We start from the raw sequence: 55,814 nt of genomic DNA on the forward strand, positions 1-55,814 counted from the left end.
AGCTCGACCGGGCGGCCGGCGCGTACGGCCTGAGCTACGCCCCCGACCCCGCCAGCCTGGCCGTCTCCACGATCGGCGGCAACATCGCCACCAACGCGGGCGGCCTGCGCTGCGCCAAGTACGGCGTGACGCGCGACGCCGTGCTCGGGCTCGATGTCGTGCTGGCCAGCGGCGAGCGGATCAGCACCGGCCGGGCCACCCTCAAGGGCGTCGCCGGCTACGACCTGACCGGCCTGTTCGTCGGCTCGGAGGGCACGCTGGGCGTGGTGGTCGGCGCGACCCTGCGGCTGCGGCCCCTGCCCGAGCCCACCGCCACCATCGCCGCGTCCTACCCGGACATCACCACGGCCGCCGCGGCGTCGGTCGCGCTGGCCGAGGCGCGGATCCAGCCGGTGCTGGCCGAGTTGCTCGACGAGGCCACCCTCAACGCGATCGACCCGGCCCTGCGCGCGGCGGGCGCGGCCCTGCTCATCGTGCAGACCGACGGCGGCCCCGACGAGGCCGCCCGCGCGCTGGAGGTGCTCACGAAGGGCGCCACCACGATCCGCAGCGCCACCGACCCGGCGTCGCTGCTGGCCGCGCGTCGCCAGGCCCTGCCCGCGATCGAACGCCTGGGCCGCCCCCTGATCGAGGACATCGCGGTCCCCCGCTCGCGCCTGGCCGAGGCCGTCCGCGAGATCGAGACGATCGCGGCCCGGCACGAGGTGCCGATCTGCACGCTGGCCCACGCGGGCGACGGCAACGTCCACCCGATCATCGTGGCCGGCCGGCACGGCGAGCCGATCCCGGCCTCGGCCCACCGCGCCGCCGACGACATCTTCGCTCTGGCCCTGCGGCTGGGTGGCACGGTCACCGGCGAGCACGGCATCGGCGTACTGAAGAAGGCCTGGCTCCGACGGGAACTGGGCGACCTGTCACTGGACCTGCACCACCAGATCAAGGCCCTTTTCGACCCGCACGGCATCCTCAACCCCGGCAAGGCCCTGGCATAACGGCTCAGAGATTTCGCCGTACGAGGGTCACGCCGCACGCGAGCAGGAAGAACAGCGCAACCGTGCCCAGCCGCAGCCACGGGGTGTCGGTGATTTTGCGGTCGGTGCCGATCGAGACGCTGATGCCGACGTTGGCCGCGAACATGACGGCCAGGAAGACGGTGATGAACCGCTCCCCCGCCGACCACCGCGACCAGTAGAGCGACGCCCCCACGACCGAGCCCGCCAGGAACAGGCCCGAGAGCAGGATGAGTGGGATCGCCAGGCGCCACCGCGTCGTCGTCCTCACCGGTCGTTCTCCTCGGCCAGGCGGCGGGCCTGCTCCTCGTACGCCGACCGCTGCTCCGGGGTCATCTCGTCGCGCTGCCGCTGGGCCGCCGCGAAGCCGTTGGCCAGGCCCTGCGCGTGCCACGGGTTGGCCGCCGCCTCGCGCAGGGTCGCCTCGCCGGAGAGGACCGTACGGGCGAAGGAGCCCATCGCATCGTCCTTGCCGCGGCTGTCGGCCAGGTGGCGCAGCACCGCCCGGGCCAGCGGGTCGTTCTCGAGGTTGCCGCTCATGAGGGTCCCTTCGGGGTCAGTAGCCGGCCGGGTGATGGTACGGCTGCACGGGCGGCAGGTCTTTGACCGCGAGCTGGGCCTTGATGGCGCCGATCGAGCCGGCGATCACCTTGAGCAGGTCTTCGGTGTTGCCGTAGAAGTCGGAGATGTGCTTGTAGAGGTCGTACGCCTGCCAGGCGTAGTAGGCGGCCACCGTGTAGCCGGCCAGCGCGCCGATCCCGGTCTCGATCAGCGCCGTGCCCGCGACCGAGGCCGCGTTGATGATGATGAGCAGGTCGAGCAGGTCGCTGATCAGGCCGGCCGTCACGTCGACCAGGCTCTTGACCGCCTCGGCGGCCTGCAGGTAGAGCTGCTTGTACTGCCGGCAGGCGTCGTCGAGGCCGGCCGCCGCGAGCCCGAGCGCCAGCTGGAACTCCTGCTCGGCCTCGGCCGCCCGCCCGCGCCACACGGTCCGCACGTCCTCGGCGCCGCGGAGCAGGTTCGCCCCCACGTCCTTCGACGCCGCACCGATGTGGCCCATCGCCATCGCGCAGTGGGTGTAGCCCTTCCAGTCGCCGCTGACGCTCTTGGCCCACCCCTCGAGCGGGTCGAAGCTGAACAGCCAGATGCTGATCTGCCGCAGCCAGGCCGCCGGGCTGACCAGGTCGGCCAGCGGGTTGATCGACCACATCTCGATCGCGACCGCGTATTCCGGGCTGGTCAGCCGGGCCGTCGGCTCGGTGACGTCGGCGAAGCTCGCGTGCGGCCCGGTCAGGTCGGGTCGGCCGGGCGCGAGCATTCCCCCCACGTACGCGGGGTTCTTCGCCCCCGGATAGGTCGCGTCGACCTTGGCCGCCGCGTCCTGATCGGTCTTGGCGTAGTCGAGCTGGGCCAGGTTGACCTGGCTGCCCGCGCCCCGGGCGAGCTCGGTCAGCTTGGCCAGCGCCTCGGTCAGGCTCTCGTACGCCTCCTTGTGCGGCCCGATGACCATCATCAGGAAGCCCTCGGTCACGGCGGGCAGATCGCAGTGCTGCCGCGTGTAACCCAGAATGTCGGTGGCGTCGCCCGAGGCACGAACGAGCTGGTTGTACAGCCCGTTCATGCCGTTCGGATCCACGAAGAACTCGGTCATGTCACCCCGTCACGGTTCGTTGCCCGACACCGCCCCATCGACCACTGTCGCAGGTCATGGCGAGCGGGCACGCGGCCGGGTCAGTGCTTGAGGCGGCGGCTCCCGGCGTGCCAGTCCTCGGTCCGGCCGGGCTCCTGCGCCGTGACCCCGAACGACCGCAGCTGCGGCTGCTCGCGCAGGCTGCGCTTGAGCTCGGCGAATCCGGGGAACCGGGCCAGCCCGACGACGTGGTCCCACAGCACGCCGGCCTGCTCCTCGTCGGGCAGCCGGCTGATCACCGGCCCGAAGAACGCCACCCCCTGCGGCGGCTCGAAATGGATGATCGGCGTGCCGACGTCGCGACCGGTCAGCGCCAGCGCCTCGTCCGACTCGGCCTGGATCTCGGCGTCGCGCGAGGTGTCGTCGAGGAACTCGGCCAGCGCGGCGGGCAGCCCGGCCTCGGTGAGCGCGTCGGCCGCCAGCGCGGGCGTGCCTTGCCAGCCCGGCTGGCGGCTCTCGTCGGGCGCGGTCTCCAGGATCCGGGCGCCGAACGCGGCGTACAGCGGGCCGATCGCCTCCCGCCCGTGCTTTTCCCGTACGGCCGAGGCCACGCGCAACAGGCGCAGACCGGCGGTGTGCTGAGCCTCGTACTCCGGCGGGAAGTGGCTGTCGTAGTCGAGGTGCGCGTTGATCTGCCGCAGCGAGATGAACCGCCAGTCGACGGTGTAACCCCGCTGCCCCTGCACGATCCGGATCCACTTGCTGGTCATCCAGGCGAACGGGCAGATCGGGTCGAAGTAGAAGTTGATGTCAGCCATGCCTAAGCCTCTCTCTCGTTGACGAAGTACGGCCAGCGCCGCATGTGGTTGATGAAGCGTTCGCTCAACCCACCCGTACGGAGGAACTGGGCTGTGACGGGCAGCTTCGGGCTCTCGTACGCAGGGTTCGCCCGCACCTGGCGGGGAAAGTCGCGCCGGAGGATGCCGGCCCGCCCGATCACGACGAAGTCGGCCCCCTCGTCCAGGATCCGCCCGGCGCGTCGGGCGCTCGTGATTTTCCCGGCCACCCCGACCCGTACGCCGCGGCGGGGCAGACCGGTGAACACGCTGAGCATGCTGCGGCCGCGGAACACCCCGCCCTGCACGATCTGGGCCGAGTCCCACAGGGCCAGGTCGAGATAGTCGATCAGCTCGCGGTCCAGGATGTCCGCCGTGATCTCGCGCAGCTCCTCCAGCCGCAGCCCGTAGCGCTCGACCGACAGGCGCCAGCCGAGCTGGAACTCGGGACCGGTGGCCCGGCGGATGCCCTCGATCACTTCCAGGGTCAGGCGGGCCCGGTTCTCGGTGCTACCGCCGTATTTGTCGGTGCGGTCGTTGAGCAGCGGCGACAGGAACTCCGAGAGGATCCACCCGAAGGCGCCGTGCAGCGAGACGCCGTCGAACCCGGCCCGTTCGGCTCGCAGCGCGGCGGTGATGAAGCTGTCGCGGATCCGCTCCACCTCGCCCGTCGTCAGGTCGGTGGCCCGAGCGGGCACCCCGCCCAGGCTCGGGTCGGCGCGGTGACCGGCGTGGTGCAGTTGCACCGCGGACAGGCCGCCCCCGTCACGGATGAAGGCAGCCATCTTGGCCAGCCCGGGCACATGGTCGTCGCTGTGGATGCCCAGTTGCCGCTCGTACGCGATGCCGCCGGCCTCGACGGTCGTGGCGCCGGTCGGCATCAGCGCGTAACCGCCCTCGGCGACCTGGCTCATCCAGTCCAGGTCGTATTCGGACGCGGAGCCGTCGTGGGCACTCTGCTGGTTGACCAGCGGGGCCAGCATGAAGCGGTTCCGCATCGCCGGGCCGTGCTTGAGGGTGAGCGGCTCGAACAGGTCGGCGACGCTCATCGGCGCGGCCGGATCAGGCCGTACAGGTTGAGCAGGAAGCCGGCGACGGCGACCGCGGTGACCAGGATCAGGCCGGGGCGGAAGCTGGTGAAGCTGCCGGCGGCGGTGGCCGAGGCGACGAGTGTGCTGGTCACGGCCAGCACCAGGGCCATGCCGACCTGCCCGCTGGTCTGCACGAGGCCGGAGGCCAGCCCCTGCTCCGCGTCCGCGACCCCGTCGGTGGCCTGGGTGACGATGGTGCCGTAGCCGAACGCGAACGCGCCGCCGTTGAGCAGCATGGTCGGCAGCATCTGGGCCAGGTAGTGCGGGTCGCTGCCCGCGGTGAGCAGCAGCCACAGGTAGCTGAGGGTCAGCAGCGCCATCGAGATCGTGATCAGGCGGGCGGTGCCCCACGAGCTGACCAGCCGCCCGACGTACGGGGAGCCGAACACCACGACCAGGCCCAGCGGGAGCACGGCCAGGGCCACCTGCAGCGGGGTCCAGCGCAGCACGTCCTGCAGGTAGAGCGTCATGATGAACTGGAAGCTGACGTACGAGCCCATCAGCGCGATCATGCTGGCGTTGGCCCGGACGATCGAGCCCGTACGCAGCAGGCCGAGCCGGACGAGCGGGTGCCGCACCCGTTTCTCGATGAGCACGAAGCCGGCCAGCAGCGCCACGGCCGGGATCAGCAGCAGCCAGCTCGCCGTGACCACCGCGTACACGGTCAGCAGCATGCCCGCGGTGAGCGTGACGGCCCCGCCCAGATCCTGCCCGCCGGCGGCCGCGGGCCGGTCGCGGGCGATCAGCAGCACGCCCCCGATGAGCGCGGCCAGCGCCAGCGGCACGGGCACGAGGAAGTTCCAGCGCCAGCCGATGGTGGTCAGCACGCCGCCCAGCAGCAGGCCGGACGAGAAGCCGCAGGCGCTGAACGCCGTGAAGATCCCCAGCGCCCGGTTGCGGGCCGGGCCCTCGGGGAAGGTCGTGGTCAGGATCGACAGGGCGGTGGGCGCGGTGAACGCGGCGGCCAGGCCCTTGACGAAGCGGCTGGCGATCAGCAGGCCGCCGTCGTCGACCAGCCCGCCGGCCAGCGACGCGACGGTGAAGACGGCCACCGCGACGAGGAACACGCGGCGCCGGCCGAGCAGGTCGGCGGTGCGACCGCCGAGCAGCAGCAGGCCACCGAAGCCGAGCACGTAGCCGTTGACCACCCACTGCAGCGCGGTGGTGGACAGGCCCAGCTCGGCCCCGATCGAGGGCAGGGCCACGCCGATGTTGGAGATGTCGAGGCCGTCGAGGAACACGACGGTGCACAGGACCGCCAGCACGCCCCAGAGCCGGAGCGGCCAGCGCCCGGCATGCGCCGCGCCGGTAAAACTGGTTTCAGTGGTTGTCATGCTGAGGAAGTTACATGCACGCGCATTGAATGCACATGCATATGAGTCGCACGCAACAAAAACGGGTAGGATGCCGGGCATGGAGCCCGAGACCTGCGTGATCGACCGCTGGCGGACCCTGCTGTCCCGCTACAACGCGGTCGCCTCGGCCCTCGAGCGCGCCCTGCAGGAGGAGCACGCGCTCACCCTGAGCGACTTCGAGACGCTCGACCGGCTGGCCGAGGCGATGGAGCGCCCCCGCATGCAGGAGCTGGCCGCGTCGATGTATCTGAGCCAGTCGGCCCTGTCCCGCACGGTCGCCCGGCTCGAGAAGGCCGGGCTGGTCGAGCGCATCCACTGCGTGGCCGACCGGCGCGGCGTGGTGGTCGAGCTCACCGAGGCCGGCCGGCAGCGCCACAAGGAGGCGCGCGTCACCCACCTGGCGGTGCTGTCCGAGCACCTGGCCGACGCCGAGGACAGGACCGGCGCTCAAGCGAGCTTCTAGGCCGAGCCGGTCAACTGGGGCACGACTCCACCTCAGCTTGACCAGCCCTCGGATGGGAGATCCGTATGTCGAGCAACTTCCCGGCCTTCGCCGAACTGATCGCGCAGACCAAGTACTCCGCCGTGCACCTGGAGATGCGTGACGTCTACACCCCGAAGGGCCCGGTCTTCGTCGACTGGCAGAAGGGCATCCCGATCGAGTACGACCGGCACGGCGACTGGATCGAGCTGGTGGGCGACGCGGTCAAGCGCGGCGTCGACTGGCGCCGGGCGCGGATCGTCTCCGAGCCGGTGACCGACTTCATCCAGTACGAGTGGGAGACCACCACGATCGTCAACGTGCCGGCCGGCGAGAAGGTGCGCTGGCTGCCCCGGCGGCGGGCCTCGGAGCTGCTGCTGCCGGGCAACGACTTCTGGGTGTTCGACGACAGCCTGCTGCGCTGGACCTCTTTCCACGGCGACGGCTCGTGGGGCCCGCACGAGTTCTCCGAGGACCCGAAGCTGATCCGCCGCTGCCGGGAGGCCTTCGAGTCGGTGTGGGAGCTGGCCATCGACCACGCCGACTACACGCCGCCGGGCAAGGAGCCGGTGGCGGTCTGAGCGTTCGCGCCCGACGGACCGCCCGGAGAGGGAACACCATGACGGCACCCCGCCTGATCCGCCTGGACAGCGACGACAAGGCGCGTGAGCGGCCGCCGGGCGCGCGCAACGACATCCACTTCACCGAGGCGCAGATCCGGCCGCTCGTGGCGGAGCTCAGCCCGCCCGGCGGCCGGGTGCTCGACCCGTTCTCGGGTTATGGCACCACCATCGTGGTCGCGGACCGGCTGGGCCGCGCCGGCACCGGGATCGAGCTGCAGGAGCAGCGCGTCGCGTCGAGCAACGCGCGGCTGCCGGCCGGGTCGCGGAGCCGGTTCATCGCGGGTGACGTGCGCGACTGGGACGGCCTCGGGCTGGGCGAGTTCGACCTGTGCCTGACCAGCCCGCCGTACATGGCGCGGCACGACCACCCGGAGAATCCGCTCACCGCGTTCCGCACCCTGGACGGCTCCTACGAGCGCTATCTGGCCGAGCTGGCCGACATCTTCGGCACCATCGGCAAGCACCTGCGCCCGGGCGGCCGGATCGGTGTCTGCGTCGGCAACTTCCGCGACTCCAGCGGCAAGATCACTCCATTGGCGTTCGACGTCGGGCGCGCGCTGTCGGCGGTGCTCGAGTTCGAGGGCGAGATCTACTTCGACTGGAGCCGCCCCTCGGCCGGCGTCACCGGCGACTACTGCCTGCTGTTCTCCGCTCCGGATGCCGTTTCCGGACCTTGGTAAAGCCGCGCTCGAGAATGCGATTCCGGACCCCGGACATAGCTGTCGATCATGGACATTCCCCCGGCCCGGCCTTGCCCGAAAACGCTGGCTGACCTGCCCCCACAGCCGGACCCAAGCGTTGACGGTCTTCGAATCACCGATTGTCCGCAAACGACAGAGGACATTACGGGCGAACCATTCGACCGTTCAGCCGAGCCCCCCACCGCCGATACGGAGTTAGGTAGGATCCAAAGACTTTCCCGTTTGGGGAAGAAACGGGGGAAGCAAGAATGATACGGATCCTCCTGGCCGAGGATATGCACATGGTGCGCGGTGCACTGGTGGCTCTGCTCAATCTGGAGGACGACCTGCAGGTGATCGCGGAACTGGAGCGCGGTGATCAGATCCTGAGCACGGCCCGCGAGCTCCGGCCCGACGTGGCGATCATCGACATCGACCTCCCCGGCCTGGACGGTCTGAGCGCGGCCGAGCTGCTGCAGGCGCAGGTCCCCGACTGCCGCACCCTGATCCTGACGAGCCTCGGCCGCCCCGGCACGCTGCGCCGCGCGATGTCGGCCCGCGTCGCCGGCTTCCTCCTCAAGGACGCCCCGCCCAGCGAGCTGGCCCAGGCCGTGCGCCGGGTCGTCGCCGGCCAGCGGGTGGTCGACCCGCAGCTGGCCCTGGCCGCCTGGGGCGAGACGGACAGCCCGCTGACCACCCGCGAGACCGAGGTGCTGCAGCTGGCCGCCCAGGGCTCGGAGCCCCACGAGATCGCCAAGAGTCTGCGGCTCTCGGTCGGCACCGTCCGCAATTACCTCACCACCGTGGTGACGAAGCTGAACGCGCGCAACCGGGTCGACGCGATCCGCATCGCCCGCGAGTCCGGCTGGCTGGTGTGACGGGCCCCGGTCAGCCGGCCGCCACCGTCATCCCCGCCCCGGCCAGATAGCCCAGGATCGCCAGGGTCAGCTCGGCGGGCAACGGCAGCACCTCGACCATCGCGTCCGGCGTCATGGGCCAGGCCAGCAGCGACACCACCCACATGGCCTCGGGACGGTGAATCTCGACCCGGTGCTCCAGGGCGTGGCTCCGCACCACGAAGACGTCCTTGCGGACGGTGATCGTGACAGTGGGCCGCAGCCGCACGCTTTGCTGGGCCGACAGCCGGACGAGCGAGAAGCGGGCGGTCCGGCCCTCCGGCACCACCGACAGCACCGGTCCCTTGAGGTCCTCCAGCGACAGCGTCCGGATCACCACGTGCGAGATCCCGCTCAGCACCGACAAGATCACCGTGTACGCGTCGGGACCGGCGCCCGTCTCGCCGCTCGGTTGCACCAGGTTGGCCAGCAGCACCGGGCCGAGCTCCATCCGGCGCAGCGCCTCGGCCACCGCCGGTTCGGGGTCCTCGACCCGTTCCGTGCCCAGCGGGCCGCTGAGCACCAGCGTCCGCCCTTCCCAGCCGACCACTGTGTCCTCCCGCAGGGACCACAGGTGGTGCAGGCGCGGGGCTGAGCCTTCCGTGGATGACATCACGGTCAACCGACCCCCTCGAGTCAACGGCGCCGACCGGAAAGTGCGGCTCCTCCAGCCGACCCGTTTCGCGCCTCCAGTATGGAACCGGCCGCATCGTCCCAGCAGTGAACAAATCACAGCGGGGACATGAGAATCACGAAGCTTTCCCCGCGCCCACCGGGACGGGCAGACCCGCCGGCACCCGGGTCCGCTCGGCCCAGCGCACGGCCGGACCGCTCGCGGCCAGCAGGCCGAGGAACAGGCCGCCGATCAGCAGCCAGCCCAGCCCGCCGAACCGGTCGGGCACCGCGGTGACCAGGGCCGGCCCGGCGATCAGGGCGAAGGCGTCGCCGGTGGCGAAGGCGCCCAGATATTCGCCCTGCACGTTCGCCGGGGCCAGCTCGTACCGCAGCCCCCAGCGGGCGGCCTCGCCCCAGATCTCGCCGAAGGTGAACAGCACCGCGGCGCCCAGGAGCACAACGGCGGACGCCCACCCGGGCAGGGCTCCGGTCACTGCGGTGACACCACAGGCGACGGCCAGCACCACCGCGGTCAGCCGCTGCAGCCGGGCCGCACCCCGTACGGTGTCCGCGTCACGCGCCATCCGCACCTGGAGGAACACCACCATCAGCGTGTTGATCAGCATGATCCAGGCGGCCAGGGCGCGCGGGGCGTCGGTCTGCACCACCAGCCACAGCGGCAGGCCCACGGCGAGCGCGGTCGGCCCGATCCGGGCGATCCCGGCGAGCTGGGCGACCAGCAGGTAGGGGACGTCGCGGACAGCGGCACGCGGCTGCTGGTCGCGGGGCGCGCGCGGAATGCCCGGCACCCGCGGCAGCCGCAGATAGAGCCCGGCCACCAGCACCATGGCCAGCGCGTTGCCCCACAACAGGGCGAGGTAGGCCGGTCTCGAGTCGGCCGCGATGACCAGGCCCGCGGCCAGCGCGGCCAGCGAGAAGCCGCCGTTGAAGACGCTGCGCATGTACGCCGAGATCCACACCCGGCCCTCCCGGCCCATCACCCCCGACACCAGCGCGTCGCGGGAGACGTTGCCGCTCTGCTCGAACAATCCGAGGACCACCGACATCGCCAGGTAGGCCCAGAGCGACTGCACGAAGACCGCCGCCACCAGCGCGGCCGCCTTGCCGAGCACGAACAGCGCGCTGACCTCGCGCGGCCCGATCCGGTCGGCCAGCTTGCCGGCGGGCACGCCCAGCGCCAGCGCCACGATGCCGGCCAGCGACAGGCCGAGACCCACCTGCCCGGCCGACAAGCCCACGACCTGAACGAAGTAGACGGCGCCGCCGGTGACGTAGAGTCCGTTGCCGAGGCTGGCCACGGCGGTGCAGAGCACGAGCACCCGGCCGGGGCCGGGGTCGGGCAGCAGACGGGAGATCAGGCGACGCACGGCCGGCACCTCACTGAGACTGAACAGGAAACGGGGAGGCAATGGAACCGATCAAACCCATCGGCTTCGTCCGCGGCGGACGCGAGCGGGTCTTCGAGGACGGCTGGGGGCCGGTGGTCTCGCGGATCGAGCTGGACCCGGCCGTGTTCGACGAGTCGGCGACCATGGGCCTCGACGACTACTCGCACGTCGAGGTCGTCTTCGCGTTCCACCTGGCCACCCGCACGTGCACCGGCACCCAGCATCCGCGGGGCAACACCGCCTGGCCGCCGTCGGGCATCCTGGCCCAGCGCGCGCCCAACCGGCCCAACCACCTCGGGGTGTCCGTGTGCGGGCTCGCGGGCGTCGACGGGCTGACGCTGACCGTGCACGGGCTCGACGCCCTCGACGGCTCCCCCGTGCTCGACGTGAAGCCGTATCTGCCCGAGTTCGGCCCGCGCGGCGAGGTGCGGGGCCCGGCGTGGTCGCGTGAGCTGATGCGCGATTACTTCTGAGCGTCGGCTCACGGCAGGGCCACCAGGTCGGTGCGGGCCGCGGCGATCAGGGTGTTGGCCTCGTCGCGGGGCAGCTCCTCGTCGACCAGCAGCGCGATCGGCAGCCCGGACTGGCTGCGGATCCGGGCCGCGGGGGCGCTCCGGGTCACCCGGCCGCCCTCCGGCCGGGCCCGCACCGCGAGGAAGTCGATGCCCGGCAACAAACCGTCCGGGGTCCGGTCCACGACCAGTCCCACCGCCTGGGTGCCGTCGGCGCCGCGCAGCACGCACCGGCCGTCCCGGCGTTCCAGCGCGACGAGCCGGTGCCCCAGGCGCACCCGGCCCACCGTCAGCGGCACGTCGACCGGCTCGGCGTCGGTGGGGTGACCGGCCAGCCGGGCCACGGTGCGCGCGACGAACTCCGGATCCCGCTCGCGCAGCCGGCTGAATGTGTTGGCCGCCCGGCGGCTGCGCAGCGCGAAGACCGTCTGGTGCCCGTGCAGCCGCTCGCCGCGGCAGAACTGCTCGAACCACGCGGTGCTCTCGGCCGCCTCCGCCTGCATCCGCTCGGCGATCGGCCGCCGTACGCTGTCGTACTCGGCCACCGCATCGAGCGGGTCGTCGTGCGCGGCGACGGAACGGGCCAGGCACAACGCGTCGTCGATGGCCAGGGCGGTGCCCGAGCCGGTCGAGAAGTGCACCGTGTGCGCGGCGTCGCCGGCCAGCACCGTCCGGCCGGCCGACCAGCGGCGGTTGACGACCGTACGGAAGGCTTGCCAGCCCGCCGTCCGGGCCGTCAGCGGGGCGCCGCCCAGCTCGGCGCGGAAGATCGTGGCCAGCTCGCGCTCCGCCTCGGCGGCCGGCCGGTCGAGCAGCCCCAGGGCGGTCAGGGTGCCCGGGTCGGCCTCGACGATGAAGGTGCTCTCGCCGGCCGCGTGCGGATAGGCGTGCACCACCAGGGGGCCCGGCCCGAACTCCTTGATGAGGAAGCACGGTTCGAGCACCGTGGGCGTGCTCAGCCACAGATAGCGGGTGGCGCCCGCGGTGACCGAGGTGCCGAACTGCTCGGCGCGCTGCTGACGAAGCACACTCCCGGCGCCGTCGGCCAGCACCACCAGATCCGCCGGCTCGGGCGTCGCGGTGACGGTGCGCCGGATCAGCCGGACGTTGGGCCGGCGCGCGGCCAGGGTGCGGACGTGCTCGTGGAAGACGTGCCGCGAGATCCCCGACATGCCGAAGGCGCCGGACGGGATCCGTTCGCCGTCGATCGACGTGATCGTCTCGTCCCAGGTGGCGTACGCGGATTCGGGCAGCCGCAGCGCCTCGGGGTGGACGGCCCGCACCTGCCGGGCGACCTCGTCGGCCAGCACGATGCCGGCCCCCGGCCCGCGGTCCTCACGGTCGTAGAGGTCGACGGTCACGTCCGGGAGCAGCCGGGCCAGCTCCAGCGCGCAGAAGGCGCCCGCGGGGCCCCCGCCCACCACGGCCACCGTACGGACTCCGGGGCCGCTCATGCCGGGGTCCCGTCCCAGTGGAACCGCTCGCGGCGAACCAGCGCGGCGCCCCGCGACACCGCGGTCATCTCGCCGCTGGCCACCTTCATGATGGTGAGGAACTCGCCGAAGTGCGGCTCGGGCGCGTCGAGCTGGGTGCCGGCCTCCCGCATCAGGGCCAGCCAGCGCAGCCGCTGCTCGCGGGTGATCAAAAAGTGCGCGTGGGCCCGGTGCATCCTCGGGTCCCAGGCCGCGGTCAGGTCGTTCTCGCCGTAGATGCGGCGGAAGTGGTCGTAGAGCCGGGCCGCGTGGCGCTCCCAGTCGGGCACGGCGAAGAGCGGGCGCAGCACCTCGTCCTGCGCCACGAGCTCGTAGAACCGGGTGGTGAGGGCCTGGAAGAAGCCGGCCCCGCCGATCCCGGTCCAGAAGTCGGAAACCTTCCGGTCGACCTGGGCCGCGCTCATCTGCTCGCCGGACTGCAGGCCCTGGTCGGCGACGAGGAGCACTTTTCCGTCGTGGCGGGGGGCCGGGGTGATTGGCCTGGGCGACATCTGCGTACTCCTTCAGTCGGGTCGGTCGAGCAGCAGGCCCGCGGCGGACAACATGCTGACGGTGCAGCCGCGCAGCTTCTTGGCCTGGACGGTGCCGAGCCCGTAGGCGATCGTGGTGATCCCCTGCGCGGGGGCCAGCTCGGCCGGGCGGTAGAAGACCGTGGCGAAGTAGGTGAACGAGGCGTCGGGATGGGTGTAGTCGGTGCCGCTCATCAGCACGGTCCACTGGTCGCCGTCGCGCACCAGCATCGCGAAGGAGAGCAGCGCGCCCCGCTTGCGGGCCTCGACGATCCAGACGTTCTCCGGTCCGAAGTGGTCGCGCAGATGCCGGAACGAGTCGGCCTCGCGCCGGGCGTCGGGCACCCCGCCGTACTTGGTGACCAGCTGGGCCCGCAGCGGGAGGAGGTCGGGCTCCTCGGCCTCGATCGGGCGCTCGCGGATCTCGATGCCCCGGGCCGCGATCTCGCGCAGCTCGCGCCGCACCGCGAAACGCTGATTGCGGCGCAGCCCGGCGATGTAGCCGTCCAGGTCGTCCCAGGTGACGTCCATGTCGCTGCGGTCCACCATCGGGACCACCGTGAACCCGGCCTCCCGCAGCACGTCGAGGAACTCGGGATAGTCGGGGCGCAGGAACAGCGCCGACACGCTGCGCACGCCCTGGTCGCGGCACCAGTCGAGCTGGGCCTCGAGATAGGCCCGCAGCACCCGCGGATCGCGGGCGCCCGGACCGACCGGGGCCGACTCGTAGTTGGTGCCCATCAGCACGCAGGCCGGGAACAGCTGCTCGGCCGGGCGCCCCTGCCACGGGTGCGGTCCGTCGGCGACCACGCCGTCGGCGACCGAGCCGCCCGACAGCACCCGCTGCGGGTCGAAACGCACGTGCCCGGTGGGGCCCTCCATCACCCCGCCGACCAGGGCCACCTGGTCGCCGCCGGGGCCGGGCAGCGCGAAGGTGCGGGCGCCGCCGGGGATCCGGCTGTCGGCCAGCGAGATCCAGCGCCGGCGCAGGGTGACCGGGGCGCTGCCGATCCAGCCGTCCCAGCTCTCGGGGATCTCGGTCCGCACGGACAGCCGGGCGGTGGACAACGTCACGACAACTCCCTTCCGGCCGTGCGGCGGGTCCGTCCGGCCCGGCAGCACACAGGACTGCCGGGCCGGACGGGCGGTGGGTCGATCGTCAGGCCGCCTGCAGCGCCTGCGCCCGGTCCCAGACCGACAGGTCCTCGTTGAACCGGTCCCACACCTCGTCGGTGCGGTCCCAGACCGTGAGGTCCTCGGAAGCGCGGTCCCAGACCTCGTCGGCCCGGTCCCACACCTCGCCGGCCCGGTCCCACACCGGCAGGTCCCACACCGTGCGGTCCGCGGTGATCCGGTCCCACACCTCGAGCTCGTCGGCCGACAGTTGGATTACCTTCGAGTCGCGCATGCAGCATCCCTTCGAGGATTTTCCAGAAGGCGATCCGCCGGACCGCCGAGAACCGGCCCTCGCCGCTCTCGTAAAAGAGCTTCGCAGCCTGAGTCACGACGTGTCTTCTCCTCAATTGCTGACTTACCGAAAGCGAATCGCGAGCCATTTCTGGAATTGCGCTGGACGACGCTCAACAAATACTTGAATCCGCTCGACGGCCGCTTGAACCCGGCTGGAGAGCGGGCTCCTCGAGGCCCGGCACGGCGAACAGGACGGGCGGCTGCGACCAGTCCCGGGGGCACAGCACCAGGTCCACCTCCGGGCCGGCGCACGGTTCGACGGGCAGCGGTCCCAGCGTGGCCGTGAACAGCACACCCCCGGCCCGCATGGCCGCGTGCAGATACCACATCCCGTACGGGACCTGGTGCAACACGAAGGGGCCGGGGTGCTCGAGGGTGGCCCAGCTCGACGGCCGCCCCTGCAGGATGGGGCTGTCGAAGGTGCCGATCGAGACCGGCGAGCGGGCCGCGGCCCGGGCCACGCCGCGCACCGGCCGCCCGCCCGGGTCGCCCACGGCCCGTACGGGGAAATCGCCCGCGCCCCGGCTCACCTGCCGATAACGCACGGGCGGAATACCCACCGACTCGGTGAAGCGGCTCGTGAAACTGCCCGTGCTGCTGTATCCGACCAGGCACGCGATCGCCGCCACGCCGCGGTCGGAATCGCGCAGCAATCGTTTCGCCTCGTCGATGCGAACGGCGCCCAGAAAACGCCCCGGGGTCACTCCGACGGTCTGCCGGAATACCCGCAGCAGATGGAACTTGCTGACCAGGGCGGCGCGGGCGACATCGTCGAGGCTGAGGGTCTCCGCATAGCGCTCACGAATGGTCCGTACGGCCCGTTCCACAATCTGGTCCATACCGATGGGGACCTTCCGGGTCAGATGCCGATGATCTCGAAGGGCATCGCCGGCACGTGGCCGAAGCGCTCGCCGAACCGGGTGAGCTTGGTCGTGAGATAGCCGGCCACGTCGCCCATCGGGTTGTCCGGGGGCAGCGACGCCAGATAGCCCGCGTGCGCGGCCAGCGCCTCGATCCCGGCGGCCAGCCCGTCGGTGACGTCGACGGCGTGCCCCGACTCCGGGGAACCGCCGACGGCCAGGAACCGTACGCCGGACCAGGGCTCGAGGCCCTCGTCGGCGAGCTCGGGGAAGACCCAGGGGTTGCCGGCGTCGTTGGCCGCGTCGAGCAGCGCGACGCCGACGTTGCGATGGTCGGCCGTGTTCCAGTCGCCGCTGCGCCACCGCTCGTAGAAGTTGATGGTGACCAGGATGTCGGGGCGGTACTTGCGGATCGACCGGGCGAGGTCCCGGCGCAGCGGCAAGCCGTATTCGATGGTGCCGTCCGGGTGGTCGAGGAAGTCCACGTCGTGCACCCCGACCGCGGCCGCGGCCCGCAGTTGCTCCGCCGAGCGCATCTCGCCCGTGTCGGCCGGCTTCATGGTGGCGATCCCGGCCTCGCCCCGGCTCACCACGGCGTAGGCGACGAACTTGCCCTCCGCCGTCCACCGGGCGATCGCGCAGGCCGGGCCGTACTCCAGGTCGTCGGGGTGCGCGACGACGCAGAGCACCCGCTGCCAGTCCGCCGGCATCGGCTCGTACGGCTGGGTCATGACGCCTCCCCGGCGGCCTGCAGGCACTCCTCGAAGAAGGCGAACGCGCGCAGGTGATAGGTGCGGGCGGCCCGGCCGAGGCTGATGTTGTGGCCCGCGCCCGGCTGATGCTCGATCCGCAGCAGGGGCGCCTTGACCAGCCGGGCCACCAGGTCGTCGACGTCCGCCTGCTCGTGCTGCCACCACGTCTCGTGCTCGGCGAACGTCAGCCGCAGCGGGATGTCGATCCGCGGCGCCAGCTCCTCGAACATCTCGGGCCAGAGCGGCACCTCGGCGCCCTCCCGCTCGGGGACGGGGGCGACCAGCGCCTGGGCCGCGCGGAAGGTGCCCGGGGCGTACAGGCCCAGCGGCCCCCAGTTGCGCTCGAAGTCGAGGTGGCGGCGCGCTCCCTTCCGCTCCGACGGGGCGACGCCGTAGTGGTGACCGACGCCGGACGCGTCGAGGGCGAGCACACCCGGGTGGTCCGCGACGGTCGTCAGGGCGAGCTTGCCCCCGTACGAGTGGGCCAGCATCAGGAATCCCGCGCCGGTGTCGTAGCGCCGGGCGAACGCCTCGAGGGCCCCGGACACCACCACCGACTGCTCGGCCAGGGTCATGCCCCCGGGCAACTGCGCCGCCGACCAGCCGTAGCCGGGGCGGTCCAGGGCCAGCACCGTGAAGCCGAGCCGGGCCCCCAGCGTGAGCAGGGACAGGTCGGGGTGGACCTGGCCGTCGAAGTAGCCCGAGCGCATGCCGCCACCGTGCACGGCGACGACGGTCGCCCGCGGCGGACCACCCGGCGGCTCGGCCAGCAGGCCGGACAGCGTCAGGCCACCGGTCTCGAGGAGGAGCGGGCGCACCCCGGCCGAGTGGGCCGGCAACGTCTTCTTCCGGTCTGTCCTGGCAACGCTCATGGGTGGTCCTTGTCGGTCGGCAGTTCAGGCGAGCCGACGCTAGGCCGCTCCCCTCGCGCTGCGCTGGAGCTGCCTCTCTCGGCGCCCCGACCTGGCAGTACACCCCGGATCAAGACCGGCTCCAGTCCCGCGCCCAACCCCTTGTCCCACAGTGGATCCAGCTCGCCACCATCGCCGAACGGACAAGGGAGACTTCTATGGAGCCGGACAATCTCTATCGGCTGCTCATGGCGCCCGCGGCCGCCACGCCGGACCAGCCCGCGGTGGTGCAGCCGGACGAGGACGGCGTCCTGGAGGAGATCTCCTACCGCGCTCTCGACGACCGGATCCGCGAGTACGCCACGGTTCTGGACGGCCTGGGCCTCGACGTCGGCGACCGGGTGGTGGTCGAGGCGGACACCTCGGCGGCCGCCGTGGCCATGCTCCTCGCCTGCGCGAAGCTGGGGCTGCCGTTCGTGCCGGTGAGCCCGCAGACGCCGGATTCCCGGCTGCGCACGATCCTGCAGTCGGTCGGCCCGGCCCTGCACGTACGGGCGGACGGCCTCGCGGACCGCGAGCTGGCCGAGGTCGGCGGCCGCGGGCGCTTCGGCCGGGACGGGCTCGTCGTCGAGCTCCCGCCGGTCCGCGGGCCGCGCCGCCGGCGGGCCGTGCTCGGCACCGACACCGCGTACATCGTCTTCACCTCGGGCTCGACCGGCCGCCCCAAGGGTGTGGTGATGAGCCACCGGTCGATCGTGACGTTCCTGCGCGCGATGCGGGCCGACGGCCTGGCCGGGCCCGGCGACCGGGTGGCGAGCACCTCTCCCCTGCAGTTCGACTTCGCGCTGTTCGGGATCGGCGTGGCCCTCAGCAGCGGCGCCGCCCTCGTGCCGGTCCGGCGCGAGCAGCTCGACTCGCCGCGGCGGATGGTCGCGTTCCTGCGCGAGGCCGAGGTCACCCAGGTGCACGGCGTTCCCTCGCTGTGGCGGCCCGTCCTGCGGCACGACCCCGACCTGCTGAGCGGGCTGACCCGGCTGCGCTCGGTGGTCTTCGCGGGCGAGGAGTTCCCGCTCCCCGAGCTGCGCCGGCTGCAGGAGACGCTGCCCGCGGCCCGCCTCGTCAACGGCTACGGCGCGACCGAGTCGATGGCCGCCTCCTTCACCGACGTCCCGAACCCGCTGCCGGCCGGGCAGGACCGGCTCTCGATCGGTCACGCCCACACGGGCGCCGAGATGACCCTCGTCGACCAGCACGGCGCGGCGGTCACCGAGCCGGGCCAGGTCGGGGAGATCTATCTGCGCAGCCCGGCGCTGTTCACCGGCTACTGGAACGATCCCGGCGCCACGGCCGGCGTGCTGGTGCTCGACCCGATCGAGCCGCGGCACGGGCAAAAGGTGCTCCGCACGGGCGACCTGGCCCGGCTGGGCGAGCAGGGCGAGCTCTACTTCATCGGCCGGGCCGACTTCCAGGTGCAGATCCGCGGCAACCGGGTCGAGCTGGGCGAGATCGAGGGCACGCTGACCCGCCTGCCCGGCGTCACCGCGGCCGCGGTCAGCCTGGTGCCGCGGCTGGGCAACCACGTGCTGATGGCCGCCGTCGTCCTCGACGACCCGGCGGCCGGCCTCGACCAGGCCGAGGCGATCGCCTTCTGCGCCAAGGAGCTGCCCGCCTACATGGTTCCCCGCTCCGTCCACGCCCTGTCCGAGCTGCCCCTGACCGAGAACGGGAAGGTCGATCGCGCTGTCCTCAACCGGACGCTGGCCGCCCCCCGCAGTGCCCCGAAAGTCCTCGTCACCAACGCTTAGGAGCTACCCGTGAGCTACACCTTGTCCCTGGGCCGGCGGGTCCGGCTGGCCGACGTCGCGTCGACCGCGGCCGCCTCCGCCCCCGTGGCCATCGACGACGCCGTCCGCACGCGTGTGCAGGCCTCCCGCGGCACGCTCGAGAAGTTCGTCGCCGAGGAGCGGGTCATCTACGGCGTGAACACCAGCATGGGCGGCTTCGTCAACTGGCTGGTGCCCATCCCCCAGGCCCGCCAGCTGCAGGAGAACCTGCTCAACGCGGTGGCGACCAACGTCGGCAACCACCTCGACGACACCACCGTCCGGGCCATCATGATGTCCCGCATCGTGTCGCTGTCCCGCGGCAACTCGGCCATCTCGATCGGCAACCTGGACAAGCTGATCGCGATCCACAACTCCGGGGTCATCCCGTGCGTGCCCGAGAAGGGCTCCCTGGGCACCAGCGGCGACCTCGGCCCGCTGGCCGCGATCGCGCTGGTCTGCATCGGCCAGGGCAAGGCCCGGCTCGGCGGTGAGGTGCTGCCGGGCGCCGAGGCGCTGCGCCGGGTCGGCATCGAGCCGATGGAGCTCAGCTTCAAGGAGGGCCTGGCCCTGATCAACGGCACGTCGGGCATGGTCGGCCTGGGCAGCCTCAACATCGGGCGGGCCCGGCGGCTGCTGCGGACGTACCTGCTGGTCTCGGCCCTGTCGGTGGAGGGCCTGGCCGGCAAGACCAAGCCGTTCGACCCGCGGGTGCACAAGCTCAAGCCGCACAAGGGGCAGCAGGAGGTCGCCCAGTTCCTGTGGGACACGCTGGCCGACTCCACGCTGGCGGTCGAGGAGCTCGACGTCGAGCACCTGCTCTCGGGCGAGATGGGCGACACCGCGAAGGCGGGCTCGCAGTCCATCGAGGACGCCTACTCGATCCGGTGCACCCCGCAGATCCTCGGCCCGGTCGTGGACAGCCTGGCCTCGATCGAGCAGACCGTCGAGGACGAGCTCAACTCGTCCAACGACAACCCGCTGATCGACCCGGACGAGGCCGAGGTGTTCCACAACGGGCACTTCCACGGGCAGTACGTGGCGATGGCGATGGACCACCTGGCCATCGCGCTGACCACGCTGATGAACCTGGCCAACCGCCGGATCGACCGCTACCTCGACGAGAACAACAGCAACGGGCTGCCGCCGTTCCTGTGCCGCGAGAACCCGGGCCTGCGCCTGGGCCTGATGGGCGGCCAGTTCATGACCGCCTCGCTCACCGCCGAGACCCGGGCCAAGTCGATGCCCATCTCGATCCAGTCGCTGACCTCGACCGGGGACTTCCAGGACATCGTCTCGTTCGGCTTCGTCTCGGCCCGGCGCGCGGCCGAGGTGCTGGACAACGTGGCCCACGTGGTCGCGTTCGAGCTGCTCTGCGCCTGCCAGGCCGTCGACATCCGCGGCACGGAGGGCCTGTCACCCGCGACCCGCCGGCTCTACGAGCAGGTCCGTGAGGTCGTCCCCTACCTCGACCACGACGTCACGATCACCGACTACGTGGAAGAGCTCGCGCGGCGCCTGCTCGCCGAGCCGGGCCTGGGCTGAGGATCGCCATGCCTGCCTCTTCCCGGACGGCGACGGTGTTCGACGCGCTCGGCCACCCGCCGCGAACCGAGCCGTCCGCCGAGGGCACCCGGGTCACGCTGCGACTGCCCGTGACCCGGGCGATCCCCCAGCTCGCCGGTCACTACCCGGGCTTTCCCATCCTGCCCGGGGTGCTGCTGATCGACAGCGTGCGGCAGGCGGCCGGCTTCGCCTGCGGCGCCGAGCTGCGGCTGTGCGGCATCGACCGCGCCCGGTTCGCCCTGCCGCTGCTGCCGGGCGACGAGCTGGAACTGTCCCTGGTGGTGACGCCCGCGGCGGACGGGCGGGTCGCCGTGCGGGCGCGGGGCACGCGGAGCGACGGTCAGACGGCGGCGGAGCTGTCCGCCACGCTCGAACCGGTGGTGGCCGATGCTTGACCACAGCCAGGTGCGGGCGCGGCTCCGCCAGCGGCCCCCGATGCTCCTGCTCGACACGGTCCGCGAGTTCACGCCGCCCGCCTCGCTGGTGGCCACCAAGGCGATCACCGGCGGCGAGGACTGCTATCGGGGCGTGGCCGACGGGGCCGGCATCGACGGCTTCGCGTACCCGGCGGCGCTGCTGCTCGAGTCGTTCGGCCAGGCCGCCTCGCTGCTCTGGTCGCTCGCCGAGCTCGGGCCGCCGGAGGAGGTGCCGCTGATGGTCGGCCTGCGCGACCTCGCCTTCGCCACGCCGGCCCGGCCCGGCGACCTCCTGGAGCACCACGTGCGGCTGCGCCACCACTCCGGCGCGCTCGCCGAGTTCACCGGCGAGACGCGGGCCGCCGGCCGGATCGTGCTCACCGCGCGCTCGGTGCTGGTCGTCTCCCGCCCGGCCGCGAGCCTGCTTCCCACCACGCCAGAACCCGTCGCAATCGAAGGATGACTGATGACCGACATCGACAACTCGACCTCGACGATCCGCGCGATCGTCGCCGACGTCCTGGAGCTGAACCCGGACGAGATCGACGACGCCGAGGACTTCGTCGACCAGTACCAGGCCGACTCGCTCAACCTGATCGAGATCGTCGCGCAGCTGGAGAAGCAGTACCAGGTGATCCTCCCCCAGCGCGAGCTGCTGCAGGCACACACCGTCGCCGCCCTGCGCGACGTCGTCCGCCGGCACACGGCCTGACCGCCGGCCCCTCCGGGCACACAGGAGCCAGTAATGACTGTTCCGACCAGCCGGGCGCCGGCCGCGCCCGGCCCCCTGGCCGTGCGCGCCGTGCGCGGCGCCACCCAGGTCGCCTCCGACGACCCCGCCCTCATCGAGCAGGCCACCGGCGAGCTCCTCGGTGAGATCATGCAGCGCAACGAGCTGAGCGAGGCGGACCTGATCAGCATCGTGTTCACCGCCACCGACGACCTGCGCTCGACCTTCCCGGCGGCCGCGGCCCGCAAGCTCGGCCTGACCGACGTGCCGCTGCTGTGCACCGCCGAGATCGCGGTCCCGGGCTCGCTGAATCGTGTCATCCGGATCCTGGCGCACGTGCACAGCACCCAGCCCCGCGACGCCGTGCACCACGTCTATCTGGGCGCCGCGGCGGCGCTGCGCCCCGACCTGAGCGCGCCGGCGCCCGCAAACTGACTCCCCTCTGTCGCAAGGAGCGTGACGATGTCCGCGATGTCCCTCGCCTCACCCGTTCGTGAGCACGATCCCCAGCCGGTGGCGACCGCCATCGGCGAGGAGGACCTGCTCGTCGCGGCGGAGCAGCAACCCGTGTGGGCCGACCCGGAACGCGCGGCCGACGTGCGGGCCGAACTGGCCGCCCGGTCCGGCCTGGCCGGCTGGGAGGAGGTGCAGCGGCTGCGCACGCTGATGGCCGAGGCGGCCGCCGGCACCTACCAGATCATTCAGGCCGGGGACTGCGCGGAGGATCCCGACGAGTGCGGGCCGCGCGCGGTCGACCGCAAGATCGACCTGCTCAACGCGCTGGCCGGCGTCATGAAGATCAACACCGGCCGGCCGGTCATCCGGATCGGCCGGATCGCCGGGCAGTTCGCCAAGCCGCGCAGCTCGCCGATCGAGGTCGTCGACGGGCGCGAGCTGCCGGCCTACCGCGGTCCCATGGTCAACGGGCCCGCCGCCACGCTCGAGGCGCGCCGGGCCGACCCCGACCGCATGCTCACCTGCTACGCGGCCGCGGAACGGGCGGCCACGCTGCTGCGGCGTGGCAGCGGCGCCCTGGTGCCGCCGATCGGGGCCCCGGTGTGGACCAGCCACGAGGCGCTGGTGCTGGACTACGAGCAGCCACTGCTGCGCCGCACGGGGGACGGCCGCACCTTCCTGGCCTCCACCCACCTGCCCTGGATCGGCGAGCGCACCCGGCACGTCAAGGGCTCGCACGTCCGGATGCTGGCCGAGGTGGCCAACCCGATCGCCTGCAAGGCCGGGCCCACCATGACCCCCGCGGAGCTGGTCGAGCTGTGCGCCCGGCTCGACCCGGACCGCGAGCCGGGCCGCCTCACGCTGATCGCCCGGATGGGGGTCACCCACGTCGCCGCGAAGCTGCCGGCCCTGGTCGCCGCCGTACGGGAGGCCGGGCACCCGGTGTCCTGGCTGTGCGACCCGATGCACGGCAACACGATCAAGACACCCAGCGGGCTCAAGACCCGCTCGGTGCGGAGCGTCATCGAGGAGGTCGAGGCCTTCCAGCAGGCGGTCGCCGAGGGCGGGGGGATCGCGTCCGGCCTGCACCTGGAGACCACGCCGGACGACGTCACCGAGTGCGCCTGGAGCCAGGGGCAGATGTCCGACGTCGGCCGGCGTTACACCACGCTGTGCGACCCGCGGCTCAACCCGCAGCAGGCCATCGCCGTCGCGGGAGCCTGGACCACCGCTTGACCGACGCTCCGCCGCAGCCCCGCACGCAGCTCGTGCGGGGCTGCGGCGTTGTCCGCCTCCATCGCGAACAGCCCGGGGGCAGAGCGGTAATCAAGGAGCGCTGCACCGGTCACCCGTAGTTTCCCGACAGTGAAGGGATTTGGGTGATCTTCGATGGAGCTCCGCATACTGGGATCGATTGAACTCTGGACGGGCAGTTCCCTGGCCGACATCGGCCCCGCACGGCAACGCGGCATCCTCGGTGCCCTGCTGGTCGATCCCGAACGGCCCGTGCCGCTGGAATCCCTGGTCGACCGCGTCTGGGGAGACCGGCCGCCGACGGGAGTCCGCAACGTCGTGCACACGTACGTCACCCGGCTGCGCCGCGCGTTCGCCCGGGTCTCGGCGGAGCTGCCCGAGCCGATCAACGTGGTCCGGTCGCCGGCCGGCTACGTGGTCGCGACGGATCTCGGCGCGATCGACCTGGTGCGGTTCCGCCGGCTGCTCAAGAGCGCCCAGCAGGACGGCCTCGGCGACCAGGAGCGCAGCACGCTGCTCCAGCAGGCGCTGCACCTGTGGCGGGGCGACGCGCTGGGCGGCATGCACAGCGACTGGGCGGCCCGGGCCCGCGAGACGCTGCGGCAGCTGCACCACGAGGCGCTCAGCCAGTGGGCGGACGCCGAGATCCGGCTCGAGCGCCCCGGCACCGTGCTGCCCGACCTGCGGGCCGCGCTGCTGACCGACCCCCTCTCCGAGCAGATCTGCGAGCGCCTGATGCTCGCGCTCTACATGGAGGGCCGCAGCGTCGACGCCCTCGAGTACTACCAGTCGATGCGCCAGCTGATCGCCAAGGAGCTGGGCACGGATCCGTCGCGGCGGCTGCAGCAGCTCTACGGGACGATCCTGCGGGGCAAGGCGGCCGATCCCGCGCCGGCGCCCGCCCGGAGCGCCGCCCCGCCGGAGACCCCCGTACCGCCGCCCGCCGTGGTCCCGATGATGCTACCGCTCGACCTGCCCGACTTCACCGGCCGCGAGCGCGAGCTCGACGTGGTGCAGCGGACCCTGACCCGGCCCACCGCCTCCCAGCCGCCCGCCGTGCTGCTGGTCGGTGGCGGCGGCGCCGGCAAGACCGCCCTGGCCGTACGGGTGGGGCACCGGCACCGATCCGCCTTCCCGGACGGGCAGTTGTACGCCGCCCTGCGCGGCAGCGGCCCACGTCCGGCCGACCCGCACGCGGTGCAGGGCCGCCTGTTGCGGGCCCTGGGCACGGGGCCCGACCGGATCCCGGCCGACCCCGACGAGCGGGCCGAGGTCTACCGGCTGGCCCTCGCCGGGCGGCAGCTGCTGCTCACGCTGGACGACGCGGCCGACGACGAGCAGGTGCAGCCGCTGCTGCCGGGCAGCGGGGAGACCGCGGTGCTGATCACCAGCCGGGGCCGGCTCAGCACGCCGCTCGGGGCCCGCGTGGTGCCGCTGGCCGGGTTGCCCCACGGGCACAGCGTGCGGCTGCTGGCGCAGATGCTGGGCACGGAGCGGGTCAACCGGGAGCCGGCCGCGGCCGCCGCGATCGCCCGTTACTGCGCCGGGCTGCCCCTGGCCCTGCGCGCCGCGGCCGTCCGGCTCAACACCCGCCCCCACTGGTCGCTGCACCGCTTCGCGGAACGGCTCAGCGACGAGTACCGGCGGCTGGACGAGCTGGCCCACAGCTCGCTGAGCGTGCACGCCAGCTTCACGGCGTCGTACAACGCGCTGCCCGACGACGCCCGCGAGGCGCTGCGCTGCCTGGCCGACCTGGCCGTGCCCGAGTTCGACGCGCATCTGGCCTGTCCGGTGCTGGGCAAGGACTTCGCGACGGTCGAGGACGCCTGCGAGCAACTGGTCGAGGCGCACTTCCTGACCGTGGCCGAGTCCGAAGTGGCCGGTCTGCCGACCCGCTATCGGCTCGACGGCCTGCAACGCAGCTTCGCCTACGGGCTTCGCACCGCCGCGGCCGTGCAGCCGTCGGTTTAGCGCGCCGACCAGGCAGTACACCTGCGGTCAAGACACGCTCCAGTCCCCCGCCCACCGCGGTGTCCCACTGTATTTCCAGGGCCCCGCAGCGACAGGGCAGGACAGAGAGGAATCTCGATGGCTCTTCCGGACGCTCCCCAGGCCGTGTTGGCGGGGCTCGGCGAGACCAACGCCGAGACGCCGCCGGCGACGGTGCCGGACCGCACGATGGCGGACCTGGCCGACGAGCTCTCCGTCCGCCGGTCGGCGGCCCACTTCGGGCACGATCCGGAGGCCGACGCCCACCACCTCGCGCAGGGCAAGCTGCTGGCCCGCCAGCGCATCGACAAGCTGCTCGACCAGGGCACGTTCACCGAGCTCGGCACGTTCGCCGAGCACCCGGCGGCGGGCCTCGGCCCGGCCGACCCGCGGCCCGAGGGCGACGGCGTCATCACGGGCTGGGGCGAGATCGACGGCCGCAAGGTCTTCGTCTTCGCCCACGACGCCCGGGTGCGCGGCGGCGCGCTGGGTGCCACGTTCGCCGCGAAGATCCACCAGCTGCTGGACTTCGCCGACTCGGTCGGCACCCCGGTCATCGGTCTCAACGACGGTGGCGGCGCCCGCATCCAGGAGGGGCTCGACGCGCTGGCCGGCTTTGGCAAGCTCTTCGCCCGCAACGTCCGCGCGTCGGGCGTGGTGCCGCAGATCAGCGTCGTGCTCGGCTCCTGCGCGGGCGGCGCGGTCTACTCCCCGGCGCTGACCGACTTCACGTTCATGGTCGAGGGCATGGCCACCATGTTCATCACCGGCCCCGACGTGGTCCACGCGGTGACCGGCGAGAAGGTCACGCCGGAGGAGCTCGGTGGCGCCTACACCCACGGCACCCGCACCGGCGTGGCCAGCTTCGTGACCCCGGACGAGGAGTCCTGCTTCTCCGGCGTCCGGGAGTTGCTGTCCTACCTGCCGTCGAACAACGCCGAGCCGCCGCCGCACCGCCGGCCCCTGGACGCGCCGGACCGCCGCTGCGAGGAGCTGCTGCGCCTGGTGCCGGTGGACGACCGGACCCCGTACGACATCCGGACGGTCATCGACCACGTCGTCGACGACGGCGACTACCTGGAGGTCCAGGAGAACTGGGCCACCAACATCGTCTGCGTCCTGGCCCGCCTGGACGGCCACCCGGTGGGCGTCGTCGGCAACCAGCCCGCCGCCATGGCCGGGGTGCTCGACATCGACTCGGCCGAGAAGGCGGCCCGGTTCGTCCGCACGTGCGACGCCTTCAACATCCCGCTCGTGACGCTCGTGGACGTGCCGGGGTTCATGCCCGGCACCGACCAGGAGCACAACGCGATCATCCGGCGCGGCGCGAAGCTGTTGTACGCGTACTGCGAGGCGACGGTGCCGCGCGTGCAGGTGGTGCTGCGCAAGGCGTTCGGCGCCGCGTACATCGTCATGGACTCCAAGTCGATCGGCGCCGACCTGTCGTTCGCCTGGCCCTCCAACCGGATGGCCGTGACCGCCGAGCAGGTCACCAACCCCTTCGCCGCGGCCCGCCACGGGCACGTCGACGACGTCATCGACCCCGCCGACACCCGGCGGACGCTGATCAAGTCGCTGGACATGCTGCGCACCAAGCGGGTCCGCGAACCCCTGCGCAAACACGGCAACGAGCCGCTGTGAACCCGCCCCCGGACGAACTGACCGCCCTGCTGATCCTGCTCACCACGGTGCGCCGGGCCACCGACCGGCCCGCGCCGGCGACCGGACTCGGCTGGGGCGCCCGGGTCACGTGGACCCGCCCCGCGCCGGCCCCGCTCGCCCGGCGCCACACCCCCACCCGGAGATACGGAAGGAACACCTGATGACCAGTCGGAACGGCTCCGTCAGCCTCGGCACGCCCACCGGCTGCCTGGCCATGTTTCCCGGGCAGGGCTCCCAGCGAGCCGGCATGGCCGAATACCTGATCAAGGCCTACCCCTCGGCCCGGCGGTTGTTCGCCCGCGCCGACGAGATCCTGGGCCTGCCGCTGTCGCGGATCTGCGTGAGCGGCAGCGCCGAGGAGCTCGGCCGCACCGAGATCACCCAGCCCGCGATCGCCACGACCAGCCTCGCCGTGTGGCACCTGCTGCAGTCGGCGGGCTACCGGCCGGCCGCGACCACGGGCCACAGCCTCGGCGAATATCCGGCCCTGGTCGCGGCCGAGGTGCTGACCCTGGAGTCGGCCCTGGAGCTGGTGCGGCTGCGCGGCCGGCTGATGGGCGAGGTGGCCCGCGAGGTGCCCGGCGCGATGGCGGCCGTCGTGGGGCTGCCCGCCGACCAGGTGGTGGCGGCCTGCGGCGGGGCCGGGGACGCCGGCCTGGTGCAGATCGCGAACTACAACGAGCCGCTGCAGACCGTCATCTCGGGCCACGCCCACGCCGTCGAGCAGGCCGGCAAGGCCGCGCTGGAGGCCGGCGCCGACCGGGTCGTGCCGCTGGACGTGAGCGCGCCCTTCCACTGCTCGCTGATGAACGCGGTCGAGGAGGAGTTCACCGCGGCGCTGGCGGCCCAGCCGTTCGCCGACCCCGTCCTGCCGGTGATCAGCTCGGTCACCGGCACGTACGTCCGCTCGGGGGAAGAAGCCCGGGAACTGCTGCGGCGTCAGCTCACCGGGCCCGTCCGCTGGGTCGAGGTGCTGCGCACGGCGGCCCGGCACCCGGTGGGCGCCTACACCGAGATCGGCCCCGGCCGGGTGCTCAGCGGGCTGGCCCGCCGGACCCTCGGCGAGGTGCGGATCCGCTCGACCGGCGACCCGCGCCGGCTGACGGCGATCTACGGCGCGCTGGCGCCGGACCAGTGGCAGCCCGCCCTGGCCTCCTGACCACCCCATCCATCACCGCAGTTCTCACGAAGGGTAAGAGCACATGTCGTACGAGGGGAAAGACTTCGGCGCCATCGTCCAGGAGGCGGTCGCCGACGCGCTGGGCATCGATCTCGAGGAGGTCGTTCCCGAGGCCACGCTGCTGGGCGACCTCGACGCCGAGTCGATCGACCTGCTCGACGTCCTGTTCCGCATCGAGAAGGCGGCGGACGTGAAGATCAAGGTCGCGGACATGGCCGAGCTGCTGCAGGGCGGCATTCCCGACGAGGAGTTCGCCGACGAGAACGACATCATCAACGAGGTCGGCCTGGCCCAGCTCAAGAAGTCGCTGCCGCAGATCGATGTGGAGGAACTGTCCGGCAAGCTCACGGCGGACGAGGTGCTCACCCTGTTCACCGTCCAGAACCTGACGGATTTGGTGACTCAGCGTGCCGCCCTCGCCACAGCCGCAGCGTGAGCAGGGCGCGGGGCGGTCGCCGGACCGCCCCGCCCCGCCGCCGCAGGTGCGTACCGGCATCGATGTGGCCGACGTGGCCCGGGTCGAGGAGCTGATGACCTCGGTCCCCGGGCTGCAGGAACGGGTCTTCACGCCGCGCGAGCTGGCCTACTGCTATCGGCACCGGCGGGCCGGCGAGCACCTGGCCGGGCGCTGGGCCGCCAAGGAGGCCGTGCTCAAGAGCTTCGGCACCGGCATGGGCCCCCGGATGGAGTGGACGGACATCGAGGTGGTCAACGACCGCAACGGACGTCCCCGGGTGCACCTGTACGGCGAGGTCGAGGCGGTCGCCCGGTCGTTCGGCATGCACCACATCGAGATCTCCGTGAGCCACAGCGCCGGTATCGCCGTGGCCCACGCCGTCATGGTGTGCCTGCCCGGCGCATCAACCCGCTACCCGGACCTGGCAGAAGGAGACGATCGGCATGAGGTTTGACGGCCGGCAGAGGCTGCGGACGGAGGCGCCGCGATGAACCGCAGGGTGGTCGTCACCGGCGTGGGCGCCGTCACGCCGCTGGGCAACGACGCGCCGAGCACGTGGCAGGCGCTGACCGAGGGGCGCAGCGGAGTCGGTCAGCTGACCTCCATCGACACCACCGGATTCGAGGTGACCATCGCCGGCGAGGTCAAGGACTTCGACCTCGCCGAGGTGGTGCCCGGTTCGGTCGGCCTGCGGCACCTGCTGCGGCCGGGCACCTTCGGCGTCGGCGCGGCGTGGGAGGCGCTGCGCGACGCGGGTGTCGACAAGCAGACGTACGACGGCGCCGACGTGGGCGTGGCCATGGGCGGCTGCGTGGACCGGCCCGACCTGCAGTGGCTGGTCGACGTGGGCGCGCTGCGCGACGAGACCGGCCGGGCCGACGCGTTCACCCCCTATCCGCCGTCGGACGCGCTGGCCTACAGCCAGAACATCGCCGCCGCGACGATGGCCCGGATGCTCGACGCGACCGGCCCGATGCTGGGCCTGTCCACGGCCTGCTCCAGCTCCGGGCACGCCGTCGGCGAGGCCTTCCGGCTGCTGCAGGAGGGCGACGCGACGCTGATGCTGGCGGGCGGCTACGACGCGCTGACGACCTGGCTCGACGTGGTCTGCTTCAACCTGCTGGGCGCGCTGACCAAGGACTTCAACGACGACCCGCAGCGGGCCAGCCGCCCCTTCGACGGCGACCGCACCGGGTTCGTGCTGGGCGAGGGCGGCGTCGTCCTCGTGCTGGAGGAGCTCGAGGCGGCCCGCGAGCGCGGGGCCACGATCCTCGCCGAGATCCTGGGCTACAGCACGAGCCTGAACGCCTGGCGGATGACTGACTCGCCGCCCGACGGCAGCGGGGCCATCGAGTCGATGCAGGGGGCGATCGCCGACGCCGGGCTCGAGCCGGCCGACATCGACTACATCGTGGCCCACGGCACCAGCACCCCGGGCAACGACCTGTCGGAGACCACCGCGATCAAGAAGGTGTTCGGCGACCACGCCGAGCGGGTGCTGATCAGCTCGCCCAAGTCGATGGCCGGCCACCTCACCGCGGCGGCCGCCTCGCTGAGCCTGCTGACCGCGATCGGGGCGATCAACCACGGGCTGGTGCCGCCGACCATCAACCAGGAGACGCCCGACCGCCGGCTCGGTCTCGACTACGTCGCGAACCAGGCGCGCGAGAAGGACGTGCGGCACGCCCTCATCAACGCGTTCGCCTTCGGCGGCACCAATGTCGGGCTGGTCGTGGGTCGTTACGAGGAGGAGCGATGACGAACTCACGGACCGACGGCGGGCGCCAGGTCGTCGTCAGCGGCATCGGCCTGCTGACCACGCTGGGCGAGGGTCCCGAGGCCAACTGGAAGGCGCTGGTGGCCGGCGAGTCCGGGATCGGCACGATCCGGGCCTACGACCCGGCGCCGCTGCAGACCCGGCTCGGCGGCGAGATCGCCGAGTTCGACGCCACCCGGTTCGCCACCAAGCGCCAGCTGCGCACCATCAACCGCGGCGACCGCCTGGCGCAAGCCGCGGCCCGGCTCGCCCTCGATGATGCCGGCCTGCCGCACAACCAGGCCGGCGGCGACGAGCTGGGGCACCGGGCCGGGCTCTATCTCGGCGGCAACAAGTCGCTCGGCCGCATGGAGCAGCTGATCGACGAGCTCAAGGTCATCCGCCGCCCGGACGGCTCGGCCGACCTGGCCCACCTGGCCCGGCACGGCGCCACCATCATGCCGCCGCTGTTCTTCGTCGAGGGCCTGCCCGCGGGTGCGGTCTTCAACATCTCGCAGACGTACGGCATCCGCGGCTCCAGCTCGTTCTTCGCGGGCTACGCGGACGCGGGCGCCACCGCGATCGGCCGGGCCATGCGGGCCGTACGCCGGGGGGACGCCGACGTGGCGCTCGCGGGCGGCTACGACGACGCCACCAGCTGGTGGTCGATGACGCTGCTGGACTCGCTCGGCATCCTGACCACCGAGAACGAGCGCGGCCAGGCGGCGTACCGGCCCTACGACCGCGACCGCAGCGGCGGGCTGCCCGGCGAGGGCGCCGCGCTGCTGGTGCTGGAGGAGAAGCAGGCCGCCCTGCGCCGCGGCGCCCGCATCTACGCCGAGCTGACCGGCTACGGCGCCGGGCACGACGCCCGTACGCCCCCGGCGGCCGACCCCGAGGGCCGCGGCCTGGCCCGCGCGGTGCGGCGCTCGCTGCAGGACGCCCGGCTGAACGCGGGCGACCTCGGCTACATCGCGTCGGACGGCGCCGGGACCCGGCTCGGGGACGCCGGCGAGAGCATCGCCCTGCGGGCCGCGCTGGGCGACGACGTGCGGTCGGTGCCGGTCAGCACGCCCAAGCCGCAGACCGGTCACCTCGTCGGCGGCGGCGGCGCGCTCAACGCCGCGGTGGCCGCGCTGGCCCTGCACCACGGCGTGCTGCCCGCGACGCTCAACCTCGACCACCCCGACCCGGTGTGCGCCCTGGACCACGTGCGCGGCGGCGCCCGGGAGGCCCGGCCGGCGCACGCGATGGCGCTGGCCCGGGGCATCGAGGGGCAGGCCGTGGCGCTGACCCTGGCCCGGCCCTCATGAACGGCGTCGTCATCGCCGCCGTGGGGGCCATCAGCCCCCTCGGCGGCTCGGCCGAGGCGTTGTGGGCCGGGGTGCGGGCGGGGCAGGTGGCCGTCGCGCCCGTGCGCCGCTTCCCCATGGACCAGTACCAGACCACTTTGGGCGGCGAGGTCACCGAGCCCCGCCGGCCCGGTTACGACTACGCTCCCGGCTCCGCGGCCCGGGACACCTCGCTCGACTACGCGCTGGCCGCCGCCGAGGAGGCCATGGCGGGCGCGGGCCTGCGGGTCGGGATCGACATCCCGGCCGAGCGCTGGGGCGTCTCGTACGGCACCTGCCACGCGGGCTGGCGCAGCGCCGAGCTCGCCCTGCGCGAGGTGCAGGACGGCGGGACGCCCGACTGGCACCGCTACACGTACGTGCCGCCCCAGGCCGGCGCGGAGGCCCTGTCGGCCGCGTTCGGGCTCAAGGGCCCGGTGCTCAGCGTCAACACGGCCTGCGCCTCCAGCGCGCACGCGCTCGCCCACGCCCTCGACGTGATCCGCACGGGCCGGGCCGACGCGATGCTCGTGGGCGGCAGCGACGCCTTCACCGAGTCGGCGTTCGCCGGGTTCAGCAGCCTGTGGTCGCTCTCCCCGGAGCCCGCGACCCCGTACGCCAAGGACCGCGCGGGCCTCAACCTGGGCGAGGGCAGCGGGATGCTCCTGCTGCTGTCGCAGGCCGCGGCCGAGCGCACCGGCGCCCCGGTCGTCGCCGAGATGCTGGGCTACGGCCTGTCCGCCGACGGCTTCCACGAGACGGCGCCGCACCCCGAGGGCGAGGGCGCGGCCCGGGCCATCCGCGCGGCCCTGTCCTCCTCGGGCCTGACCCCCGACGACGTCCGGTACGTCAACGGGCACGGCACCGGCACGCCGAAGAACGACTCGGCCGAGAGCAACGCGGTGCGGACCGCGCTGGGCGACGCGGCCGAGAAGACGGCGCTGTCCAGCACCAAGTCGATGATCGGTCACCTGCTGGGCGCGGCCGGCGCGGTCGAGGGCATCGTCACGGTGCTGGCCCTGCGCGACCAGGTGGCCCCGCCCACCGCGTCCTTCACCGAGCCGGACCCGCAGTGCGGGCTCGACCCGGTGGCCGGCGTGGGCCGCCCGATGGTGCTGGACGTCGCGCTGTCCAACAACTTCGGGTTCGCCGGGGCCAACGCCAGCATCGCCTTCGCCCGCCCCGGCGGTCCCGGCGCACCGGCCCCGGCCGCGGGCCCGGACGACATCGTGGTGACCGGGTTCGGCGCCATCACCTCGGCCGGCGAGGGAGCCGAGGCGCTCTGGGCGGCGTACGCGGCGGGACAGCGGCAGGGCGCCCCGGAGGACGGCCTGCGCCTGGCGAGGCTCGAGTTCGACCGCTCGGCCGCCGGCACCGCCCGGGCCCGCCGCCGGATGGACACGATCTCGCAGCTCGCCATCGCCGTGTGCCGGGCCGCCCTGAGCTCCGCGGGCCCGGACGACGACGCGGAGGCCGTCGCCGCGACCGGCGTGGTGCTCGGCACCGGGATCGGGCCGATGGAGAGCAGCGAACGGTTCACCGCCCCGGTGCTGGCGGCGGGTGCGCGCTCGGCCAACCCGGCCGTCTTCCCGGCCACCGTGTTCAACGGCGCGGCGGGCCAGGTCGCCATGGCGCTGGGCACCAAGGGCCCCACGTCGACGCTGACGTCCGGGCACGCGGCCGGCGCGGCCGCCCTGGCCGTCGCGTACGACCTGCTGCGGGCCGGGCGGGCCGAGCGCCTGCTGGTGCCCGCGGTGGAGGCGCTCTCCCCGGCCATGCTCGACGCCTACCGCAGTATCCCGCTGTTCGGCTCGGCCGCCGGGCGCCGGTACACGCTGGCCGAGGCCGGCCTGGCGCTCGTGCTGGAGCGCCGGTCGAGCGCCGAGCGGCGCGGCGCCCCGATCCACGCGGTGCTCCTGGGCCACGCGACAGCGTCGGACGCCCGCGGCATCGGCCGCTGGGACCCGGCCGGCGAAGGCGTGGAACGCGCCATGCGCGAGGCCCTGCGGGCCGCCGGGCTCGGGCCGGACGACATCGCGGCCGTCTGGGCCAACGCGGCCGGCCTGGCCCCCGCCGACCGGCCCGAGGAGGCCGCCCTGGCCCGGGTCTTCGGCGCCGGCCGGGTGCGGGTCGAGACCCCGAAGCGGGTGCTCGGCGAGCCGATCGGCGCCGGCGCCCACCTGTCGGCGGTGCTCGCCGTCGGTGGCTGGCAAGCGGGCGGGACACCCGGCCCGGTCCTGATCAACAGCTCGTCGCTCGGCGGCACCCACACCTCGCTCGTGCTCGCCCCCTTCCCGAGAACGGAGTCCGGACGATGACCACCGCGTACGACGTCAAGATTCTCTCCACCGGCAGTTGTCTGCCCGGCGATCCCCTCGACAACGCGACGCTGGAGAAATACGTCGGGCCGCTGCCGGACGACGTGCTCGAGGGCATCCAGGTCAAGACCCGGCACTGGATGATCGACCCGGTCACCGGCGAGCACCTGATCAACAACAGCCGGCTGGCCGAGCGGGCCTCCCGGCAGGCGCTCGAGCGGGCCGGGGTGGAGGTCGGCGAGGTCGACCTGATCGTGGTGTGCACGGCGACGCCGGAGTACACGATCCCCAACGTGGCCACCACGCTGCAGGCCTACCTGGGCCTGGAGAGCGTGGCCGCGATCGAGCTCCGCGGGGCCTGCGCGGGCTGGGTGCAGGCGCTCGACCTGGCCCGGCGGCAGCTGGCCGACGGGACCGCGCGCACCGCCCTCGTGGTGGGCAGCGACGTCGCCTCGCCGCTGCTGGCCCCGCTCTTCCTCGGCAAGGACCCGGCCCGCGTACGGATGCGGGACCGGCTCACGCTCTACACGTTCGGTGACGGTGCGGGCGCCGTGGTGCTGCGGGCCGAGCCGGCCGGATCCGCGCCCGACGAGTTCGCCTACGTCAACGCCTGCGTGGGCGGCCTGCGCAAGCCCGGCATGGAGATCATCGGCGGCGGCACCGACGTGCCGCAGGCCGAGCAGCTGCGCCGCCGCCAGCTGATCCAGATGAAGATCGACGTCACCGGCACCTCCACGTTCAGCCCGCAGGTGTTCGTCCGCGCGATCCAGGAGATGGCCCGCAAGGACGGCCGCGCACTCGGCGAGTTCGACGCGATCGTGCTGCCCGAGGGCAACGCCGACTACTTCTCCGACGAGTTCGAGGCGGCCGGGCTGTCCCCCGAGGACAACCGGGCGCTCGACGGCCGGATCGTGGAGAACCTGGCCGACGTGGGCGCCACCGGATCGGCGGCCGTGCCGCTGTCGCTCGACGCGGGCTGGACCTCGGGCCGCATCCGGCCCGGCGACCGGATCGTCCTGCTCGGCATCGAGGCCAGCCGCTACGTCTACACCGGGCTCTCGCTGACCTGGCAGGCCCCGCTTCCCGACCACTTTCAGGAGTAGGACATGGCAATCGACATCCGCACGCTGGGCAAGACCGGGCTGGACGTCTCGGAACAGGGCCTCGGCTGCATGGGCATGACGTTCGGGTACGGCGAGGCCGACGCGACCGAGGCCCGGGCCACCATCGACCGGGCCCTGGAGCTCGGCGTCACCCTGCTCGACACCGCCGACATGTACGGCCCCTACACCAACGAGGAGCTGATCGGGCGGGCCGTGGCCGGGCGTCGCGACCGGGTCGTCCTGGCCTCCAAGGTGGGCAACGAGGTCGTCGACGGCAAGCTGACGTGGCGGGTCAACGGGCGCCCCGACTACATCCGCCGGTCGATCGAGGGCACCCTGCGCCGGCTCGGCACCGACCACCTCGACCTCTACTACCTGCACCGGGTCGACCCCGAAGTCGAGGTGGAGGAGACCTTCGGCGCGCTGGCCGAGCTCGTGCAGGCCGGGCTCGTGCGGCACCTGGGCATCAGCGAGGCGGGACCGGCGACCATCCGGCGCGCCCACGCGGTGCACCCACTGACCGCCGTGCAGACCGAGTATTCGCTGTTCACTCGGGACGTCGAGGTCAACGGCGTGCTCGAGACCGTGCGCGAGCTGGGCATCGGGTTCGTGGCCTACAGCCCGCTCGGCCGCGGGTTCCTGACCGGCACGATCCGCGACACCTCCGACATCCCCGAGGGCATCGACTTCCGCCGCATCGCCCCCCGGTTCAAGGACGAGAACATCCGCCAGAACCTGCCCGTCGTCGACCAGCTGAGCGATCTCGCCGCCGTCACCGGCACCACCGTCAGCCGCCTCGCGCTGGCCTGGGTGCTCTCCCGCGGCGAGGACGTGGTGGCCATCCCCGGCACCAAGCGCCGCCGCTACCTCGAGGAGAACGTCTCCGCGAGCGACCTGACGCTCTCCCCCGACGTGCTGGCCGCGATCGACTCGATCGCCCCGTACGGCGTCACGGCCGGAAACCGATACCCCGACGCCGAGATGGCCGCCCTGAACCGCTGACCCCTCCGCCCCTACCCCGGGAGAACGCCATGTCCGCACCAACGCCTCCCCCCGTCCGCCGGGTGCTCATCGCCGGCGGCGGGCTCGGCGGCATCGCCACCGCCCTGGCCCTGCAGCAGCGGGGCATCGACTCGGTCGTCTTCGAGCGCGCCGAGCAGCTGCGCGACGGCGGCGCCGGCCTGCACATCTGGACCAACGGCATGCTCGCGCTGGCCGCCCTCGGCGTCGCCGACCGGGTCAACGCGATCGCGCCGGCGCAGACCGTGTGCCACTTCGCCACCTCGACCGGCCGGGTCATCGGCACCTACCCGGTGGGCGAGTTCGTCGAGCGCTACGGCCAGCCGACCGTCGCCATCGGCCGCTCCGACCTGCACGGCATCCTGCGCGACGCGGTGACCGTCCCGATCGTCACCGGCGCCGAGGTCACCGGCTACACCGAGCACGCGGACGGGGTCAGCCTGCACTTCGCCGACGGCACCACCGAGGAGGGCGACGTGCTGATCGGCGCCGACGGGGTGCGCTCGGCCGTACGCTCCCAGCTGCTCGGCCCGCAGCCGCCCGACTACACCGGCTACATCGCCTGGCGCGGGCACGCCAAGCTGAGCCCCGAGGAGTTCGCGCCCGGCAGCTTCCAGGCGCTGTTCGGGCCGGGCACCCGCTTCACGTACTACGACATCGCCCCCGGCGTCGTGCACTGGATGAGCGTCGCCAACGGCCCGGCCGGCGGCCGCGACGAGGGCACGCCCGAGCAGACCCTCGACATGCTGCGGGCCCGGCACGCCGGCTGGACCGATCCCGTACGGCAGATCCTCGACGCCACCGACCCGGGGAGCATCCTGCGCGGCGACGTGCTGGACCGCAAGCCCGACCCCGTCTGGGGCCAGGGCCGCGTCACCCTGCTCGGCGACTCCGCGCACGCCGTCAGCTTCAACATCGGGCAGGGCGCCTGCCTGGCCATCGAGGACGCGATCGTGCTGGCCGAGCACCTGGCCACGCCCGGCGCCGGGATCGCCACGGCGTTGCGCGCCTACGAGGCCGAGCGGCAGCAGCGCACCGCGCCCATGCAGCTGCTGGCGCACCGGATCGGCGCGATGGGCGCCCTGCAGAACCCGGCCGCCGTCTGGCTGCGCGACCGGGTGATGAAGCTGATGTGGCCGCGCACCTTCCAGATGGCCGAGAAGGAGCACGTCGCCTACGGCACCCGGTTCGCGCCGGCCCCGTTGAGAGGAGCGCAGTTGTGACCGTCACGAACGCCCAGGAGCGCAACAAGGCCACCATCAAGCGGGTCTTCGCCGAGTTCGTCAACCGGGGCGACGAGTCGCTCGTGGACGAGCTCTACCGGCCGGACATCGTCGACCACGCGGGCCTGCCGGGCGCGCCCGAGGGCGCCGAGGGCGTGAAATACACCATCGCCGGGCTGCGCGAGGCCTTCCCCGACTTCCACGTCACCATCGAGGACATCAGCGCCCACGACGACATGGTCGTCATCCACAACACGTGGCGGGGCACCCACCTGGGCGAGCTGCTCGGCATCGCGCCCACCGGCCGGACGCTGCTCTCCGTCGGCATCGTCATCTGGCGGTTCGACGAGCAAGGCCGGATCGCCGAGCGCTGGGAGCACGGCGTCTCCTCCAACATGTTCGCCGCGCTCGGCCTGCGGATGCTGGCTCCCCGCAAGGGCGGCCGGCGCACCGTCGAGGGCACCCGGTCGGTCACCCGCACGGTGCCGCTGCGTAACGGCAAGCCCACGGCCTGGCGACAGCTCAGCGCCGAGCTGCAGGGGCCGCGCCGGCGCGAGTACGAGGCCTCCCGGCGCCGGCTCGGCATCACCCACGAGGTGCTGCGGGTCGACCCGCGGCCCGACCAGGACCACGTCATCGTGCACTTCGAGACGGTGGACCCGGATCGCACCCGCAAGCGCTGGGCGGAGTCGACGCACCCGTTCGACCAGTGGCTGCGCGAGCAGGTGCTCGACATCCACGGCGAGGACCCGTGGGCCGGCCCCGCCACCTCGTACGAGTCGGCCGGCCTGGCCTGGACAGCGCCCCCGAAGCTGACCCCGAGCGACCCCGGCGGGCCCCGCTGACCGGCGCAGACCGACGGGCCCGCACCGGACGTCCCCCGGACGGTGCGGGCCCGTCTTTCCCCTCAGCGCGTCAGCGTCGTGATGGCCGGCACGAGGTCGGCCGGGCCGGGCAGGCCGGCGATCGAGCGGCCGAGCTGAACGGCCGCGGGAAGCATCCGGCCGCCGTTGACCAGCTCGGCGATGTAGAAGCGGAGCCGCAGCATGCTGGGGTCGTCGCCCAGCTCGTCCGCGGTCAGGCAGCGGCCGATGCCGGCCCGCTCAAGGCGCTCCCCGGCCCGCCGCTCCGGCTCCCCGGCCGGCAGCACCAGCTGGGAGACGCCGGACCGGGCGGCCGCGTAGACCACCCCCTCGTCGCCGCCGTGCACGACGACGACACTGCCGGACAGCGCCCGGCTCCACGGATGGTCGTCGCCGCTCAGCACGACCAGCTCGAGACCGAGGCTTTCGACGCCCTCGGCCACCCGGCGGAACAGCCGCGCCCGGGGCTCGTCCTCGGGGCGGCCGCCGGTCGGCATCCCGGTGATGCAGACGCGCGGGCCGAACGACGGCTCGTCGGCAAATCGGCCCGGCGCCTCGTACGCGTCGCACCGCACCCGCCACGCGTCCGGCTCGGGCTCGTCCCGCAGCGGCGGCGGACACGGGTCGATCCAGACGGTCGGCCGGGGCAGCAGCGGCGGCCGGTCGTACGGGAGATAGCCGATGGTGGGCACCCCGGACGCGGCCGCCAGGGCGGTCGAGCCGGGGCTCAACGGATCGTGGACGACCAGGTCGGGCCCCCAGGCCTGACTGAACTGCCACGGGTCGGCCGGCCCGGGGACCAGTCCGGCCCGGGTCACGCGATCGCGCAGCCGGGCCGGACAGCAGACGCGGACCTCGTGGCCGGCCGTGTGCAGCGCCCTGGCCAGCAGCACCATGCGCAGCAGGGACGACGTGCCGGAGCCCGCGGAGAACAGCGCTCGCACGACTCCCCCGTCCCCGGTCACCCGGTGAAGCGGTCGAGCACCCGCCCGGTCCCGGCGTCGACGTCCAGCGCCGGGTCGCTGCCGAGCACGGCCCGCTGCAGGTGCTGCAGCCGCTGCGAGGGCTCGATGCCCAGCTCCTCCACGAGGTGGGTGCGCAGGTTCTGGAAGGCGTCGAGCGCCGCCGAGGGCCGCCCGGCCCGATAGAAGGCCACCATGGACTGCGCGTGCAGCCCCTCGTGCAGCGGGTGCCGGGCGGTCAGCGCGGTGAGCTCGGTGAGCAGCCCGGCGTGCCGGCCGAGCCGCAGCTCGACGTCGATCCGCCGCTCGAGCACCCCGAGCCGGCTCTCCTCCAGCCGCATGGCCTCGATCTCCAGCAGCGGGCCGGTACGCACGTCGACCAGGGCCGGGCCGCGCCACAGGCCGAGGGCCCGCCCGAACAGCTCGGCGGCCTGCTCGTGCTCGCCCCGGTCGAAGGCGCGCTGGCCGAGGGTGGCGAGCCGGTCGTGCTCGTGCACGTCGACGTTGCCCGGCTCGGTGTGCAGCAGGTAGCCCCCGTGCCGGGTCAGCAGCAGCTCCTTGGAGCCGCCGGGCTCGCCGCCCAGCGCGGTCTCCATGCAGCGCCGGAGCTGGAGGATGTAGGTCTGCAGCGTGGTCAGCGCGCTGCGCGGCGGGTTGTCGCCCCAGATCTCCTCCATCAGCGCGGAGACCGGCAGGACCTGGTTGGCGTAGATGGCTAGCAGGGTCAGGATCTGGCGCGGTTTCGCTGCCGTGGGCAGGATCGACACGCCCCTCAGCTCGGCGTCCAAAGACCCCAGAACGTTAATTCGCATGCGGGCCCCCTTGTCTTTGTCTCGGACCTTGAAGGTCCCACCGGGGCCCACCGGCCGGACAGTGCCTCACTCCCCCCTGTCGAGTGCCTCTTTCCTGCCCTCGATATGACGGATTCATATGCCGGGCGAGGTGCTCGAGGCCGTCTCCAGCCGCGGGCGAGAGGGATGCGGCATGAAGGTCGTGGTGCGATCCCGATGAAGGAGAGATCCATGACGATGACCGCGAGCTCCACGGCGCCCGCCGAGACGACCGCCGGCCTGCGGCTGCGTCTGGCCCGGTCCGCGCAGGAACCGGACAGCGCCGTCACCCCGGACACCGAGTTCCGCCGCTGGTTCGCCGCCCAGCGGCAGTCCCGCCGCTACGACGTCCGGCGCATCCCGTTCGCCGAGCTCGCCGGGTGGCACTTCCAGGACGGCACCGGCAACCTCGTGCACCGCAGCGGGCGGTTCTTCTCGATCGAGGGCCTGCACGTGCGTACCGCCTGGAACGGGCGGGAGACGAGCTGGACGCAGCCGATCATCAACCAGCCCGAGATCGGCATCCTGGGCATCGTGGTCAAGGAGTTCGGCGGCGTCCTGCACTGCCTGATGCAGGCCAAGATGGAGCCCGGCAACATCGACACGGTGCAGTTGTCGCCGACGGTCCAGGCCACCCGCAGCAACTACACCGGGGTGCACGGCGGCTCGGCGGTGCGCCACCTGGAGTATTTCGTGCCGCCGCGCCGGGGCAGCCGGGTGCTCTTCGACTCGCTGCAGTCGGAGCAGGGCTCCTGGTTCCTGCGCAAGCGCAACCGCAACGTGGTCGTGGAGGCGTTCGGCGACGTGCCCGAGCACGAGGACTTCGTGTGGCTCACCCTCGGCCAGATCTACCGGCTGATGCACGAGGACAACGTGCTCAACATGGACGCCCGTACGGTGCTGTCGCAGCTGCCCTCGTTCGCCCTCGGCGGCGTCGCGCTGCACTCGAAGCAGGAGGTCCTCAGCCGGCTCACCGAGGTGCGGGCGCGCCGGGAATTCGTCCAGCGCTCCGTGCCGCTGGCCGACGTCCGCGACTGGCGGCGCACCGGCGACGAGATCGGGCACCGCTCCGGTCAGCACTTCTCCCTGATCGCCGCGGACATCCGGGCCGACAGCCGCGAGGTCACCCGCTGGTCCCAGCCGCTGCTCGCGCCGGCCGAGCAGGGGCTGGCCGCGTTCGTCGTACGCCGGATCGGCGGCGTGCCGCATCTGCTGGCCCACGCCCGTACGGAGGCCGGGGTGCTCAACGTGGCCGAGCTCGCGCCGACGGTGCAGTGCCAGCCGGGCCACGCGCTCTCCCTGCCCGCCGCGGACCGGCCGCGCTATCTGGACGTGGTGCTCGACGCGCCGCGGGACCGGATCCTGTTCGGCTCGGTGCAGTCCGAGGAGGGCGGCCGCTTCCACCGCGCCGACACCCGCTATCAGCTGATCGAGGTCGGCGACGAGTTCCCGGTCGAGGTGCCCGAGGAGTTCGTCTGGGTGACCGAGGAACAGCTCGGCGACCTGCTGCGGCACGGCAACTACGTCAACATCGAGGCCCGTACGCTGCTGACCGCCCTGCGCGCGAGCGGTGCGGCGGGCCGGCTGCGGTAAACGGGTCGACCGGCAGTCGAGGACTGGCACATAGCCTCACGCGATGACGCAGATCTTCGACCTTTGCGACGAGTACGTGCGGCGGGCCGCCGAGCTCGATCCGGTCGACGCCGGGTTCCTCGGCGTGAGCGTGCCCGAGCCGGGCGGCGCGGCCACCGACTTCGGTCCGGACGGCCACGCCGCCCGCCACGAGCTGATCACCTCGACCCTGACCCGGCTCGCCGGCCTGACCCCGGAGTCGCCGGACGACCGCCTGGCCGCCGAGCACCTGCGTGAACGGCTCGAGGCCCAGCGCGCCTGGCACGAGATCGGCGAGCCGCTGCGGATGGTCCGGGTGCCGTTCGGCCTGGTGAACAAGCTGCGGGTGAGCACGGAGCTGCTGCCCCGCCGCAACGAGTCCGACTGGCGTTACCTGGCCGCTCGGCTCGCCGCGGTCCCCGGGATGCTGACCGGCCTGCGGCAGAGCCTCACGCTGGGCCTCAGCCGGGGCTTGCCGGCCGCCCGCCGGCAGGCGCTGGCGCTGGCCGGCCAGGCCGAGGACACCGTCGGCGCGCACGACCGGCTGCTGGCCGAGCACGGTGACGGCCCGCTGGCCGGCGAGCTGGCCTCGGCGGCCGCCGCCGCGTACCGGAGCTATCAGGATCTGGCCCGCTACCTCCGCGAGGACTACGCCCCCAAGGCCGCCGGCGCGGACGGGGTCGGCGCCGAGCGCTATCGGGTGGAGGCCCGGCTCAGCCTCGGCATGGCGCTGGACGCCGAGGAGGCGTACCACTGGGGCTGGGACGAGCTGGCCCGGATCGAGGCCGAGATGGCCGCGGAGGCGCAGCAGGTCAAGGCGGGCGCGACGGTCGACGAGGCCATCGAGATCCTCGACGCGACCGGGAGCGTCGACGGCGAGGACGCCTACCTGGCCTGGCTGCTCGCGAAGCACGAGCAGACCATGAACGACCTCGACGGCGCCCACTTCGACATCCCGCCCCCGCTGCGCGCTCTGGCCGTGCGGCTGGCTCGCGACTCCTCCTCCGGCTCGCCGTATTACACCGAGCCGAGCGAGGACCTGAGCCGGCCGGGCGGCACCTGGTGGCCGGTGGCCGGGCGGCGGCGCTTCGCCGTGTGGAACGAGCTGACCGCGGTGTTCCACGAGGGCATCCCCGGTCACCACCTGCAGATCGGCGCGATGCGGCTGGCCGGCGACCGGGTGTCCCGGTTCACCCGGGTGTATGCCGTCGACGGCTACACCGAGGGCTGGGGCCTGTACGCCGAGCGCCTGGCCGACGAGCTCGGCTGGTTCACCGAGCCCGGCTCACGTCTCGGCATGCTGATCGGCGCGGCCCGGCGCGCGGCCCGGGTGGTGATCGACATCGGCGCGCACCTCGACCTGCCGCTGCCCGACGGCTCGCGCTGGACCTTCGACACCGCCCGGGACGTGCTGCGGGACCGCGCCCGCACCGCGGACCGCCGGCTCACGCCCGAGGTGCTGCGCTACTTCGGCTGGCCGGCCCAGGCGATCTCGTACAAGCTCGGCGAGCGGGCCTGGCTCGCCGCCCGTGAGACCGCGAGCCGCCGGCCCGGCTTCGACCTGAAGCGCTGGCACACCAAGGCTTTGGACCTCGGCCCGATGGGTCTGGACCGCCTCGCGGCCGAGCTCGGCTGAGGCCGGCACGCGCTTGCGCCCGCCACCCCTGTTCCGGGGTGGCGGGCGCAAGCGTGTCGGCGCCGGTGCTCAGGCGGCCTGGGGCGCGCCCACGCCCAGCTGCCGGAAGAGGTCGTCCATGTTCAGCTGGTCCCAGTGCTCGGCGAACAGCCCGTCCTCGACCCGCCAGATGTCGATCGACTGGAAGTTCACCGTGCGCCCGGTGGCCGGGATGCCGAGGAACGGGCCCTGGTGGGTCGCGGTGTATTCGAGCCGGCCGACCACCCGGTCGCCCTCGGCGACGACGTCGTGCACCACGACCTCGATGTCGGGGAAGGCGGTGAACACCTGGGTCCAGAAGGCGGTGTTGGCCTCGATGCCGTCGGCCACCCCCGGGTTGTGGTCGATGTGCCCGGCCGCGGTGTGCTCGGGCATGGTGCTGACGTCACGCTTGTTGATCATGTCGGCGAAGTGCTGGACGAGCTCGTGGTGGTTGTTCGACATGCTGACCTCTCGGTTGGTTCGCGGGGGGACGGTGGCTCTGAGCCTGGCCGACGGCGGTCGAGCCACCCTGGAGAACGCCTGTGCCCCGCGACTCCGGCAAAAGTCGCGGGGCACCAGGCATCGGGGGAACGCTCAGCGGACGAACTCTCCGAACCGCGCGACCGTCTCGGCGGGCTCGGGCATGGCCGCGATCTCCCGGGCGACCCCGCGGGCCGCCTCGCGGTAGGAGTCGTCGGTGAGCAAGGCCCGCACCGCGGTCTCGACCGCCTCGGCCGACACGTCCGGGGCCGGCAGCAGGCTGCCGGCTCCGGTGGCCTGCACCGCGGCCGCGTTGCCGGGGCCGTCCCCGGGCTGCGGCAGGATCAGCTGGGGCAGGCCGGCCGCCAGCGCGGCCAGCGTCGTGCCGGCGCCGCCGTGGTGGACGACGGCGGTGGCGAGCCGCAGCGCGTCGGGCTGCGGCACCCAGGGCAGCGCGACGACCCGCTCCGGCAGCTCGCCCAGCTCGGCCGGGTCGACGACCGGGCCCGTCGCGACCAGCACCCGCACGTTCAGCGGCAGCAGGCCGTCGATCGCGGTGCGCAGCAGCTCCGCGGAGCCGAGCACGGTGCCGAGGCTGAGGTAGACCAGCGGGCCCTCGCCCTCGGTGACGTGCGCGGGCAGCTCGCCCGGCTCGGCGAAGGCGACGGGCCGCTGCGGGATCACCTCGATGCCCGAGCTCAGGAAGTCCGGGTTCTGCACCGAGGGCGGGCAGATGTCGAGGTGCGGGTTGCCCAGCGTACGGGTCTGGCCGATCTTGCCGATCACCCCGAGGTCGATCGCGGTGGCGATCAGCTCCTGCTGGAACAGCGGGTCCATGGTGGCGTCGGACGAGACCCGGCCGATGCCGTGGCTCACGGCGGGCACCCCCGCCTCGGCGGCCGCGAACGCCGCGCCCGTGTTGTTGGTCTCGTAGACGACGAGGTCGGGCCGGACGGAGCCGAGGACCGGGGCCAGGTCGGCGGCCACGCTGCGCGGCAGCACCGAGGAGAAGACCTTCACGCTCAGGTGGGCCATCACCTCGGCCGGGATGTCGCTGGCCTTGGTGGGACCGTTGGCCGCCATCGCGGCCCGGCCACCCGCGGCCTCGATGTACGCCTCGGGGACGGTGAGACCCGCGGCGACCGGCCGCAGACCCGCCTTCTCGAGGATCGGGTGGAACTGCTCGCTGGTGGCGAACCAGACCTCGTGCCCGGCCGACTGCGCCGCCTGGGCCAGCGGCACCAGGGGGAAGATGTGTCCGTAGTTTCCGAGGCTGGCGAAGAGAACCCTCATGTCGCGGACGGCCTTTCTGCCGATGACGGGATGACGGATGGGGTTGCTGACGGGTTCCCGGCTCAGCGGGCCGGTCCGACCGTCTCCGGGGTGAGCTCGGGGCTGTCCGCCGCGACGACGGGCTGCTCCCCCAGGGAGGCGGGCCGCTTGGCGAAGGACATCACGATCGCGGCCAGCACCAGGGCCGCCGAACCCACCCACAGGGCGGGCACGAAGCCGTCGACGAAGTCCTGCCCCGAGGCGTAGCCGCCGTTGTGGGTGAAGACGCTGGCCAGGGCGGCCACGCCGAGCGCCGCGCCCAGTTCCCGGGTGGCCGACGTCGAGCCCGAGGCGATGCCCTGCTCGGCGACCGCGACGGAGCTCATCGTGAGGTTGAGCAGCGGGGCGAAGAAGCAGGCGATGCCCACGCCGCCCAGGATGTAGCCGGGCAGCTGCAGGGCGTACGACGCGTCCGGGGTCATGATCAGCGCCCAGTAGGCGAACGCGGCGGCCATCAGCGAGAGCCCGAAGACCACGACGGGCCGGCCGCCGAGCTTGTCGGACAGGATGCCCGCGACCGGCGCCACCAGCAGCGGCATGGCGGTCCAGGCCAGCATCCGCACCCCCGCCTCGGTCGGCGACATGAGCTGGATGGTCTGCATGAACTGCGTGATCAGGAAGACCACGCCGTACATGCCGGCCGACATCAGCAGGCCGCCGGCGTTGACGGCGCTGAAGGCCCGGTTGCGGAACATGCTCATGGGCAGCATCGGCGCGCTGGTGCGCCGCTCCCACTGGACGAAAAGGAAGAGCAGCACGGCCCCGCCGGCCAGCGAGCCCAGCACCTGGGGGTCGGTCCAGCCGCCGTGGCCGTTGGCCCGGATCAGGCCGAAGACCAGGCCGAGGATGCCCAGGCTGACCAGCACGGTGCCCGGCAGGTCGAGGTGGTTGTTGGGGCCGCGGCTCTCGGCCAGCCGGCGCCAGGCGAGCGGGGCCAGCACCAGGGCCACCGGCACGTTGATCCAGAAGATCCACTGCCAGGACACGTGCTGCACCACGACGCCACCGATCAGCGGGCCGCCGGCGATGGCCAGGCCGTTGAGCGCGCCGTAGATGCCCAGGGCGGCGCCCCGCTTGGCGGCGGGGACGGCGCTGGTGAGCAGGGTCAGCGAGAGCGGCATGACGACGGCGGCGCCGGCGCCCTGCACCGCGCGGGCCGCGATCAGCTCGTTGATGCCCGGGGCCAGGGCGGCCGCGGCCGACGCGCCGGCGAAGACCGCCAGCCCGGCGATGAACATCCGGCGGCGGCCGAACCGGTCACCGAGGGCGGCGCCGAACATCATCAGCACGGCGAACGACAGCGTGTAGGCGTTGATCGTCCATTCCAGCTCCTCGAGGCTGCCCCCGAGCTTCTCCCTGATGGTGGGCAGCGCGGTGACGACGACCAGGTTGTCGAGGCCCGCCATGAAGGAGGCCAGACCGGTGATCAGGATTGCCATGCCCGGGGACTTCCCCGCCCCGGCCGCACCGCGGCCGGCGGCAACTGTGTCAGTACTCATTCAGGGACTTCCTTCCGACTTCGCGGGTCATCGCGCTCAAGCTAGGCAAGCCGACTCAAGCGCCGGTCGAGCCGCGACCCGGCCCGTCCGGATCACGCCCGCCTCCAGCGCTTCTCCGCCCGCACCCGATCGCGCCGCACCACCATCGGGCGAACGGATTCGGCCCGTGGGCGCCCCCACGCCCCGGCCGGATCCGCATCCATCCGCCCGCTCTGGGAGGCATTGCATGACAACGGAACCGACCGACCGGCCCCTGGTGACCGTGCTCGGCGCCACCGGCTTTGTGGGTTCGGCCGTGCTCGCCGCGCTGGCGGGACGCGACCTGCGCCTGCGCGCGGTGGCCCGGCGGCCCGCCGTCGGGCCGGCGGGGGCCCGGGCCGAGGTCGAGGTGGTCACCGCCGACCTCACCGACCGCGCCGCCCTGGCCGCCGCCGTCAAGGACGCCGACGTCGTGATCCACACGCTGCTGTGCGAGGGCGGCTGGCGCGCCGCGGCCGAACCCGACGGCGAGCGGGTCAACGTCGGGGTGATGCGCGACCTGCTGGACGTGGCCGCGAACCCCGACCGGCCGCCGCTGGTGATCTACGCGGGGGCCGCCTCACAGGTCGGCGCCCCGCCGCGGGAACCGCTGGACGGCACCGAGCCGGACCGGCCGGGCACGGTCTACGACGAGCAGAAGCTGACCGCGGAACGGCTGTTGCTCGCGGCGAGCGAGGCCGGGCTGGTCCGCGGGGTCGGCCTCCGGCTGCCCACGGTGTTCGGCGAGGGCACCGTGCCCGGCACCGCCGACCGCGGGGTGGTCGCGGCGATGGCCCGCCGGGCGCTCGACGGCCAGGAGATCACCCTGTGGCACGACGGCACCGTCCGCCGCGACCTGGTCCACATCGCCGACATCGCCGCCGCGTTCGTCGCCGCCGTGGACCACCCGGCCGAGCTGGCCGGGCGGGCCTGGCTGCTGGGCGCCGGCCGCGGCGACGCGCTGGGCGACGTCTTCCGCACGGTGGCCCGGCTCGCGGCCGCCCGGACCGGCGGGACGGCCGTCCCGGTCGTCTCGGTGCAGCCGCCCGCGCACGCCCCGCGGACCGACTTCCTGAGCGTGACCATCGACTCCACCCCGTTCCGCACGGCGACCGGCTGGCTGCCCCGGGTCCCTCTCGACGAGGGCCTGAGCCGCACGGTGACCGCCCTGTCGCACCACCGCTGACTGTCCCGGCTCCGCAGGACCGGAACGACGACACAGAAGGACGACACATGACCACTTATGTATGGGACTACCTGCCCGAGTACTACAACGAGCGCGAGGACATCCTCGACGCCGTCGACAAGGTCTTCTCCTCCGGCGCGCTGGTGCTCGCCGACAGTGTCAAGGGCTTCGAGCAGGAGTTCGCCGCGTATCACGGGGCCGGCCACTGCGTCGGTGTCGACAACGGCACCAACGCGCTCAAGCTCGCCCTGCAGGCCCTCGGGGTCGGTCCGGGCGACGAGGTGATCACGGTGTCCAACACCGCGGCCCCCACCGTCATCGCGATCGACGGCACCGGCGCCACCCCCGTCTTCGTCGACGTCAACGAGGACGACTACCTGATCGACGTCAGCCAGGTCGAGGCGGCGATCACCGAGCGGACCAAGGCGCTGCTGCCGGTGCACCTCTACGGCCAGTGCGTCGACCTGGACGCGCTCAAGGCCATCGCCGACCGGCACGGTTTGGCGATCCTGGAGGACTGCGCGCAGTCGCACGGCGCCACCCAGCGGGGCAAGCTGGCCGGCACCACCGGCGACGCCGCCGCGTTCTCGTTCTACCCGACCAAGGTGCTCGGCGCCTACGGCGACGGCGGCGCCGTGGTCACCTCGCGGGCCGACGTCGACGCCGAGCTGCGCAAGCTGCGCTACTACGGCATGGAGAAGGTCTACTACACCGTCCAGACCCCGGCCCACAACAGCCGCCTGGACGAGGTGCAGGCCGAGATCCTGCGCCGCAAGCTGACCCGGCTCGACGCCTACGTGGCCGGCCGCCGCGAGGTCGCCCGCCGCTACCAGGAGGCGCTGGGCGACACCGAGCTGGTGCTGCCCAAGGTCAACGAGGGCAACACGCACAGCTACTACGTCTACGTGGTGCGGCACCCCGAGCGCGACCGGATCATCGAGGCGCTCAAGGCGTACGACATCAGCCTCAACATCAGCTACCCGTGGCCGGTCCACACCATGACGGGCTTCGCCCACCTCGGGTACGCCGAGGGCTCGCTGCCGGTCACCGAGAAGCTCGCGGGCGAGATCTTCTCGCTGCCCATGTATCCGGCGCTGCCCTCCGGTCTGCAGGACAAGGTCATCGCCGCCCTCCGGGAGGTGCTGTGATGAAGGTTCGTGAGCTGGCCGTGGCCGGAGCGCTGGAGTTCACCCCGACCGTCTTCCCCGACGGGCGCGGGTTGTTCCTCTCGCCGTTCCAGGGCCCCGCCTACACCGAGGCCACCGGCAACACGAGCTTCCCGGTGGCGCAGACCAATCACAGCCGGTCCAAGCGTGGCGTCGTGCGCGGCGTGCACTACACGCTGACCCCGCCCGGCTGTGCCAAGTACGTCTACTGCCCGAAGGGCTCCGCCCTCGACATCGTGGTCGACATCCGGGTCGGCTCGCCGACCTTCGGCAAGTGGGACGTGGTGCTGATGGACCAGCACGACTTCCGCGCCATGTACTTCCCGGTCGGCCTGGGCCACGCGTTCGTCGCGCTGGAGGACGACACGGTGATGTCCTACATGGTCACCAGCAGCTATGTCGCCCAGAACGAGCTGGCGATCTCGGTCACCGACCCGGCGCTGGACCTGCCGATCCCGGCCGACCTCACCCCGATCTACTCGGAGCGCGACACCGTGGCGCCCACGCTGGCCCAGGCCGCGGAGCAGGGCCTGCTGCCGCTGTACGAGGTGAGCACCCGGCTCGAGCAGGAATGGAAGGAACGCTGAGATGAAGGGCATCATCCTCGCCGGCGGCAGCGGCACCCGGCTGCGCCCGCTGACCGGCGCGTTGTCCAAGCAGATCCTCCCGGTCTACGACAAGCCGATGATCTATTACCCGCTCTCGGTGCTGATGCTGGCCGGCATCCAGGACATCCTGGTGATCTCGTCCCGGGACCACTCGGACAGCTTCCGGGCCCTGCTCGGGGACGGTTCCCGGCTCGGCCTCAACATCTCCTACGCCGAGCAGGACCAGCCTCGCGGCATCGCCGAGGCCTTCCTGATCGGGGCCGACTTCATCTCCGACGACCAGGTCGCGCTGGTGCTGGGCGACAACATCTTCCACGGGCCGCGGTTCTCGGTGCTGCTCGACGACGCCGTACGGAGGCTCGACGGCGCCGCGCTGTTCGGCTACCGCGTACGGGATCCGCAGCGCTACGGGATCGGGGAGATCGACGCCGACGGCCGGCTGCTGTCGCTGGAGGAGAAGCCCCGCCACCCGCGCTCCAACCTCGCGGTCACCGGGCTCTACTTGTACGACAGCGACGTCGTCGGGATCGCCAAGAACCTCTCCCCGTCGGCGCGGGGCGAGCTGGAGATCACCGACGTCAACCTGGCCTACCTGGCCCAGGGCCGGGCCCGGCTGACCGAGCTCGGCCGCGGGTTCGCCTGGCTCGACATGGGCACCCACGACTCGCTGCTGCAGGCGGCGCAGTACGTCCAGCTGGTCGAGCAGCGGCAGGGCGAGTGGATCGCCTGCATCGAGGAGGTGGCCCTCAACCGCGGGTTCATCACCCCCGAGCAGTGCCTGCGCCTCGGCGAGGAGATGCGGGGCACCGACTACGGCGCGTACGTCACGGACGTGGCCTCACGACGGCTGCCGAAGCTGGTCCTCCGCGCCGCCTGACCCGATACCCGCCGCCTGACCCGATACCGCCGCCTGACCGAGCCCCTCGCCCGGCCCCGAAGGAGTCCGAGCATGTTCACGATCCGAGCGGCCACCCCGGCCGACGCCACGATCCTCACCGAGCTGCGCCGCGTCATGCACGACACCATCAACGGCCCGCATCCCACGGACTGGATGCCGGCCTGCGAGGAGATGACGCGGCGCCGCCTCTCCGACGATCCCACCTTCCACGCCTACCTCGCCGAGGTCGACGGGGTCGTCGCCGGCGCGGCGACCGGCGAGCTGAGGTCCCGCTTCCCCACCCCCGACTCCCCGGCGACGGTCGCGGGCTTCCTCATCGCCCTGTCCACCCTGCCCGCCTACCGCGGCCGGGGCATCGGCGGCACCCTGACCCACCATCTGACCGAGCGTTTCCTGGCGGCGGGCTGCGAGCGGGTGGGCCTGTTCGCCTCCCGGCAGGGCGCGCCGATCTATCGGGAGCTCGGCTTCGAGGACCTCAGCGACTCGATCGTGGCCATGAACCGGTTCGCCGGGCGTCCGGTGCCGGTCAACCGGTGGACCACCCCGACCCCGTCCGACCACAGTGAGGTGCCGGTTCCGTCATGACCACCACGACCCGGATCCTGGTGACCGGCGGGGCGGGCTTCATCGGCTCGCACTACGTCCGGACGCTGCTCGGGCCCGACGGCCCCGGCGATGTCACGATCACCGTGCTGGACAAGCTGACCTACGCCGGCAACCTGGCCAACCTGGACGAGGTGCGCGGGCACCCGGGCTTCACCTTCGTGCGCGGCGACATCTGCGACGCCGAACTCGTGACCCGGCTGCTGGCCGAGCACGACCAGGTGGTGCACTTCGCCGCCGAGTCGCACGTCGACCGGTCGATCGACGGCGGCGCGGAGTTCGTCCGCACCAACGTGGTCGGCACGCACACGCTGATCGACGCCGCCCACCGTACGGGCATCAAGGTCTTCGTGCACATCTCGACCGACGAGGTCTACGGCTCGATCGACGAGGGCTCCTGGCCCGAGACGGACCCGCTGCGGCCCAACTCGCCGTACTCCTCGGCCAAGGCGTCCAGCGACCTGATCGCGCTGTCGTACCACCGCACCCACGGCCTGGACGTCCGCGTCACCCGCTGCTCCAACAACTACGGGCACCACCACTTCCCCGAGAAGGTCATCCCGCTGTTCGTGACCAGCCTGCTCGATCGCAAGAAGGTCCCGCTGTACGGCGACGGCGGCAACGTCCGCGACTGGCTGCACATCGACGACCACGTGCAGGGCATCGAGCTGGTCCGCACCCGGGGCCGGGCCGGCGAGGTCTACAACATCGGCGGCGGCACCGAGCTCTCCAACAAGGAACTCACCGGGCTGCTGCTCGAGGCGTGCGGGGCCGACTGGGACACCAGCGTCGAATACGTCGAGGATCGCAAGGGCCACGACCGCCGCTACTCGGTCGACTGCACGAAGATCCGCGAGGAGCTCGGCTACCGGCCGAGAAAGAGCTTCGAGGAGGGTTTGGCCGAGACTGTCCGGTGGTACAGGGACAACCGAAGCTGGTGGGAACCCCTCAGTCGGCGACTGGTGGAGGCCGGACCCCCGGCGTGAGTGAGAACTTCACCCTCGGTCGATGAACCCGACACTGTTCGTGTGGTCCTGGCGGGCGCAAAAATTCTGGCATCGGAGAAACATTCATCCACGTCAGTGAGGAACTCTCGGATGAGCCACGCCAGGGCCACTGCCAGCCGTAATACCCCCACCTCGGCGCGTATCACCACGGCAGCCCCCACACGTCCGCTCCTCGTGATCGAAACCCTCGACCACGCCGGCGGCTCCACGATGCTGTTCACCTCCGGCACGGAAGCCACCGCGGCCCAGTTCACCTTCTGTGCCCAGGAGGGCCCCACCGACACCGCTCAGTTCACGTTCTGCGCCCAGCCGGGCCCGGCCGACAACGCCCAGTTCACATTCTGTGCGCAGCCGGGCCCGGCGGACACCCCTGCTTTCACGTTCTGCGCCCAGCCCGGCCCGGCGGAGGCCACGTTCACGTTCTGCGCGCAGCCCGGCCCGGCGGAGGCCGCATTCACCTTCTGCGCACAGCCCGGCCCGGATACCACCTCGTTCACGTTCTGCGCCACCGCGTCCACCGTGGCGGCCGAGGGCGAGGCGGTGGCGGAGTCGTGGATTTGACTTCGGGTTCCACGACGACCGCCACCCTCGACGACGCCACGCTCGTCGGTTTCCGGCGCCACCTGCGCCCGGCCACCGTCCCGGGCGAGGCGACCTACCTGGTCTCCCGCGGGGGGATGACCACCGTGCACGGCACGCTGGCCGACGTGCTGGTCCCGTTGCTCGACGGCACCCGGTCACTCGCCGAGATCCTGCACGACGCCGCGCCCGCCCTGAACGCCGAGCAGGTGCAGGCGGGGCTGCACCTGCTGCGCGAGGCCGGCCTGCTCCGCTTCGGCAGCCGCGCGCCGGGCGCCGACCCGGTCGCCGAGGCGTACTGGGACCTGGCCGGCCTGGACGGCGCCCGGGCCGTGGCGGGGCTGGCGACCACCCGGCTCCGGATCCTGCCGCTGGCCGGCGTCGACGCCGCGCCGGTGCTCGCCGCGGGCGCCGACTCCGGCCTGACCGTGACCGACGCGGACGCGGACCTCACCCTGGTGCTGTGCGACGACTACCTCTCCCCGGAGCTGGAGCGGGTCGACGCCGAGCACCGGGCGGCGGGCCGGCCGTGGCTGCTCACCCGGCTGTGCGGCTACGAGCCGTGGGTCGGCCCGTTCTTCCGGCCCGACGACGGCCCCTGCTGGACGTGCCTGGCCGCCCGGCTCAAGCGGCACCGCGGCTACGACGGTTCGCTGCAGCAGGCCCTGGGCCTCGACGGCCCGATCGGCCGGCCGGCCGCCTCGCTGTCGGCGGGTCGCGTGATGGCCACCCAGAGCGCGGTGCTCGAGGCGGCCAAGTGGCTGGCCGGCCTGCGCTACGCCGATCAGGGCTCGATCCGCACGATGGACACCCTCAACCTGCGCATCGGCGTGCACGCCGTGCCGCGCATCCCGCAGTGCCCGTCCTGCGGCGACCCCGGGCTGACCGGCCGGCGCGTGCTCGGGCCGTTCGTCCCGCGGTCGCGGCCCAAGGCCGGGCACGGCGGCAGCGGCCATCGCGCGCTCAGCCCCGATCAGCTGCTCAAACGGTACGAGCATCTGGTCAGCCCGGTCACCGGGATCGTGCCCGGGCTCGAACCCTCCCCCGGGGCGCCGGAGTTCGCCACCACCTACGTCTCGGGGCGCAACGTCGCGATGCGGGGCCGGGCCGGGCTGCGCTCGGTCAGCGGCGGCAAGGGCCTGACCGACACCGAGGCCCGCACCAGCGCGCTGTGCGAGGCGGTCGAGCGGTTCAGCGGCACCCGGCACGGCGACGAGCCGGTCGTGATCGACTCCCTGCGCGGCCTGGGCGAGGCGGCCCTGCACCCCAACACCAGCCAGCTGTACGCGGACCGGCAGTTCCGCGAGCGGGACAGGTGGAACCGCTCGGGCTCGCCCTTCCACCACGTGCCCGAGCCGTTCGACGAGAACCGGCCGGTCAAGTGGACGCCCGTGTGGTCGTTGACCGAGCAGCGGCACCGGCTCCTGCCCACGTCGATGCTCTACTTCCCGTCCGGCTCGGCCGCGCCGCAGGGCCCGTACGCCGACTCCAACGGCAACGCGGCCGGCAGCAGCCCCGAGGACGCCCTGCTGCAGGGCTTCCTGGAGCTGGTGGAGCGGGACGCCGTCGCCCTCTGGTGGTACAACCGCACCCGGCAGCCCGCGATCGACCTCGGCGCGTTCGACGAGCCGTACATCGAGCGGCTGCGCGACGGCTATCGCAAGCTGGGCCGCGAGGTGTGGGCGCTGGACCTCACCGCCGACTTCGGCATCCCCGCGATCGTGGCGCTGTCGCGGCGTACGGAGGGGTTCACCGAGGACATCGTGTTCGGCTTCGGGGCCCACCTCGACCCGGCGATCGCGCTGCGGCGCGCGCTGACCGAGATGGGGCAGCTGCTGCCGGCAGTGGGGGCGGGCCGTGCCGGCGGCGAGTACGGCATCACCGATCCGCTCCCGGTGCGCTGGTGGCGGCAGGCGACGCTGGCCAACCAGCCGTATCTGATGCCCGACCCCGCCGTCCGGCCCCGGACCCCCGGCGACTGGAGCTACACGGCCCGCCCGGACCTGCTCGATGACGTCACCGCCATGACCGAGCTGGTTCGCGGCAAGGGCCTGGAGCTGCTCGTCCTCGATCAGACCCGCCCGGACGTCGGCCTGCCGGTGGTCAAGGTGATCGTCCCGGGGCTGCGGCACTTCTGGGCCCGGTACGCGCCGGGCCGGCTCTTCGACGTGCCGGTCGAGCTGGGCCGTCTCGAACGACCCACCCCGTACGAGGAATTGAACCCGATCCCGCTCTTTGTGTGACGCGGGTAACTCTGCGTCGATTGCGGGCGGCCGACACCATGACGAAAGTGGACAGAACCGCTAAGAGTAACCCCCGAAGTATCCCGTGGCGAAACACGATCATGACGGAGCACTACTAGAGTGTCACCGGTTGCATCCGAACTGGATTGAAGACACTCGGGGGGCTCGGACCAGGGATGGAAGAAACCGATCGGCACAGGTCTCCCCCGCGTCCGAAGTGGTCTCCCCTACGGTCCGGTCCGCCACAGGACCACAGCAGCGTGGCCACAAGAACCGCCCAAGGTGTTCTTGTGGCCGCGTTGGTCTGTTATCTGGGCATCACGCTGCTGAACATCCTGTCCCAGCGGCTCAACCCGGTCCAGCTCACGTTCGCCCTGCTCTGCCTGGTGCCGGTCTTCCTGCTGCAGCTGTGGCACTCGGCGCCCCGGCGGTCCGAGGCCCGGCTGCGCACCAAGCTGCTCACCCTGACCGCCCAGGGCCTGCTGTCGTACCTGCCGCTGATCTGGTTCGGCGTGTCCTGGGGGGCCATGGCCGGGTTCTTCGCCGGCTCGGTGCTGCTGCTCCTGCCGCCCCGGGCCGGCTGGACGCTGTACGGGTTGATCACGCTGAGCCTGCTCGTGCCCGGCATCCTCAACGACATGGACGTCGTCGACCTGGTCTACATGTGCCAGACGACCGCGCTGACCGGCCTGGTGGTCTACGGGCTGAGCCGGCTGACCGGCCTGGTCGACCAGCTGCACCAGGCCCGCGCCGACCTGGCCCGGATGGCCGTCAGCAACGAGCAGCTGCGGTTCTCGCGCGACCTGCACGACCTGCTCGGCTACAGCCTCTCCGCGATCACCCTCAAGACCGAGCTGATCCACCGGCTCATCCCGTCGAACCCGTTCCGGGCCCGCGAGGAGGTCGACGAGGTGC

At 72.6% G+C, this 55,814-nt stretch carries 57 protein-coding genes (2 of these 57 running past the window's edge); 37 read left to right on the forward strand and 20 right to left on the reverse strand.

What is annotated here, in order from left to right; translation table 11 throughout:
• Positions 1–992: the 3' portion of an FAD-binding oxidoreductase gene (locus tag JKJ07_RS03520; RefSeq protein WP_202989731.1), read on the forward strand. Its footprint begins 280 nt before the window's first position; only the last 992 of its 1,272 coding nucleotides appear in the window; its start codon lies beyond the left edge, outside the window; the stop codon is at positions 990–992.
• A gap of 4 nt (positions 993–996) precedes the next feature.
• Here JKJ07_RS03520 and JKJ07_RS03525 read toward each other — a convergent pair whose 3' ends face one another.
• The 6 genes from JKJ07_RS03525 to JKJ07_RS03550 all read right to left on the reverse strand — a co-directional run bounded on the left by JKJ07_RS03525 (position 997) and on the right by JKJ07_RS03550 (position 5,901).
• Positions 997–1,281 (reverse strand): hypothetical protein, encoded by a 285-nt coding sequence (locus JKJ07_RS03525; protein ID WP_202989732.1) that lies wholly within the window; start codon positions 1,279–1,281, stop codon positions 997–999.
• Positions 1,278–1,550 carry a hypothetical protein gene (locus JKJ07_RS03530; protein ID WP_202989733.1) on the reverse strand — a complete coding sequence of 91 codons (273 nt, stop codon included), beginning with the start codon at positions 1,548–1,550 and terminating at the stop codon, positions 1,278–1,280. The genes JKJ07_RS03525 and JKJ07_RS03530 overlap by 4 nt, the downstream gene beginning before the upstream one ends.
• Positions 1,551–1,566: 16 nt before the next feature.
• Complete coding sequence (locus JKJ07_RS03535) at positions 1,567–2,661, reverse strand: hypothetical protein (RefSeq protein ID WP_202989734.1); 1,095 nt, start codon at positions 2,659–2,661, stop codon at positions 1,567–1,569.
• Positions 2,662–2,741: 80 nt separating this feature from the next.
• Positions 2,742–3,458 (reverse strand): mycothiol-dependent nitroreductase Rv2466c family protein, encoded by a 717-nt coding sequence (locus JKJ07_RS03540; protein ID WP_202989735.1) that lies wholly within the window; start codon positions 3,456–3,458, stop codon positions 2,742–2,744.
• Between the two features lie 2 nt (positions 3,459–3,460).
• Positions 3,461–4,525, reverse strand: a complete 1,065-nt coding sequence (locus JKJ07_RS03545) for an oxidoreductase (RefSeq protein ID WP_202989736.1) — start codon at positions 4,523–4,525, stop codon at positions 3,461–3,463.
• On the reverse strand, positions 4,522–5,901 hold the full coding sequence (locus JKJ07_RS03550) for an MFS transporter (protein ID WP_236028217.1): 1,380 nt from the start codon (positions 5,899–5,901) through the stop codon (positions 4,522–4,524). The genes JKJ07_RS03545 and JKJ07_RS03550 overlap by 4 nt, the downstream gene beginning before the upstream one ends.
• Positions 5,902–5,980: 79 nt before the next feature.
• Between JKJ07_RS03550 and JKJ07_RS03555 the strand changes: the two genes are divergently transcribed.
• From JKJ07_RS03555 to JKJ07_RS03570, 4 genes are all read left to right on the forward strand, one after another.
• Positions 5,981–6,385 (forward strand): MarR family winged helix-turn-helix transcriptional regulator, encoded by a 405-nt coding sequence (locus JKJ07_RS03555; protein ID WP_202989737.1) that lies wholly within the window; start codon positions 5,981–5,983, stop codon positions 6,383–6,385.
• 65 nt (positions 6,386–6,450) lie between these two features.
• On the forward strand, positions 6,451–6,984 hold the full coding sequence (locus JKJ07_RS03560) for a DUF6879 family protein (RefSeq protein WP_236028219.1): 534 nt from the start codon (positions 6,451–6,453) through the stop codon (positions 6,982–6,984).
• 38 nt (positions 6,985–7,022) lie between these two features.
• Positions 7,023–7,706, forward strand: a complete 684-nt coding sequence (locus JKJ07_RS03565; RefSeq protein WP_202989738.1) for a DNA methyltransferase — start codon at positions 7,023–7,025, stop codon at positions 7,704–7,706.
• Positions 7,707–7,975: 269 nt separating this feature from the next.
• On the forward strand, positions 7,976–8,584 hold the full coding sequence (locus JKJ07_RS03570; protein WP_202989739.1) for a response regulator transcription factor: 609 nt from the start codon (positions 7,976–7,978) through the stop codon (positions 8,582–8,584).
• 10 nt (positions 8,585–8,594) lie between these two features.
• Here the strand turns inward: JKJ07_RS03570 and JKJ07_RS03575 are convergent, their stop codons facing one another.
• Together JKJ07_RS03575 and JKJ07_RS03580 are read right to left on the reverse strand one after the other, a co-directional pair.
• Positions 8,595–9,215, reverse strand: coding sequence for a hypothetical protein (locus JKJ07_RS03575; RefSeq protein ID WP_202989740.1), 621 nt, complete (start codon positions 9,213–9,215; stop codon positions 8,595–8,597).
• 136 nt (positions 9,216–9,351) lie between these two features.
• On the reverse strand, positions 9,352–10,605 hold the full coding sequence (locus JKJ07_RS03580; RefSeq protein ID WP_202989741.1) for an MFS transporter: 1,254 nt from the start codon (positions 10,603–10,605) through the stop codon (positions 9,352–9,354).
• Positions 10,606–10,646: 41 nt separating this feature from the next.
• Here JKJ07_RS03580 and JKJ07_RS03585 point away from each other — a divergent pair, with 41 nt between their 5' ends.
• Positions 10,647–11,099 carry an SAM-dependent methyltransferase gene (locus JKJ07_RS03585; RefSeq protein WP_202989742.1) on the forward strand — a complete coding sequence of 151 codons (453 nt, stop codon included), beginning with the start codon at positions 10,647–10,649 and terminating at the stop codon, positions 11,097–11,099.
• Between the two features lie 8 nt (positions 11,100–11,107).
• On the opposite strand, the gene JKJ07_RS03590 is transcribed toward JKJ07_RS03585, so the two are convergent.
• The 7 genes from JKJ07_RS03590 to JKJ07_RS03620 all read right to left on the reverse strand — a co-directional run bounded on the left by JKJ07_RS03590 (position 11,108) and on the right by JKJ07_RS03620 (position 17,094).
• Positions 11,108–12,592: an FAD-dependent monooxygenase gene (locus JKJ07_RS03590; RefSeq protein ID WP_202989743.1), complete on the reverse strand. Its 1,485-nt coding sequence runs from the start codon at positions 12,590–12,592 to the stop codon at positions 11,108–11,110.
• Entirely contained in the window at positions 12,589–13,122 is a 534-nt protein-coding gene (locus JKJ07_RS03595) for a truncated hemoglobin (protein ID WP_202989744.1), read from the reverse strand. Before JKJ07_RS03595 ends, JKJ07_RS03590 begins: the two co-directional genes overlap by 4 nt.
• Before the next feature lie 12 nt (positions 13,123–13,134).
• The gene (locus JKJ07_RS03600; protein ID WP_202989745.1) at positions 13,135–14,214 is read right to left on the reverse strand and encodes a GNAT family N-acetyltransferase; all 1,080 of its coding nucleotides are present in this window, start codon (positions 14,212–14,214) and stop codon (positions 13,135–13,137) included.
• A gap of 85 nt (positions 14,215–14,299) precedes the next feature.
• Complete coding sequence (locus JKJ07_RS03605; protein ID WP_202989746.1) at positions 14,300–14,548, reverse strand: hypothetical protein; 249 nt, start codon at positions 14,546–14,548, stop codon at positions 14,300–14,302.
• 172 nt (positions 14,549–14,720) lie between these two features.
• Positions 14,721–15,449: a helix-turn-helix domain-containing protein gene (locus JKJ07_RS03610; RefSeq protein ID WP_202989747.1), complete on the reverse strand. Its 729-nt coding sequence runs from the start codon at positions 15,447–15,449 to the stop codon at positions 14,721–14,723.
• A 20-nt stretch (positions 15,450–15,469) separates the two neighbouring features.
• Complete coding sequence (locus tag JKJ07_RS03615) at positions 15,470–16,201, reverse strand: PIG-L deacetylase family protein (RefSeq protein WP_202989748.1); 732 nt, start codon at positions 16,199–16,201, stop codon at positions 15,470–15,472.
• Positions 16,198–17,094, reverse strand: coding sequence for an alpha/beta hydrolase (locus JKJ07_RS03620; RefSeq protein ID WP_202989749.1), 897 nt, complete (start codon positions 17,092–17,094; stop codon positions 16,198–16,200). Before JKJ07_RS03620 ends, JKJ07_RS03615 begins: the two co-directional genes overlap by 4 nt.
• Positions 17,095–17,291: 197 nt before the next feature.
• Here JKJ07_RS03620 and JKJ07_RS03625 point away from each other — a divergent pair, with 197 nt between their 5' ends.
• The 20 genes from JKJ07_RS03625 (at position 17,292) to JKJ07_RS03720 (ending at position 38,202) form a co-directional block, all read left to right on the forward strand.
• A complete protein-coding gene (locus JKJ07_RS03625; RefSeq protein WP_202989750.1) occupies positions 17,292–18,878 on the forward strand; it encodes an AMP-binding protein in 1,587 nt (528 codons plus the stop codon).
• Between the two features lie 9 nt (positions 18,879–18,887).
• Positions 18,888–20,441 (forward strand): phenylalanine aminomutase (D-beta-phenylalanine forming), encoded by a 1,554-nt coding sequence (locus tag JKJ07_RS03630; RefSeq protein WP_202989751.1) that lies wholly within the window; start codon positions 18,888–18,890, stop codon positions 20,439–20,441.
• 8 nt (positions 20,442–20,449) lie between these two features.
• Positions 20,450–20,857, forward strand: coding sequence for a 3-hydroxyacyl-ACP dehydratase FabZ family protein (locus tag JKJ07_RS03635; protein WP_202989752.1), 408 nt, complete (start codon positions 20,450–20,452; stop codon positions 20,855–20,857).
• Positions 20,850–21,341 (forward strand): 3-hydroxyacyl-ACP dehydratase FabZ family protein, encoded by a 492-nt coding sequence (locus tag JKJ07_RS03640; protein WP_202989753.1) that lies wholly within the window; start codon positions 20,850–20,852, stop codon positions 21,339–21,341. The genes JKJ07_RS03635 and JKJ07_RS03640 overlap by 8 nt, the downstream gene beginning before the upstream one ends.
• Before the next feature lie 3 nt (positions 21,342–21,344).
• Positions 21,345–21,590 carry an acyl carrier protein gene (locus JKJ07_RS03645; RefSeq protein WP_202989754.1) on the forward strand — a complete coding sequence of 82 codons (246 nt, stop codon included), beginning with the start codon at positions 21,345–21,347 and terminating at the stop codon, positions 21,588–21,590.
• A 33-nt stretch (positions 21,591–21,623) separates the two neighbouring features.
• A complete protein-coding gene (gene aroH / locus JKJ07_RS03650) occupies positions 21,624–22,043 on the forward strand; it encodes a chorismate mutase (protein ID WP_236028222.1) in 420 nt (139 codons plus the stop codon).
• 27 nt (positions 22,044–22,070) lie between these two features.
• Positions 22,071–23,300, forward strand: a complete 1,230-nt coding sequence (locus JKJ07_RS03655) for a 3-deoxy-7-phosphoheptulonate synthase (RefSeq protein WP_202989755.1) — start codon at positions 22,071–22,073, stop codon at positions 23,298–23,300.
• 153 nt (positions 23,301–23,453) lie between these two features.
• The gene (locus JKJ07_RS03660; RefSeq protein WP_202989756.1) at positions 23,454–25,289 is read left to right on the forward strand and encodes an AfsR/SARP family transcriptional regulator; all 1,836 of its coding nucleotides are present in this window, start codon (positions 23,454–23,456) and stop codon (positions 25,287–25,289) included.
• A gap of 207 nt (positions 25,290–25,496) precedes the next feature.
• Positions 25,497–26,948, forward strand: a complete 1,452-nt coding sequence (locus tag JKJ07_RS03665) for an acyl-CoA carboxylase subunit beta (protein WP_202989962.1) — start codon at positions 25,497–25,499, stop codon at positions 26,946–26,948.
• Positions 26,945–27,130, forward strand: a complete 186-nt coding sequence (locus JKJ07_RS03670; protein ID WP_202989757.1) for a hypothetical protein — start codon at positions 26,945–26,947, stop codon at positions 27,128–27,130. Before JKJ07_RS03665 ends, JKJ07_RS03670 begins: the two co-directional genes overlap by 4 nt.
• A complete protein-coding gene (gene fabD / locus JKJ07_RS03675) occupies positions 27,130–28,128 on the forward strand; it encodes an ACP S-malonyltransferase (RefSeq protein ID WP_202989758.1) in 999 nt (332 codons plus the stop codon). The genes JKJ07_RS03670 and fabD overlap by 1 nt, the downstream gene beginning before the upstream one ends.
• Before the next feature lie 43 nt (positions 28,129–28,171).
• Entirely contained in the window at positions 28,172–28,585 is a 414-nt protein-coding gene (locus JKJ07_RS03680; protein ID WP_202989759.1) for an acyl carrier protein, read from the forward strand.
• Positions 28,557–29,060 carry a holo-ACP synthase gene (gene acpS / locus JKJ07_RS03685; RefSeq protein ID WP_202989760.1) on the forward strand — a complete coding sequence of 168 codons (504 nt, stop codon included), beginning with the start codon at positions 28,557–28,559 and terminating at the stop codon, positions 29,058–29,060. Before JKJ07_RS03680 ends, acpS begins: the two co-directional genes overlap by 29 nt.
• A 33-nt stretch (positions 29,061–29,093) precedes the next feature.
• On the forward strand, positions 29,094–30,365 hold the full coding sequence (locus tag JKJ07_RS03690; protein WP_202989761.1) for a beta-ketoacyl-[acyl-carrier-protein] synthase family protein: 1,272 nt from the start codon (positions 29,094–29,096) through the stop codon (positions 30,363–30,365).
• On the forward strand, positions 30,362–31,675 hold the full coding sequence (locus JKJ07_RS03695; protein ID WP_202989762.1) for a beta-ketoacyl-[acyl-carrier-protein] synthase family protein: 1,314 nt from the start codon (positions 30,362–30,364) through the stop codon (positions 31,673–31,675). Before JKJ07_RS03690 ends, JKJ07_RS03695 begins: the two co-directional genes overlap by 4 nt.
• Positions 31,672–34,011 (forward strand): beta-ketoacyl-[acyl-carrier-protein] synthase family protein, encoded by a 2,340-nt coding sequence (locus JKJ07_RS03700; protein WP_202989763.1) that lies wholly within the window; start codon positions 31,672–31,674, stop codon positions 34,009–34,011. The genes JKJ07_RS03695 and JKJ07_RS03700 overlap by 4 nt, the downstream gene beginning before the upstream one ends.
• Positions 34,008–35,114, forward strand: coding sequence for a 3-oxoacyl-ACP synthase III family protein (locus tag JKJ07_RS03705; protein WP_202989764.1), 1,107 nt, complete (start codon positions 34,008–34,010; stop codon positions 35,112–35,114). The genes JKJ07_RS03700 and JKJ07_RS03705 overlap by 4 nt, the downstream gene beginning before the upstream one ends.
• A 3-nt stretch (positions 35,115–35,117) precedes the next feature.
• On the forward strand, positions 35,118–36,116 hold the full coding sequence (locus JKJ07_RS03710; protein ID WP_202989765.1) for an aldo/keto reductase: 999 nt from the start codon (positions 35,118–35,120) through the stop codon (positions 36,114–36,116).
• Between the two features lie 29 nt (positions 36,117–36,145).
• Positions 36,146–37,357, forward strand: coding sequence for an FAD-dependent oxidoreductase (locus tag JKJ07_RS03715; protein ID WP_202989766.1), 1,212 nt, complete (start codon positions 36,146–36,148; stop codon positions 37,355–37,357).
• Entirely contained in the window at positions 37,354–38,202 is an 849-nt protein-coding gene (locus JKJ07_RS03720; RefSeq protein WP_202989767.1) for an ester cyclase, read from the forward strand. The genes JKJ07_RS03715 and JKJ07_RS03720 overlap by 4 nt, the downstream gene beginning before the upstream one ends.
• Positions 38,203–38,264: 62 nt before the next feature.
• On the opposite strand, the gene JKJ07_RS03725 is transcribed toward JKJ07_RS03720, so the two are convergent.
• A complete protein-coding gene (locus JKJ07_RS03725; protein ID WP_202989768.1) occupies positions 38,265–39,164 on the reverse strand; it encodes a glycosyltransferase in 900 nt (299 codons plus the stop codon).
• Between the two features lie 17 nt (positions 39,165–39,181).
• Positions 39,182–39,994, reverse strand: a complete 813-nt coding sequence (locus JKJ07_RS03730; RefSeq protein WP_236028224.1) for an AfsR/SARP family transcriptional regulator — start codon at positions 39,992–39,994, stop codon at positions 39,182–39,184.
• A gap of 216 nt (positions 39,995–40,210) precedes the next feature.
• Between JKJ07_RS03730 and JKJ07_RS03735 the strand changes: the two genes are divergently transcribed.
• Positions 40,211–41,605, forward strand: coding sequence for an NDP-hexose 2,3-dehydratase family protein (locus tag JKJ07_RS03735; protein WP_438871358.1), 1,395 nt, complete (start codon positions 40,211–40,213; stop codon positions 41,603–41,605).
• A gap of 43 nt (positions 41,606–41,648) precedes the next feature.
• Positions 41,649–43,259, forward strand: coding sequence for a DUF885 domain-containing protein (locus JKJ07_RS03740; protein WP_202989770.1), 1,611 nt, complete (start codon positions 41,649–41,651; stop codon positions 43,257–43,259).
• 69 nt (positions 43,260–43,328) lie between these two features.
• Here the strand turns inward: JKJ07_RS03740 and JKJ07_RS03745 are convergent, their stop codons facing one another.
• The 3 genes from JKJ07_RS03745 to JKJ07_RS03755 all read right to left on the reverse strand — a co-directional run bounded on the left by JKJ07_RS03745 (position 43,329) and on the right by JKJ07_RS03755 (position 46,591).
• Positions 43,329–43,742: an ester cyclase gene (locus JKJ07_RS03745; protein ID WP_202989771.1), complete on the reverse strand. Its 414-nt coding sequence runs from the start codon at positions 43,740–43,742 to the stop codon at positions 43,329–43,331.
• Between the two features lie 132 nt (positions 43,743–43,874).
• Entirely contained in the window at positions 43,875–45,053 is a 1,179-nt protein-coding gene (locus JKJ07_RS03750; RefSeq protein WP_202989772.1) for a glycosyltransferase, read from the reverse strand.
• Between the two features lie 62 nt (positions 45,054–45,115).
• Positions 45,116–46,591 (reverse strand): DHA2 family efflux MFS transporter permease subunit, encoded by a 1,476-nt coding sequence (locus JKJ07_RS03755; RefSeq protein ID WP_202989773.1) that lies wholly within the window; start codon positions 46,589–46,591, stop codon positions 45,116–45,118.
• Positions 46,592–46,817: 226 nt separating this feature from the next.
• Between JKJ07_RS03755 and JKJ07_RS03760 the strand changes: the two genes are divergently transcribed.
• From JKJ07_RS03760 to JKJ07_RS03800, 9 genes are all read left to right on the forward strand, one after another.
• Positions 46,818–47,795 carry an SDR family oxidoreductase gene (locus JKJ07_RS03760; RefSeq protein WP_202989774.1) on the forward strand — a complete coding sequence of 326 codons (978 nt, stop codon included), beginning with the start codon at positions 46,818–46,820 and terminating at the stop codon, positions 47,793–47,795.
• 47 nt (positions 47,796–47,842) lie between these two features.
• Positions 47,843–48,943 carry a DegT/DnrJ/EryC1/StrS family aminotransferase gene (locus tag JKJ07_RS03765; protein WP_202989775.1) on the forward strand — a complete coding sequence of 367 codons (1,101 nt, stop codon included), beginning with the start codon at positions 47,843–47,845 and terminating at the stop codon, positions 48,941–48,943.
• Positions 48,943–49,548 (forward strand): dTDP-4-dehydrorhamnose 3,5-epimerase family protein, encoded by a 606-nt coding sequence (locus JKJ07_RS03770; RefSeq protein WP_202989776.1) that lies wholly within the window; start codon positions 48,943–48,945, stop codon positions 49,546–49,548. Before JKJ07_RS03765 ends, JKJ07_RS03770 begins: the two co-directional genes overlap by 1 nt.
• 1 nt (position 49,549) lies before the next feature.
• Entirely contained in the window at positions 49,550–50,446 is an 897-nt protein-coding gene (gene rfbA / locus JKJ07_RS03775) for a glucose-1-phosphate thymidylyltransferase RfbA (protein ID WP_202989777.1), read from the forward strand.
• 72 nt (positions 50,447–50,518) lie between these two features.
• Positions 50,519–51,052 carry a GNAT family N-acetyltransferase gene (locus tag JKJ07_RS03780; RefSeq protein WP_202989778.1) on the forward strand — a complete coding sequence of 178 codons (534 nt, stop codon included), beginning with the start codon at positions 50,519–50,521 and terminating at the stop codon, positions 51,050–51,052.
• Positions 51,049–52,056 (forward strand): dTDP-glucose 4,6-dehydratase, encoded by a 1,008-nt coding sequence (gene rfbB, locus JKJ07_RS03785; RefSeq protein WP_202989779.1) that lies wholly within the window; start codon positions 51,049–51,051, stop codon positions 52,054–52,056. Before JKJ07_RS03780 ends, rfbB begins: the two co-directional genes overlap by 4 nt.
• Positions 52,057–52,251: 195 nt before the next feature.
• Positions 52,252–52,638, forward strand: coding sequence for a hypothetical protein (locus JKJ07_RS03790; RefSeq protein ID WP_202989780.1), 387 nt, complete (start codon positions 52,252–52,254; stop codon positions 52,636–52,638).
• Positions 52,629–54,899 carry a TOMM precursor leader peptide-binding protein gene (locus JKJ07_RS03795; protein WP_202989781.1) on the forward strand — a complete coding sequence of 757 codons (2,271 nt, stop codon included), beginning with the start codon at positions 52,629–52,631 and terminating at the stop codon, positions 54,897–54,899. The genes JKJ07_RS03790 and JKJ07_RS03795 overlap by 10 nt, the downstream gene beginning before the upstream one ends.
• 290 nt (positions 54,900–55,189) lie before the next feature.
• On the forward strand, positions 55,190–55,814 hold the 5' portion of the coding sequence (locus JKJ07_RS03800) for a sensor histidine kinase (RefSeq protein WP_202989782.1). 497 nt of this gene lie beyond the right edge of the window; the window shows 625 of its 1,122 coding nt (coding positions 1–625); its start codon is at positions 55,190–55,192; its stop codon lies beyond the right edge, outside the window.

The sequence above is a fragment of the Paractinoplanes lichenicola genome (assembly GCF_016785085.1).
In the GTDB taxonomy this organism is placed as follows: domain Bacteria; phylum Actinomycetota; class Actinomycetes; order Mycobacteriales; family Micromonosporaceae; genus Actinoplanes; species Actinoplanes lichenicola.

Coding starts and splice junctions, on each gene's coding strand:
- JKJ07_RS03550 (WP_236028217.1), bottom strand. CDS start 5,901: ATGACAACCACTGAAACCAGTTTTACCGGCGCGGCGCATGCCGGGCGC.
- JKJ07_RS03555 (WP_202989737.1), top strand. CDS start 5,981: ATGGAGCCCGAGACCTGCGTGATCGACCGCTGGCGGACCCTGCTGTCC.
- JKJ07_RS03690 (WP_202989761.1), top strand. CDS start 29,094: ATGAACCGCAGGGTGGTCGTCACCGGCGTGGGCGCCGTCACGCCGCTG.
- JKJ07_RS03625 (WP_202989750.1), top strand. CDS start 17,292: ATGGAGCCGGACAATCTCTATCGGCTGCTCATGGCGCCCGCGGCCGCC.
- JKJ07_RS03620 (WP_202989749.1), bottom strand. CDS start 17,094: ATGAGCGTTGCCAGGACAGACCGGAAGAAGACGTTGCCGGCCCACTCG.
- fabD (WP_202989758.1), top strand. CDS start 27,130: ATGACCAGTCGGAACGGCTCCGTCAGCCTCGGCACGCCCACCGGCTGC.
- JKJ07_RS03565 (WP_202989738.1), top strand. CDS start 7,023: ATGACGGCACCCCGCCTGATCCGCCTGGACAGCGACGACAAGGCGCGT.
- JKJ07_RS03760 (WP_202989774.1), top strand. CDS start 46,818: ATGACAACGGAACCGACCGACCGGCCCCTGGTGACCGTGCTCGGCGCC.
- JKJ07_RS03570 (WP_202989739.1), top strand. CDS start 7,976: ATGATACGGATCCTCCTGGCCGAGGATATGCACATGGTGCGCGGTGCA.
- JKJ07_RS03735 (WP_438871358.1), top strand. CDS start 40,211: ATGACCGCGAGCTCCACGGCGCCCGCCGAGACGACCGCCGGCCTGCGG.
- JKJ07_RS03700 (WP_202989763.1), top strand. CDS start 31,672: ATGAACGGCGTCGTCATCGCCGCCGTGGGGGCCATCAGCCCCCTCGGC.
- JKJ07_RS03745 (WP_202989771.1), bottom strand. CDS start 43,742: ATGTCGAACAACCACCACGAGCTCGTCCAGCACTTCGCCGACATGATC.
- JKJ07_RS03530 (WP_202989733.1), bottom strand. CDS start 1,550: ATGAGCGGCAACCTCGAGAACGACCCGCTGGCCCGGGCGGTGCTGCGC.
- JKJ07_RS03545 (WP_202989736.1), bottom strand. CDS start 4,525: ATGAGCGTCGCCGACCTGTTCGAGCCGCTCACCCTCAAGCACGGCCCG.
- JKJ07_RS03540 (WP_202989735.1), bottom strand. CDS start 3,458: ATGGCTGACATCAACTTCTACTTCGACCCGATCTGCCCGTTCGCCTGG.
- JKJ07_RS03770 (WP_202989776.1), top strand. CDS start 48,943: ATGAAGGTTCGTGAGCTGGCCGTGGCCGGAGCGCTGGAGTTCACCCCG.
- JKJ07_RS03640 (WP_202989753.1), top strand. CDS start 20,850: ATGCTTGACCACAGCCAGGTGCGGGCGCGGCTCCGCCAGCGGCCCCCG.
- JKJ07_RS03680 (WP_202989759.1), top strand. CDS start 28,172: ATGTCGTACGAGGGGAAAGACTTCGGCGCCATCGTCCAGGAGGCGGTC.
- JKJ07_RS03615 (WP_202989748.1), bottom strand. CDS start 16,201: ATGACCCAGCCGTACGAGCCGATGCCGGCGGACTGGCAGCGGGTGCTC.
- JKJ07_RS03605 (WP_202989746.1), bottom strand. CDS start 14,548: ATGCGCGACTCGAAGGTAATCCAACTGTCGGCCGACGAGCTCGAGGTG.
- JKJ07_RS03740 (WP_202989770.1), top strand. CDS start 41,649: ATGACGCAGATCTTCGACCTTTGCGACGAGTACGTGCGGCGGGCCGCC.
- JKJ07_RS03535 (WP_202989734.1), bottom strand. CDS start 2,661: ATGACCGAGTTCTTCGTGGATCCGAACGGCATGAACGGGCTGTACAAC.
- JKJ07_RS03730 (WP_236028224.1), bottom strand. CDS start 39,994: ATGCGAATTAACGTTCTGGGGTCTTTGGACGCCGAGCTGAGGGGCGTG.
- JKJ07_RS03750 (WP_202989772.1), bottom strand. CDS start 45,053: ATGAGGGTTCTCTTCGCCAGCCTCGGAAACTACGGACACATCTTCCCC.
- JKJ07_RS03665 (WP_202989962.1), top strand. CDS start 25,497: ATGGCGGACCTGGCCGACGAGCTCTCCGTCCGCCGGTCGGCGGCCCAC.
- aroH (WP_236028222.1), top strand. CDS start 21,624: ATGACTGTTCCGACCAGCCGGGCGCCGGCCGCGCCCGGCCCCCTGGCC.
- JKJ07_RS03585 (WP_202989742.1), top strand. CDS start 10,647: ATGGAACCGATCAAACCCATCGGCTTCGTCCGCGGCGGACGCGAGCGG.
- JKJ07_RS03575 (WP_202989740.1), bottom strand. CDS start 9,215: ATGTCATCCACGGAAGGCTCAGCCCCGCGCCTGCACCACCTGTGGTCC.
- rfbA (WP_202989777.1), top strand. CDS start 49,550: ATGAAGGGCATCATCCTCGCCGGCGGCAGCGGCACCCGGCTGCGCCCG.
- JKJ07_RS03755 (WP_202989773.1), bottom strand. CDS start 46,591: ATGAGTACTGACACAGTTGCCGCCGGCCGCGGTGCGGCCGGGGCGGGG.
- JKJ07_RS03595 (WP_202989744.1), bottom strand. CDS start 13,122: ATGTCGCCCAGGCCAATCACCCCGGCCCCCCGCCACGACGGAAAAGTG.
- JKJ07_RS03780 (WP_202989778.1), top strand. CDS start 50,519: ATGTTCACGATCCGAGCGGCCACCCCGGCCGACGCCACGATCCTCACC.
- JKJ07_RS03660 (WP_202989756.1), top strand. CDS start 23,454: ATGGAGCTCCGCATACTGGGATCGATTGAACTCTGGACGGGCAGTTCC.
- JKJ07_RS03635 (WP_202989752.1), top strand. CDS start 20,450: ATGCCTGCCTCTTCCCGGACGGCGACGGTGTTCGACGCGCTCGGCCAC.
- JKJ07_RS03705 (WP_202989764.1), top strand. CDS start 34,008: ATGACCACCGCGTACGACGTCAAGATTCTCTCCACCGGCAGTTGTCTG.
- JKJ07_RS03645 (WP_202989754.1), top strand. CDS start 21,345: ATGACCGACATCGACAACTCGACCTCGACGATCCGCGCGATCGTCGCC.
- JKJ07_RS03695 (WP_202989762.1), top strand. CDS start 30,362: ATGACGAACTCACGGACCGACGGCGGGCGCCAGGTCGTCGTCAGCGGC.
- JKJ07_RS03715 (WP_202989766.1), top strand. CDS start 36,146: ATGTCCGCACCAACGCCTCCCCCCGTCCGCCGGGTGCTCATCGCCGGC.
- JKJ07_RS03765 (WP_202989775.1), top strand. CDS start 47,843: ATGACCACTTATGTATGGGACTACCTGCCCGAGTACTACAACGAGCGC.
- JKJ07_RS03560 (WP_236028219.1), top strand. CDS start 6,451: ATGTCGAGCAACTTCCCGGCCTTCGCCGAACTGATCGCGCAGACCAAG.
- JKJ07_RS03710 (WP_202989765.1), top strand. CDS start 35,118: ATGGCAATCGACATCCGCACGCTGGGCAAGACCGGGCTGGACGTCTCG.
- rfbB (WP_202989779.1), top strand. CDS start 51,049: ATGACCACCACGACCCGGATCCTGGTGACCGGCGGGGCGGGCTTCATC.
- JKJ07_RS03610 (WP_202989747.1), bottom strand. CDS start 15,449: ATGGACCAGATTGTGGAACGGGCCGTACGGACCATTCGTGAGCGCTAT.
- JKJ07_RS03590 (WP_202989743.1), bottom strand. CDS start 12,592: ATGAGCGGCCCCGGAGTCCGTACGGTGGCCGTGGTGGGCGGGGGCCCC.
- JKJ07_RS03655 (WP_202989755.1), top strand. CDS start 22,071: ATGTCCGCGATGTCCCTCGCCTCACCCGTTCGTGAGCACGATCCCCAG.